This window comes from Pseudomonas sp. B329 (assembly GCF_023127835.1).
GTDB lineage: Bacteria > Pseudomonadota > Gammaproteobacteria > Pseudomonadales > Pseudomonadaceae > Aquipseudomonas > Aquipseudomonas synxantha_A.
Genome location: NZ_SPKP01000020.1, coordinates 1 through 57,671 on the forward strand (window position 1 = coordinate 1; position 57,671 = coordinate 57,671).

Sequence of the window (57,671 nt, forward strand, 5' to 3'; positions counted from 1 at the left end):
TTCGCGCTTTTCGAAAGTGACCCGCTGTAAAAGCGGAACCAATAGCAGCCGTGACTCAAATAACGGATATGTACTCGGTCAAAGTCCAGCATCCTGGTCGGCTCTTAGGCCGCCATCGGGGCAAGCCCCCCTCCCACAGGTCCGGCGTCACACCAAAGGTGTGTAGACACCCATGCCCCGATAGCGACAAACCAGTCCACGCTTTGTTGACTGACACGCCCCGGACGGGGCGTGTCTTTTTTGTAGGAGCGAGCTTGCTCGCGAAAGACGCCCAAGCGCCGCGTCCGTCCAGATTATCCGCATCATCGTTGACGTTTTTCGCGAGCAAGCTCGCTCCTACGTTCTCATAGCCCGCCGTATACGCATCCACTCTCGATAAGCCGCAGTCCGCTGCGCATCCGCAAGCTTCTTCGCCTCGGTGAAGCGCGCCCAGGTCGTTGCATCGCCACTGTAGTGTTCGATGATGTTATACGCCTGCGCATCCAGTCGATCCGCTTCGAAAAACATCTGGGTGTTCTGCGCAATCTCCTCATCCCACCTTTGACTGATTGTGTAATCCAGCACCTGACTGTTCATTGTGTGACACCCTCCGCCCACTGAATTTCTTCCGCCCCGCACCAGCGCACATCGGTAATGCCGTATTTTTCCGCCATCGGCTTGGACACGCGCTTGAGGTTGTTTTGACCGAACCTGGGGATGACCGCCACGCCGGCATCGCAACTGGCCCAGTGCCATGCTTCAGCATTGTTCATGCGTGCCGTACGCACGATAAAGGACCTCGGCTCGCCGTGAAGTTGATACTTGATGGTAAATAGCTCGTTGGTTTTCATGAGGCCTCCCTATGCTCATGAACTACAGATAATTGACGTCAAAAAAAATTCAAAGAACTTGTCGGGCAATTCGATGGCGGGCTGTCAGCGCTGTGGCAGTCAGTCATCCACGGTAAACGCTACCCACCCGGCTCCGTCAGCGGGCCGCTCTATCTGGGCGATTACACCGCCGACGGAGGTACCGTCTGGCAAGTTCACCATGACGAAATTGGGATGGCCGGGCCACTGCAGTGGAGTGTCAAAGTCCAGGCGAACCAGGGTTGGTTTACCACTACCTGTCAGATTTACGTCAACGTGTTCGTTGAGGCGTTCATCTGCTTGGGTTCCGAGGTGACGCGAAGCCGTGATGATGCTGGCGGGGCCTTGATAATCGTAAGACATGTTGCAATACCTCATGCAAAGGGCGGCGAATGCAGCCGTGTTCTTGTGTGGCAAGCGCGGGTCAATGATTGTTCAATCCAGATGACCCGGCGGCGCCGTCAGTGCCGGTGAGGCGTTGCGGTAGGGTCGTCGATCTGGATGATCGTGCCGTGGCGCCAGGCATCCGCCCCGGGTGCAATGGCCGGTGGGGCTATATCGGCGCGAGAGTGCTTCTTCTCGGTGCTGTCGATACCCAGGCGTTGATCGCGCTCGGCGACCATCCTTGGATCAGCCTGGCCGTCAGCGGTAAACCCCATCATCAGTTGAGGCACACCCAATGGCAGGCGCTTGTGCAGGTCGGTATGCCAGGTGTGCCAGGTCTTGCCGTAGGTGTGCACCAGCTTTTCCATCAGCGCGTGCTCGGCCACCGCGGGAATGCCGGGCGCGACCAGCTGGCCGGACTTCACCTCATGCACATGGCTGTGCCACAAGGCTTTCTCCGGTGCCGGCAGGCTGTTGAACAACTGCTCGCTGATGATGTATTCCACGCCCATCAACTTGGCGTCCTTGCGGTTGCCGTCGTAAATCACGCACTGGATCACCTCCTCATTGAGGATGGCGCAGTAGTGGTGCGCTTCCATCTGCACGTCGGGGTGGCCGTTGTAGAAGTGAAAGCCGTCCAGGTAGGCATTGAGCGCGTCGATGGGCGGACGTGACTGCAGCAGGGCGGCACCGGTATCGAGTGCTCGCGTGCCTGGCGATTTGGCATCACCCGGCGCCACCACGTTTGAGGCTGAGTCGTTGCCCGCGCACGCTGTCAACGAGGCGACGCAAATTGCCAGGCACAGCGATGGCAGTGCAGGTTGCAGGCGGTGAATGTTCATCGGGGATTCCCTCCATGGGCAGTTGTCGAGAACATCTAGAAAGCCTGCCGAGGAGGGTGTTCAACCGGATAGGGGGGGCGCATGGTTTGCGACGATTTGTGGAACAAGCGTTCAGCGTACCGGGTCATTTTTCATAAGCGTGCAGTTCGGTGCAAATAGCAGTCGCCACCACCGGTTTGCTGGGGCCTGACGGCAAGGACGGCATTCCGGCCGGGACCATCTGTAGCGAGTCCCTAGCCCTGGAGTTTGATGGTCACCAGCAGTTCATTGGCGTTGTTCTTGCCGGCATCAACGACAACGCCGTGATAGGTGCGGCCTTCGGTTTTGATCTGAACCGTATGGGCCTTCAATAGTTGTTCCGGCCACGGCGGCAGGATTTGCAGCGACACGCCCGCACCCGCTTCCATGACCTTCGCCATGCACTCGCAAGACAGGGGGTTCACTCCGAGCAGCGTGTCTTGAAGGTAGTCGATTTTGACGCGTTGCAAGGGGGTAGCAGCACCAGCGTGCATGGCAAGCCTCGTTGTTTTTTGCGTTTACTCCACGGAGGAGAGGCGGGACGATTGTCGCGAAACTACCATGTCTTCCAGGATTTCCCGAACGAGCCGATTGATCCCTGGCTCGCCGTGATACTGGGCACGGTTGATGTTGGCGATGGTGAACTGGTTGGCATCGGGCGCGAGCACCGTCACCGACAGGCTGTTATCCGGATTGATCGTGCAGGAGACACGGCAGTTGCACAGCCGCCTCGCAAGCGCGCGCTGGATTTGCGCTTTGGTCAACGTGTCCACGGGGTCACCGGATAGCAGGCCTTAACGGATCAAGGGTAGCTCAAATTGGTCGTGCGTAAAGGCTAGCGAGTTGATGGCAAGCCACTCGTCAGGGCCTCCCTCTATTTTTTGAACCCATACCTCCTGCGTCAGCCATATTTGATATGGCTGACGCTTAGCCTTATCCATCCGTTAAAGGTAAAACCTCATGAAGAAGCTCTATATGTGCCTGGGCCTTTGCAGTGCATTCATGCTCCACGGCTGTTTCGACAGTTCCGATAACACCACCAAAGACAATACCAGCGGCAGCAAGTCTTCCGTACAGATGCAGGAAGGCAAGGCGGACCAAAGCAAGTAAAAGAGCACCTGAGATTGTTTAATCTCCCAGCAGCGTCGAAACGAAAGTGTTGTGAAAGACTCCCTGCGGGTCGCATACCTTGCGAAAAGCGTTGAAGGCGTCGGTTCTCTCACTTCGGCGCTGTGCGAGGTTCTTCAAGAAGGCCGGATTGAACGGGGCAGAGGACGTCTGTGAGGGTTGGTCGGGATCATAGAAGCCGAACATTTTGCCGGTGTGGGGCATCCCTCCCAGGTCAACCCAGGCTCTTTCGATCTCTGCAAAAAAGTCCAGCAGGCGACCCGGGTAGTCAGATGCTGCGACGGCAGGCACGTACCCGATAAGGTCAAGGTTTACAAAAGTGGCATTGGGGGTTTGCGTGTACGTCCCGGCCAAGGCCGTGTCGCCGCCACGGACAAAGCGGAACTCCAGCGGGGCAACGACCAGGAAGTCGGAGGAGCCCTTGATACGTGTTTTAACCGCATCGAGCCCTTGCCAGGCTTTACTCAGGCCACTGTCATCCAGCGCCGGTAGCTCGATAAAGTAAGACATGAAAATGACGCGCGATGCCTTGGTCAGCCACAAGTCAGAGTAGACCGACGCGGCTTCATCGAAGAGCGTTTCGATCGTGAGGAACCCTGCATCAATGATCGCACTTGCGATTGTTGTGTTACCGCCATACTGAGCGGCGATAAGGGGAGGCTCGACGATAGGTTCAAACGGTATCAGATAGGGCGAGCCGAACACGTTTTCTCCCGCGAGGGCGCACGCATTGGGCACGTTTTTTTTCAGGTTCGGGATCTGTGTCGCAGGAGCTGCAACCACGTCCCACCACAAGGCCAGGAAGTTGTCGGTGTAGGGGTTGAGAAAGGACTCGACGCGGTCATGATCTGTGAGCAGCGCTTTGAACCTGGCGATGAATGCTTGCTCGTTGTCACAGACAATGTTCTTTTCTTTGCCTGAGTTCAGTGTCGTGGCCCACGGACGTGGCAACACTTCAAGGGTGACGGCTGTGACGATTCCCAGTGCACCCAGAGAGACGCGTGTGAACTGCAGAGGCGACCATCCATCGACTGCAGGCGTCTGAGCATCAATGGTACGCACTTGACCGTCCGGCCCCATGAGGGTGAACGCCGAGGCGGTTTCCGCAAAAATCGGTGCACTGATGGTGGCGCCATGGACATCGACGGCGGTCATCCCGCCAAGGCTGAAGAAGCCGCCGGCGGTCGCGGTCTGTAGCATCATGTTATGGGCGGTGAGGAAGGCATCCAGCTCATCCTCGCGAACGCCAGTGTTCACGGTGATCGTATTTTCCCTGGCGTTGAGCACAATCGACTGATCCCCGTGGGCACCCAAGTCTGCATAACAGGACAGGTCGATGAGCCAGCGGAGGGGGGTTGGGGCGATGCGATTGTCTTCGGCAACCAAGGCCGGCTGTGCATGTCGTTGGCCCGATACGCGTACTGTCGCGCCTGCCACGCCGGCCTGGCGAACGATGTCTTGAAGCTCTGCGAGGTGGGTTGGGGAGAAGTAGTATTGACCATCGATTTCCAGGGTGTCGACGATGTTCTGAGCCCAGTTTTTCCACGGTAGCGGCTGAACCCTGAAACTCAGGGTCGTGCCCGTTACTTCATAGGCGGCCAGCCTGCCGTTGTTGGCCGGCTGGACTAAAGGTTCTCCTTGATTCTGGATGCCAGCGACGGCGGACACATAAGGTGCGACGCCAATTGCATCCGCGGGAATACCGAGCAATGCAAGTGAAGGGCTGACCTTGTACAAACCATTTTCGAAGTTGCCACTGTTCCATTCGGAGGTATGCCATTGGCCTGTCGAATCCAGCCACTGGATTGAGAAGTTCATGACAAAAAGGCCGTTATTAAGGCAACCAATGCGCTCGACTTGTTTCATTTTGGTTTCCTGTTACGTGATTTTTAACGTCAGACGGGTTGAATGTGCAATCGGGGAAGCCGGCGCCAACTTCTAACGGCAAGTCACGAAAAGTTGGTTCCGGGTATTCCGTCGTAAAGAGCTTGTTTTATTCGATCAAGTTAATTGCAAAACCAATGAGGGTTGTTCCTACTGCATCATAAGTTGCTATCTGGCCGTTGGCGGCAAACCCCACAAACGGCGTGCCTTGACCTGATGACCCAGCCAGTGCATGCCCATATACCGTGACAGCCAGCGCGTCGGAGGGTACGCCGATCGTTTCCAGATTCGGTGTAGTCCGAGATTGCGCCACCGGGTAGTCACCGCTGCCCCATTGCGACGTATACCACTTGCCGTCGCTCTGGAGCCATTGGACTTTAAAGTTAAATACGTAGCCGCCTTTGTTATTGACGGTGATTTTTTGAACTTGTCTCATAGTTATCTCCGGCTATAGCAATGATGTGAGATGAGCACGTTTGACCTCTGTCTCTTGGCGACAGAGTGTTTTTTACTGCATAACTTGATTGCACTGCTCGGAGGCGATGGTGAACGCAGAAATCAAACAGGTCGCCTCGCGCCCCGTTTACTGATTACTGTCAAGTGAGTGAGCGGCTTAACGCCCACAGACCTACATCATTTATAAGACTAAAAGTGTTGTTTATGAGTGCCAACACGAGGTTGGTGGGCATCATGATGATATTGGGCGGGGATAGCCTCCTTGGCTGCAGGGTTGAGTCCTTTCTGATACTGAGGTGAGGTTAGTCGCGGTGCGGATGACCTGCCAGGCTGAGTAGAAAACTATTTAGCTATAAGCCCAATATCGGAAATAGCCGTCGCGGTAACTGTTCTCTTCGGTAATGCAGCGCCTCGGTCCGTCAATGGCCCGAGGCGTTGCACGCTTTCCCTCAGCGCATATGCAGGATGATCGGGCTGCTGCTCGCAGGGTCAGTATGCCCGCGCAACTTGCTCACCGCCTTCGCCTCGACCGCGCCACCGTTGTTGCCCCAGGTGCCACGCACGTAGCTCAGCACGTCGGCGATTTCCTGGTCGGACAGCTGCTCACGAAACGCCGGCATCCGGTAGGCGTCCGGCATCCCCGCCGCCACCACGCGCTGCGAGCCGTTGAGGGTGATGTTGATCGCCGAGGCGTTTTCCTTGGCCAGTGCCGACGTGGCGCCGGCCAGGGGCGGCATCCATTCGGGCTGGCCTTTGCCGTCGAGGCCGTGGCAGGAGGCGCAGCGGGTCGCATAAGTGTGGGCGCCGGGCGCATCCTGGTTTGCTGTCACCGCCTGATACTGCCAGGGGCTGCCATCACGCTGCGGGTCACCGGGCAGTGATTTGAGATAGCGGGCGATAGCGGCCAGGTCCTCGTCCTGCATGAACTGCGTGGAGTTGTTGAAGGCTTCGGTCATTGAGCCGTAGACCACGGCATGGGCATTGCGCCCCGTCTTGAGGAACTGCACGATCTGCGCTTCGCTCCAGCGGCCCAGCCCGGTGTTGGGGTCCTGGCGCAGGCTGGGTGCGTACCAGCCGTCAAGCAGCGCTCCAGCGAGGAACGGCGCGCCGGATTCGTCCAGGGCTTTCTCGTTGAAGGCCAGGCCACGCGGTGTGTGGCAACTGCCGCAGTGGCCTGGGCCCTGGACAATGTAGGCGCCACGGTTCCACAGCGCGTCCTGGTCGGGCTTGGCGGCGTAAGTGGCGGTGGGCGCAAACACGCCATTCCACAGGGCGATGGGCCAGCGCAGGTTGAGCGGCCAGGGTATATCGCTGGGGATGTTCGGCTGGTTGGCCGGTTGCACGCCCTTCATAAAAAACGCATACAGCGCTTTCACATCGTCGTCGCTGAGCTTGACGTAAGACGGGTAGGGCATGGCCGGGTACAGCCGGCGGCCGCCCGGTGCGACACCCTGGCGTACGGCGCGATCGAAGTCGGCCAGGCTGTAGGTGCCGATGCCATGCTCGCGGTCGGGGGTGATGTTGGTGGCGTGGATCGCCCCCAGGGGCGTGGCCATTTCCAGGCCACCGGCGAAGGGCTGCTTGCCGGCCAGGCTGTGGCAAGCCACACAGTCACTCACCCGCGCGACGTATTCGCCGCGACTGACCAATGCAGGGTCGAAACTGGTGGCCTGTTGTTGTTCAAACGGCGAGGCGGGCTCGCGGGTGACGTACCAGGCCAGCAGGCCTGCGGCGACCAGGCAGGGCAGCGCCAGCCAGCCTGCGGTTCTTGCGAATCGGCGGTTGTTCATGGGCGTTCCCTGTGGGTTAACTGAAGGTGTGGCGGCTCAACGGCAAGCTGCGGATGCGCTGGCCGGTCAACTGTGCCACCGCATTGATTACCGCTGGTGCCACGGCGGGCAATGGCGGTTCACCGATGCCTCCCATCTTTTCGCCGCTCTCGACGATCTTCACGTGGACCTGCGCCATACGCGAGGGCGGCAGGATCGGATACAGGTCGTAGTTACGCGCCCGTGGCATACCGTCCACGTACACCGCTTCCTCCAGCAACGTTTGCGAGAGCCCCAGGGCTACCGCGCCGCTGACCTGGGCTTGAATGATCGCCGGGTTGACGATGCTGCCCGGGTCGATGGCCTCCCAGATATGGTGAACCTTGACCTGGCCGTTCTCGATCGACACTTCGGCGACTACCGCCGCGTGAGAGCCAAAGGGCGAAGCCATGGCCACCCCGCGTGCACGGCGCGTGCCGTCTTCGGCGGTGTAGGGGCCACGCTTCCAGCCACCGGACAGCTCGCCCACCGCTTGCAGCAAGGTGGTCAGCCGCGGGTTGTCGCGCAGCAGGTGCAGGCGCAACTCATACGGGTCGTGGCCGCCCTTGTCCGCCAGCTCATCCAGGAATGATTCGTAGAAAAAATCGTTAAGGGAATTACCCACTGAACGCCAGTAGCCGAGCATGGGCGCGCCCTTGACGTAGATCTGCGCAATACGCTTGTTGGGGATCGCATAACTCTTGCCCGACAGGCCTTCCAGGGCGGTGGGGTCGATCTGCTCGCCCTGTTTGCCACTGAGGGCTTCAGTAGGGCCTTCGGTGGCACTCACCGCTTCGATGGCTACCGGCAGGCCCTTGTCGTCCAGTGCGGCACGAAACTTCACCACGGCGAGCGGGCGCAACACATCGCGCAGGAACTCTTCTTCACGGCTCCAGATCAGCTTGATCGGGCGGCCGACGGCCTTGGCCAGCGCGATAGCCTGTGGGTACGGATTAGCCGAGTCATACAGGAAATGCCGACCAAAAAAGCCCCCCAGCAGCGGGGAGTGCAGGGTGATTTGCTCGGTGGCGAGGCCGGTGCGCTTGGCAATGTCGGCGCGGAACATATCCGGCGCCTGGTTGGGCAGCCACACCTCAAGCGTGCCGTCGGGGTTGAAGCGGGCCAAGGCTGAAGGCGGCTCCAGCTGGGCATGGTTGAGGTATTGGTTATGGTAGGTGGCTTCGACCCGAGTCTTGGCGCCAGCCAGGGCGCCGGCGACATCGCCCTGGTTTTCGTCATCGCGGGCCGGGCCCTGCTGGGCGGCGAGGAAGTCGAGGTATTTGTCGCTGGAAAAATCCGCCGGCATCGCCCGTACGGTCGAGTCGGCAGAAGCTTCCTGCCATTCAACCTGGATGGCCTCCACCGCACGCTTGGCGTGCCACCAGCGTTCGGCCACCACCGCCACGGCGCCTGGCAAGGTATGAACCGAATGCACCCCCGGCATGACCTCGACCTGGGCCTGGTTGCGCAGGCTGCCCACGCTCATGCCCAGGCGCGGCGCGTGCTGGACGGCGGCGTGGAGCATGTTGTCGAGTTTAAGGTCGATGGTGTAAAGCGCCTTGCCGGTGGATTTGTCATAGGCATCCAGGCGTTTGACCGGCTTGCCGATCCAACGGAACTGGCTAGGGTCGCGCAGGGTGATGGTAGCGGGGTCGGGCACCGGCATATCGAGGGCACGACCGGCCAGTTCACCGTAGCCCACGGAGCGGCCGGAAGCGGCGTGTACCACGCGGCCAGGCTGGGTGGTCAGCTCGCTGAGCGGCACGCGCAGTTGCTCGGCGCCGGCCTGCATCAGCATGGCGCGGGCGAGGGCGCCGAGGCGGCGCATGGTCGGGTAGCTCATGCGCACCGACATGCTGCCGCCGGTGATGCGCAGGCCGTTTTCCATTACCACGTAGGCTTCACCCGGGGGGGCGGCTTCGACGATGAAGGTGGCGGGGTCGGCATCCAACTCTTCGCCGATGATCTGTGCCATGGCGGTGTGGGTGCCCTGGCCGCCTTCCATGAAGGGGCTGAGCAGGCGCACGCTACCGTCCGGGCGAATTTCCAGGAACGCCGGCACTTGGGTGCCGCGTTCAGCAGCGCCGGTGGCGGCCTGCACCCGCGACGAGCCCAGGGGCAAGCCAAAGCCGATGACCAGCGCACCTACGGCGGTACTGGCGAGAAAGCGCCGACGCGACAGGTTGATCGGCTCGTCCAATTTAACGCCGGGCAGGATCTCGGACATATTCATCAGGCGGTCTCCTTCCCGGCGGCCAGGCCATCCATGGCAGCATGGATGGCGTTGTAAGTGCCGCAGCGGCACAGGTTGACCATTGCCGCATCGATCTGCGCTTGCGACGGAGCGGGGGTGTGCTTGAGCAGCGCGGTGGCCGCCATCACTTGCCCGGACTGGCAGTAGCCGCACTGCGCCACCTGGTGCTCGACCCAGGCAGAGACCACGCGTTTGCCCACCTCGTCGGCCTCGATGGCTTCGATGGTGGTGATCTCGCGACCGACCACCCCGGCTACCGGCGTCACGCACGAGCGCACCACATTGCCGTCCACCAGCACCGAACAGGCGCCGCACTGGGCCAGGCCGCAGCCGTACTTGGTGCCGGTCAGGCCCAGGTTGTCGCGGATCACCCACAACAACGGCGTGTCTGCCTCGGCCTCGACTTGATAGGCCTTTTGGTTAATACGTAATTCCATGGCTGGCTCACCTGCTGATCATCGGTTGGTGCTGCAAAATTCTTATAGGAACGGTGCGACTGTACGTCGCCCATCGTCAAACTCTAGACCACCGCGCAACAGCTATCTATGCAATCGACTTCAAGTTCAGAGGATCAGGCAAGAATTCAACAGGATTGGGTCACTGTCCTCTGTAGGAGCGAGCCTTCATCAGCTGCCAGTGAATTGAAACCCGCCTGACAGTTTTTCCTTCAAATACCCCACCAGCACCGTCACGGACCTGGGCACATGGGGCGAGTAGGGCCGAATCAGATAAATTTCATCGGCAAACGCGCCCTTGAGCGTCCAGCCCTTCAACACCTGCACCAGCTTGCCGCTGGCCAGGGCGGCATGGGCGCTGAAGTCCGGCAGCAAGGCAACGCCCAAGTGATTGAGCGCCGCGTCGCGCAAGGCCTCGCTGTTGTTGGTTGAAAAGCTGCCGGCGATGGGCACGGTGATGCGCTCGATATTTTTGCTGCCGCGTTCGAAGGTCCAGGCCGGCTGGTCGCTGCCCCGTGGGTAGTAAAGGCAGTTGTGGGCGCCCAGGTCTGCCGGGGTTCGCGGTTCACCGTGGCGTTGCAGGTAGTCCCGGGTCGCCACCAGCACCGAGGTGGTATCGCACAGCTTCCACGCCACATGCGTCTCCGGCACCTGGAAACCGTGGCGCACCGCCAGGTCGTAGCCTTCGGCCGCCAGTGAGCTCAAGGCGTCGGACACGTCTAGCTGGATGCGCACTTGCGGGTACTGCTGCAAAAAGCCGGAAAGGTGCGGCACCAGTTGTTGCCGGGCAAACGCCACGGGGGCGGTCAGGCGCACCAGGCCGCGAATTTCGCCGACGGAGTCGCGCACCGACGAGAAGCTGCGGGCAATCTGCGCATAGGCACTGCGCACTTCGCGGGTCAAAGACAGCCCGGCTTCGGTCAATCGCACGCTGCGGGTGGTGCGGGTCACCAGGCGCGTACCGGTGGCTTTCTCCAGATCGGAGATGCGCTGGCTGACCGCCGATTTGCTCACCCCCAACCGTGCCGCGGCGGCGGTGTAGGTGCCTTGTTCTTCCAGCACCGACAGCCAGTGGATATGGGTCCACAGCCCTTCGATCTCAGCCTTTTCCATGAGTGTATTGTTCGCATAAAAGGACAATAAGTTCTGGATTCTGCTCTGGTTTGGAACAAATCAAAAGCCTATCGTGTGTCCCAACGCTACCCACCTGGGATCCATTGCCATGACCACGACCATTGAGCACTACATCAACGACCAGCGCGTGAGCCGCGATGATCGCTATCAGGACGTCTACAACCCGGCCACCGGTGACGTCACCGCGCGCGTGGCCCTGGCCAGCCGCCAGACCGTAGGCGAAGCCGTCGCTGCCGCCCAGACTGCATTCGCCGGCTGGGCCGACACCCCGCCGATCCGCCGCGCCCGCGTGTTGTTTGAATACCTGCACCTGCTGCGTGAGCGCAAGGATGACTTGGCGCGCATCATTGTCGCCGAGCACGGCAAGGTCTTCACCGACGCCCAGGGCGAAGTCGACCGTGGCATCGACATTCTCGAATTTGCCTGCGGCATTCCCAACCTGCTCAAGGGCGAGCATTCCGACCAGGTCTCCCGTGGCATGGACAACTGGACCATGCGCCAGCCGCTGGGCGTGGTGGCCGGCGTGACGCCATTCAACTTCCCGGTGATGGTGCCGATGTGGATGTACCCGATCGCCATCGCGGCGGGCAACACCTTCATCCTCAAGCCAAGCCCCACCGACCCGAGCGCTTCGTTGTTCATGGCCGAGCTGCTGCGTGAAGCGGGCTTGCCCAAAGGCGTGTTCAACGTGGTGCAGGGCGACAAGGAATCGGTGGATGCGCTGATCGAACACCCGGACGTCAAGGCCGTGAGCTTTGTCGGTTCTACGCCGATTGCCCAGTACATCTATGAGAGCGGCGCCCGCAACGGCAAGCGCGTACAAGGCCTGGGCGGGGCGAAAAACCACATGGTGGTGATGCCCGACGCCGATATCGAGCGCACCGTCGATGCACTGATGGGCGCTGCCTACGGTAGCGCCGGCGAGCGCTGCATGGCCATTTCGGTGGCGGTGCTGGTGGGGGATGTGGGGGATAAGGTCATCGCCGCCTTGAGCGAGCGCGCCAAGACGCTGCGCATCACTGATGGCCGCGACTTAAAAGCCGAGATGGGCCCGATCGTGTCGCGGGCCGCCCTGGAGCGCATCAGCGGCTATATCGAGCAAGGTGTACAGGCCGGCGCGCAATTGCTACTCGACGGTCGTGACTACGTGCCCACCGAACCCGGCCTGGAAAACGGCTTCTGGCTTGGCGCCACGCTGTTCGACCACGTGACCCAAGACATGAGCATCTACCGCGAAGAAATCTTCGGCCCGGTGCTGGCCTGCGTGCGCGTCAACGATTTCGCCGAAGCGGTGAAGCTGGTCAACGACCACGAGTTTGGCAACGGCGTCAGCTGCTTCACCCGCGACGGCAACATCGCCCGCGAATTCGCCCGGCGCATTGAAGTGGGCATGGTTGGCATCAACGTGCCGATCCCTGTACCGATGGCCTGGCATGGTTTTGGCGGCTGGAAGAAGAGCCTGTTTGGCGACATGCATGCCTACGGCACTGAGGGGGTGCGTTTCTACACCAAGCAGAAGTCGATCATGCAGCGTTGGTCAGAGAGTATTGAACAGGGCGCGGAGTTTGCGATGCCGGTGTCGAAGTAAGGTCTCACGAGCACTGTAAGTCCAAGTGTGGGAGGGGGCTTGCTCCCGATAGCAGAGTGTCAGTCAGTCTCTATGTGACTGAAACACCGCTATCGGGAGCAAGCCCCCTCCCACATTTCGTACGCGTTTGTTCTGAATTGACGCGATGAGCATAAAAGTCCAGTATGGAATTATAAGTACAAAACAGCTGCTGTCCGTTTTTCTTCACTCTTGCCAAACCAACAACAACCCGCGAGAACCCGATCATGAAGAAACGCCACCTTATTCCCGCCCTGGCCCTGAGTCTGTTCGCTGCCAGCCACCTGCTGGCCGCCGAGAAAACCCTGCGCATCGGCATCGAGGCCGCTTACCCACCGTTTGCGTCCAAGACCGGCGACGGCAAGATCGTCGGCTTCGACTACGACATCGGCAACGCCCTGTGCGCGCAAATGAAGGTCAAGTGCGTGTGGGTTGAAGGTGAGTTCGATGGTTTGATCCCGTCCCTCAAGGTCAAGAAAATCGACCTGGCGCTGTCGTCCATGACCATCAACGAGGACCGCAAGAAGTCGGTGGATTTCACCCACAAATACTACTTCACCTCCTCACGCCTGGTGATGAAGGACGGCGCAGTGGTGGATGACCAGTACGCCAGCCTCAAGGGCAAGAACGTCGGCGTACAGCGCGCCACCACCACCGACCGTTATGCCACCGAGGTGTTCGAACCCAAGGGCATCAACGTCAAGCGCTACAGCAATAACGAAGAAATCTACATGGACCTGGCCGCGGGGCGCCTGGACGCGATTTTTGCTGACACCATCCCCTTGAGTGACTTCCTCTCGATGCCACGCGGCCAGGGTTACGCGTTTGTGGGGCCGGAACTCAAGGATCCGAAATACGTGGGCGAGGGTGCGGGGATTGCGGTGCGCAAGGGCAATGGCGAGTTGGTCAGCGAATTGAACGCGGCCATCGACGGCATTCGTGCCAGTGGTGAATACCAGAAGATTTCACAGCAGTACTTCAAGGCCGATATCTACGGCGACTGATCCCGGGAAATACGCGGTCAATGTGGGAGCTGTCGAGCTCCCACAGGGGGGCGGCGCTGTCTTCGGAAAGGGCTCAACCCTTGAGTTCCTTCAAATGCTTGTAGACCGTCGCCCGCCCCATGCCCAGTACGTTGGCGACATAGTTGGACGCGCTCTTGCCCTTGAACGCGCCTTCGGCGTGTAACGCCAACACCAGTTCACGTTTGTGGTCGCGGGTCAGCAGGTTCAGGCTCAACTGACGCTCACGCAGCCAGCCATGCAGAAAGGTGTTGATGCGCTCCTGCCAATCATCGCGAAACAGCGCGTCCGGCTGGGCGATCAGCTTGCTCGGCGACAGGAATAGGTCCAGCGCGGCCTTGGCGTTTTCCAGCAGTGAGATATTCAGGTTGATGCACAGCACGGCCAGCCGGCGTCCGTTGTGGTCGTGCAGCACGGTGCTCAGGCTGCGGATTTTCTGACCGTCCCAGTTAAGCTTCTCATAAGGGCCGATATTCACTTCGCTGACGTCGCCGTCGAGCATGTCCTCCAGCGACGAGTCGTCACCCAGGCTGCGTTTGGACAGATTGTTGGCGATGTAGTCGACGGTTTGCGTGCGCAGGTCATGCAGGACCACCTCCGCATGGGGAAAGAACAGCGTGGCGATCGCATCGGCAATCGCACGAAAGTTCTGCATGACGTTGTCGTGTTCAGCGGTGTTCATCAAAGGGGCTCCAGGCGGACGGGGGAGAGCATACCAGCGTCCAGCCCGAACTGTACGAGGTGCTCGGGCAGCGGCTCGCCGCGCACCAGTGCAGCGCTGGCCTGGCCCATGGCCGGTGAGGTCTGGATGCCATAACCGCCCTGTGCCGCCACCCAGAACAGCCCCGGTACCTGTGGGTCAAAACCGCTGAGCAAATCCCCATCGGCCACAAAACTGCGCAGGCCGGCCCAGGTGCGCGTCGGGCGGCGGATGGTCAGGGTGGTGGCTTCCTCGATCTGGTAGATGCCCATGGCGATATCCAGCTCTTCGGGTTGCACGTCCTGGGCCTGGACCGGGTCGGCGTTGGCCGGCGAGCCGAGGAACATGCCCGCGTCGGGCTTCATGTAGAAGGCTTCGTCAAGGGCCACCAGCATCGGCCAGTCATGGGCATCGACGCCGTCCGGGCCGGCGAAGATAAATGCGGAGCGACGTTTGGGTTGCAAACCGATGGAGGCCGCGCCTGCCAGGCCGCCGATATGGTCGGCCCAGGCGCCGGCAGCATTGATGATGACCGGCGCGGTGAAGGTCCCATCCTGGGTACGCACGTGCCACAGGCCGTCGATGTCGCTGCTCAAGCCCAGCACATGGCTGTCGGTGCGCACCTGGCCATTGTTGCGACGGATGCCGCGCAGGTAACCCTGGTGCAGGGCGTCGGTATCGATGTCGCACGCCGTTGGGTCATAGATTGCGCCGTGGACTTTTTCCCGGCGCAGGATCGGCAAGCGTTTGCAGGCCTCGTCGGCGCTCAAGCGTTGCACCTGTGCCACGGTGGCTTTGGCGCTCAGGTATTGACTATCGAGTTCGGCCGGGTCGCCGGTGAAATCGACGGTCATTTCGCCCCGCGGGGTGAGCAGTGGGTGTTCGCAGAAACCTGCTGGCGGCTGGTCGAAAAACGCCCGGCTGGCCAGGGTCAGCGCGCGCACTTGCGGGGTGCCGTATGCAGCGGTGTAGAGCGCCGCCGAGCGCCCCGTGGAGTGATAGGCCGGATGGTTTTCGCGCTCCAGCACCAGCACCTTGGCGTGCTGCGACAACCAGAAGCCGGTGGACGCGCCGGCAATGCCGCCGCCGATGATGATGAAGTCTGCGTGGTGCATGTGAATCTCCTGATTAGCGCTGGCGTTGGTACAGGGCATTGGCCAATGCAATATCTTCCAGGCCCAGGCCGATAGAGCGGAAAAACACATGGCGCTGAGGGTCCGGGCGCTGCGCCATATCGCTGAGCAGTTCGGGCAGGTCGCCGAGCACCGCACGTTTATCCCAGCCGTGCTGTTCGCTGGCAATCAGCATGTCGCCCGCCGCATCCGGGGTGGTCTGGCGATAATCGCAGTACACCTGCATCTGTTCCAGGCACGCCGGAGGCACTTCGTGGGCACGCGGCGCGTTGGTACTGATGGAGGTGATCAGCGCGGGCTTGCTCAGGCGCATCGGGTCGATCACAGGGCCTGCCGATGAGGTGCAGAGCAGAATCACATCGGCATCTTGCAGCGCGGCATCGCAGCTGGCGGCGAGGCTCAGGCGCGGGTCCAGCGCGTTGAGTTGCGCGCGCGTTTCGGCGCTGGCACTGCCAAGGCTTGGGGAATACAGGCGGATGTGCTGCCAGTCACGCAGGTTTTGCACATAGCGCAGGTGTGCCTGGGCGACCTTGCCGCTGCCGATAATCGCCAGGCGCTGCGCCGACAGCGGCGCCAGCGCGTCGACTGCCAATGCGGTGGTGGCGGCCGTGCGTGCGGTGGTCAATTCAGCGGCATCGCACAACAGCAGCGGCTGGCCGCTGTGCATCGACATCAGCAGGGTCCACGCCGTCACCAGCGGGCCCTGTTCACGCACGATGTAGGGCGAGGTCTTGACGCCATACACGCCATCTTCTGCCAGCACTCCCAGGTAATTGATGAAATCTCCCGCGCCTTGGGGAAACTCCACCCACTGCTGCGCCGGCTGCACCGCCTGCCCGGCGGCGAGCTCGCGAAACAGCTTGCGCAGGATAGCGGGCACGTCGATTTGAGCCAGCAAGGTACGGGCCTGGGCCTGGTCGATGATGAGGGGGGGATTGGACATGGACGCCTCTGAATAAACCTATTTGTCCATTATGGACTTTTAGTTTGCGTTCGCAATAACCCATGGAAAAAATCAGATCAATGTGGGAGGGGCGGTGCGACGATTCGACTTGCCCCCGATGGCGGCGGGTCAGTCACAGATGTGCTTCTGACACTCCCTCATCGGGAGCAAGCCCCCTCCCACAGTTTTAACCATGGCGCGCCCAAAGGCGCCACTAACCAATGTGCAATATCGACAGTGAGCAATAGCGAAAACGGCATGTAACACGTGCCACGCTTATTGGAGGAACCTATTCGCTTGGAGGTGCGACTCATCTGACGGCTGATGTAGTTACGAGGGGGCGCGATCTGTGTACGCAAACTCCACCAGCGCAGCCTGCCCCCTATGATGCAGTCAGGTGGGGTAATCGCAATTGTCTGAAAAAGGTACCTCATCAATGTTCTTGGATGATTTTTCTTCACTGAGCCCCGATTGCTATTTGCCCGGTGATCCCTCGTATTCAGAGATCACGGGCGCACTGGATTTCCCCAGCAACAATACAGCTGACCCTCTCAGCGAAACATCGAGCATTCTGGCCCGACCTCTGTCCCAAGAGGCGCTTTACACTACGATCATCCATGGACCTTTCACGGGCTCTTTGCGCAATACCCTGGAAGAACAGCTGCAGTGTATCGATGCGTATGCCCTCCGGGTTACCGCGCTGATCGATAGCATAGAACGGGGGAACGAAGGTGAGCGCAATATCCGGTTCCAACAGACTCGTCAGTTCCTGGAACCTGCAGGTTACTTTAGCGCCGGATTGTTGGCCGCTGGGTACGACCCCCATGAAAGAATCAGCGTGACATTCAACACTTACGTAGGGAAATGGACGCCGGAGGTAAAAACCAACACGGACACACGCACCTACTTTGCATGGGAAATAGCAGCCGGCGCGCTAAAGCACGACCGGACATCGGAAGGTGGCCTGGTCAATTTCCGAACAACCCACATCGAGCCACAAGACCGCAGCAGGATCAGTGATCTGGAGGCGTTGGGAGCGCGACTCCAGGGCCATTGGGAAGCTGAGGTAGCCAAGCCAATGAGCGATGAGTCAGGGCCACTGGCCGAGCGCTCGGGCAAAGCGGATGTCTATGTGCTGCGCGGCACCTTGCAAAGCCTGTTAAACGATAAGACTGGCTTCGAACAGTTAAGCGTTGAAACACAAGAGGCGATCCATCGAACATTATATTGGAACGGCCAAGTCATTATTCCCAATCTCTATGGTTACCCATTGGCAGGCTATGCCTTTATTCCTGACTTGCCCTTTGATGGGAATGTCGAGCATCGACCCAATAAGGGGTTGATGATTGATTTGAAGAGCGGCAAGGCCAGTGAAATATCGGGCGATAGAGGGTTTTCCGAGTGGGCCAAAGAAAATCGCGATAGCATCGTCAGTCGATTCAATGCCAGCGACAGACAAGGCGGTAAAGACGCGCATTGGCCCAAAGCTGGCGAGGTACTTGATCATTACATTGCGGGCAATCTTGCTACCTATCCGGGGCGTCAAAACATAGTCAAAGACAAGGCTGTGCCGGTGTGGGAAACATTCAATTATACGAAGTCGCGAGGCAGTGATTATTTTTTGAAGCACGGTAGCCTCAGCTCCGGTATTGCCGCAGCGTACCAAGGGTTAAATGCCAATAATGCGGTGTGGAATGACCAGACACAGGTATTTGGCGCCTCGCAGCAACGATGGAAGGCAATAAAAGAAGTATGGGGCAGTACCTTTGGTTATGCGCCCGTCGTTGGCAATCTGGGCCAGATCGTTTTCGGAGTGCACGACTCCATTTATGGCATGACGGCTAATGATCGCGTGGCAGGCAATGCCGCAGCGGCCATTTCAGCTTTGCAGCTGGCGCACGAGCTGTCGCCAGTCGGGCCAGAGGCGCAGGAGCCGCCGCTCATACCGTTTAACGCCAGCGCCAATGATCGTTACCAATGGCACCCTGCAGCGCAGCCTAACGAAGTTGAACTGACGCGAATATCCAATGCGCCGGCCACTACGCCGTCCACCCCAGCGCCAACCTTTGCGGGAATGCGCGAGGTGGAGTTCAGGGGCAAGAAGTATTTTGTTGCTGACAAACCCGATGTGGCAGATGGTGAACATTACAAGTTGCGAGTACCCGACGCGCAAGCCCCCTCAAAATTGGCATATAGCGGCATTGCCGCCAAGCCGGATGAGGCGGGAGTGTGGACAAGAATGGGCGTCCCGGGTGGCGGGCTGAAAGAATATTTTTCCCGTAAATACAGACAGGCACGGGAAACGTTGGACGCCGTTGCTCAACAACATGCCGACATGGCGCTCCCCGTCAAGGAACACGAGGTAGAGCAGTTTACAAAGACGCTGGTTACACTTATGGGCGAGAGTAATGCGGGTGAGTTCGAATGGATTGAAACCTACACTCACGCGGATTCCGACTTTGTCAACGGACCACTGAGAGCGGGTAAGACCACGCCTGAGCTTGAAGCGTTTCTCGGCGAGTTCAATCAATTGAACCCTTATGAAGGCAAAGCTTATCGCTCGGCTTTTGTTACGGATGAAGGCGCGAAAAGGCTTAAAGATGGTGTTGGGAAAGTGTTCCAGGACCCGGGGGTACAATCTGCTTCGGCGACGGTGCGTAATTCTGCCGAATGGGAAGGATGGGCCAAAGGCGCGGCGAAGCAGCGAACCCATGCCACCCAGCAGGTGGTGTATGTATTTGATGAGTCAGTGCCGAAAATGAATATGTCGACGGACTTTTTGAAGGACCATGTTGCCATAGGTGCTGGAAAGGTTTTGCAGGTGCTGGCTTTCAAAGAGCAGGGCCAAAAGTTGTTTGTGTACCTCGCTTCGCCCTCCAAAATACCGAAGCATGTTTACAATCTATTTGATGGGAAGATCATTTACTGATTGCCTGAGCCCCTCAGTCGGCTGGATGGCGGCATGACTATGTGCGCCACGCCGCCGTTTTGAGGGACTGGCGAATCAGCGCCGTCCTGCCCGCGTACTCACATCCACCCACACCGCCACTACCAAAATGCTGCCCTTGACGATCATCTGCCAGTAACTGTCCACGTCGAGCATCGACATGCCGTTATCCAGGCTGGTAATCACCAATGCTCCGAGCAACGCGCCATACACCGTGCCCGAGCCACCGCGCATCGAGGTGCCGCCAATAAAACATGCGGCGATGGCGTCGAGTTCGCCCATGTTGCCCGCCGACGGTGACCCGGCGGCGAGGCGGGCGGTGTTGACCAGACCGGCGAGGGCGCACATCACGCCCATGATGCCGAAGATCCACAGTTTCACCGCTTGCACATTGATGCCCGACAGGCGCGTGGCTTCCATATTGCTGCCCACCGCATAGACGCGGCGGCCGAACACGGTCTGGCGAGTGACGTAGCTGAAAACGCCGAGCAGCACCAGTAACAACAGCACCGGTACTGGAATGCCGTCGTAGCGGTTCAGCGTGGTGACAAACCCGGCGAGCACCGCACCGATCAGCACCACGCGCAATCCATCACGCATCAGAGAGTGCGCGGCCAAACCATGCAGCGCGCGGTTGCGCCGTTGTTTCCAGGTGAGGAATACCGTCAGGGCAAACAGCAACACCCCGAGCCCGATACCGACGGTGTGGGGCAAATACCCCTGGCCCACATACACCAGCGACGGCGACACCGGTGCAATGGTGGTGCCGCCGGTAATCCCCAGCAAAATCCCGCGAAACGCCAGCATCCCGCCCAGGCCGACGATAAACGAGGGAATGCGCAGATAGGCGGTCATGTAACCGTTGGCCAGGCCGATCATCAACCCGCACAGCGCCACCAGGCTGAGGTTGGCCAGCAGCGGTACGTGATAGACCACGTCCAGAATCGCCGCCAGCCCGCCCAACAGTCCGAGCAACGAACCCACCGACAAATCGATCTCGCCGCTGATAATCACGAGCACCATACCGCACGCCAATATGCCGGTGATCGACATCTGCCGCAGCAGGTTGGACAAGTTGCGCGGCGTGACGAAGCCGCCCTCGGTCTGCCAACTGAAAAACAGCCAGATGAACGCCACCGCGATCACCAGGGCGAGCATTTTGTAGCGGGTGAAAAGCTGTTTGACCTGATTCATCTACGCGGTCTTCCGATTATTAGGGTGTTGGCTGAGCGCAGCGGCGAGCACCTGTTCCTGGGTAAGCCCCTCGTTGATGAAGTCACCGCGCAGTTGGCCGTCGCCGATTACCAGCACGCGGTTGGATACGCCGAGCACTTCGGCCAGCTCCGAGGAAACCATGATGATCGACACACCTTCGGCCGCCAGCGCGCCCATCAGTTTGTAGATCTCATACTTGGCGCCCACATCCACCCCACGTGTGGGTTCGTCGAGGATCAGCACCTTGGGCTTGGCCATCAGCATTTTCGCGAGCACGGCCTTTTGCTGATTGCCGCCGGACAGGCTGGTGATCGGCAGCAACGGGCTGGCGGTCTTGAGGTGCATACGTGCGATTTGCTGGTCGATGCTGCCCAGTTCGGCCTCAGCGTCGATGCGGCTCAGGTGCGCATAGGTGTCGAGCACAGCCAGGGTGATGTTATGGCCGACGCCCAGGTCGGGAATGATGCCTTGGCGCTTGCGGTCTTCGGGCACCATGCACAACCCGGCGCGGATCGATTTGAGCGGCGTGCGCGTATCGACGATTTGGCCGTCCAGCCACACCTGCGCGCTGTAGCGTCCGGGGTAGGCGCCGAACAGTGCCGACACCAGTTCGGTGCGCCCGGCGCCCACGAGCCCTGCAATGCCGAGGATTTCGCCGCGCTTGAGCACAAACGAAATATCGTCGACGCGCTTGCGCTTGGGGTTGTCGACGTCGTAGCAGGTGACGTTGCGCGCTTCAAAAATCACCTCGCCCACTGCATGTGGCTCGGTGGGGTAGAGGTTGCTCATTTCGCGGCCGACCATCTGGGTGATGATCTGTGCGATGTCCATGTCCGCCATGGCGGTGGTCGCGATGTGCTTGCCGTCGCGGATCACTGCGATGGTGTCGCACACCGCCGCCACTTCATCGAGCTTGTGCGAGATATACACGCAGGCCACGCCCTTGGCCTTGAGGCCCTGGATGATGTCCAGCAGCACTTCGATTTCCGAGCGGGTCAGGGCTGAGGACGGCTCGTCAAGGATCAACAGGCGCGCTTGCTTGTTGAGGGCCTTGGCGATTTCCACCAGTTGCTGGTAGCCGCCGCCGTACTGCGACACTGGCAGCGCCACGTTCATGTCCGGCACCTTGAGTTCGCGCATCAAGGCTTCGGCCCGTTGCAGCATCGCCGGGTAGTTCATGCGCCCGCCGGGCAGGGTCAGCTCGTGGCCCATGAAGATGTTTTCGGCCACCGACAGGTCGGGCACCAGGGTCAGTTCCTGGTGAATGATGACGATGCCGGCGGCCTCGGTTTCGCGAATGGACTGGGCCTTGAGCGGTTGCCCGTCCCAGAGGATTTCGCCCTCCCAGGTGCCGTAGGGATAGACCGCCGACAGCACCTTCATCAAGGTGGATTTACCGGCACCGTTCTCACCGCACAGCCCGACGCATTCTCCCGGGCGTACCTTGATATCGATGCCATTGAGGGCGTTGACACCGCCAAAGCTTTTGACGATGCCGTTCATTTGCAGCAGGTAGTCGGCGGCCATGGCGGTCATTGCCCGCCGATCTGCTCTTTGGTGTAGAACCCATCCTTCTCCAGCACGTCGATATTGGCTTTGGTCAGCGGTGTTGGGGTGAGCAGGATGGTGTCGACTTTCTTGCTGCCGTTGTCGTACTGCGAGCTATAGGTCGGCTTTTCGCTGCGCGCCAGTTGCACCGAGAGTTTGGCGGCTTCGGTGGCGATCAGCTTGAGCGGCTTGTAGACGGTCATGGTCTGGGTGCCGTCGATCACGCGCTTGATTGCCGCAAGGTCAGCGTCCTGGCCGGAGATCGGCACCTTGCCCGCCAGCTTCTGTGCGGCCAGGGCCTGGATCGCGCCGCCGGCGGTGGCGTCGTTGGAGGCAACGATGGCATCGATCTTGTTGTCATTACGGGTCAGGGCGTTTTCGACAATGCTCAAGGCTTCGGTAGGGTTCCACTCCTTGACCCACTGCTGGCCGACAATCCTGATGTCGCCCTTGTCGATAGCCGGTTGCAGCACCTTCATCTGGCCTTCGCGCAGCACCTTGGCGTTGTTGTCCGTCGGTGCGCCGCCGAGCAGGAAGTAATTGCCCTTGGGCGCCGCTTGCAGCACGCCGTTGGCCTGCATCTCACCGACTTTTTCGTTATCAAACGAGATGTACGCGTCGATGTCTGCGTTGAGGATCAGGCGGTCGTAAGACACCACTTTGATCCCGGCCTTCTTGGCTTCGGCTACGGCGTTGGTCAGCACCGTGGCGTTGAACGGCACGATCACGATCACATCGACGCCACGGGAGATCAGGTTTTCGATTTGCGAGATTTGCTTTTGCTCGTTGGCATCAGCGGACTGCACGAAGACCTTGGCATCAAGTTTTTCTGCGGCGGCGACGAAGTAATCGCGGTCGCGGGACCAGCGCTCCAGGCGCAAGTCATCGATGGAAAAACCGATTTTCGGATGGGCCGGATCGGCCATCACCGGCAAGGCGAGCAGGGCCAGGGCAGTGGCGAGCAGGGTGCGTTTGAATGACTTCATGGTGGTGCGTCCTTTTATTGTTGTTGGAAAGACACTAGGTGAAGACTCTCATTGTGGCGCGAGAGCTTGCTCCCTAGCCACAGGACACTCAGGTGTAGATAAACCGATTCACAAGGCCCTCAAGCATCTCCTGTCGGCCACTCACGGCCTGCGGATTCAGTTCGTGGGCAAACGCATGTTCAGCCAGTGATTCCAGGCTGAACTCACCCGCCAGCACCGCCTGGCCCAATGGCTGGTTCCACCCGGCGTAACGCTGGTCCTTGAATTGCTGCAACGTGTCGTTCTGCACCATCGCCGCCGCACGTTCCAGGGCCAGCGCCAGCACATCCATGGCTGCCACATGCCCGTGGAACAGGTCCACCTCGTCCAGGCTCTGGCGGCGCACCTTGGAATCGAAATTGTAGCCACCGTTCTTGAAGCCTCCGGCCTTGAGGATTTCATAGGTGGCCAGGGTCATTTCTTCGACGCTGTTGGGGAATTGGTCGGTGTCCCAGCCGTTCTGCGGGTCGCCGCGGTTGGCGTCGATGCTGCCGAAGATCCCGAGGGACACGGCCGTGGCAATTTCATGATGAAAACTGTGCCCGGCCAGCGTCGCGTGGTTGGCCTCGATGTTCACCTTGATTTCGTTCTCCAGGCCGTACTCATGCAGGAAGCCGAACACCGTAGCGCTGTCGTAATCGTACTGGTGCTTGGTAGGCTCCTGGGGTTTTGGCTCGATCAACAGGTCACCCGTAAAGCCGATCTTGTGCTTGTGCTCCACCACCATGCGCATAAACCGGCCGAGCTGCTCTCGCTCACGCTTGAGGTCGGTGTTGAGCAGGGTTTCATAACCTTCACGGCCGCCCCATAGCACGTAGTTGGCACCCTTGAGACGCAGCGTGGCATTCATCGCACTGAACACTTGCGCGGCGGCGTAGGCAAACACCTCCGGGTCGGGATTGCTCGCGGCCCCGGCGGCAAAGCGCGGGTTGCTGAAGCAATTGGCGGTGCCCCACAGCAGCTTGATGCCGGTCTGTTCCTGATGGCGCTCCAGGTGATCGACCATCTGTGCGAAATGGTTGCGGTACTCCTTGAGCGAGCTGCCTTCCGGCGCTACGTCGGTGTCGTGAAAGCTGTAGTAGTCGATGCCCAATTTGGAGAAAAACTCAAAGGCCGCCTCCGCTTTGCTGATTGCCACCTCCATCGGATCGCCATTGCGCTGCCATGGGCGTTTGAACGTACCCATGCCAAACATATCCGCCCCCGGCCACACAAAGGTATGCCAGTAACAGGCGGCCATGCGCAGGTGTTCGCGCATGGGTTTGCCGAGGATCAGTTTGTTGGCGTCGTAATGGCGAAAGGCGAGGGGGGATGCGCTGGCAGGGCCTTCGAAGCGAACCTTGTCGACACCGGGGAAATACGGCATGGCGGTTTCCTTATTGTTCTGGGCGGTGTCTGGATACTAGCAACGGCGCCTTGGCCGCTGATTATGAAAATCACCAAAGGGGAGTGCGATTTTGAGTGAATGGCTCAGAACGGCTCAGGGAGTACAGGATTAAAGGAAACGTCTGACTTTACGGTGGGGAAATGCCTCTTCAAAGTTTAGGGGTATCAGCTAAGACCACCAATAAGGAAGACATCATGAACGCATCGCACTTTTCGCTATATACCAATGAAGTGACGCCTGACTTGCTCAATCAGTTAAATAAGTCACCCTTTACGCAGCAGCAGTTATCCAACTTCAATGAGCGCGCTTTGCAGCTCGTTAAGGATCAGCAGGCTTATTGCAACGCTCACCCGCCTATTGCTATTTACCGAATTGCCGCCGAGGGCAGTCAGACCCGTAATGGTGGTGTCATCAAGAAAACCGCTTCGGGGCTTGAGTTTAAATTGGCCGACGGCTCGCAAGTGCGTGCGGCACACAAGGGTGATTACGTGGAATATGCCGACGGCACTCAAGCGTCTATCGTGACAGGATCGGGCGAAGATAATGGCCATCTCGCGCTGGTAGGCAGTTTTCTCAGCAATGGCGACCAGATTATTAATACGCCTCAAGACTCGTCAATCTTGATTGAACGTCAGGGCGTTCCATTGGCAAAAGATTTTCTACCGTCTATGAAATAGCAGGGGCGCAATGCCCTGTTGGAAATATGCCGGGACGTCCGGAACAGATTAAGGAAAAAACAATGAGCGTAGGTTATTTCATTGGCCTGGGTGATAAAACCACCTGCGGCGGGGAAGTGCTGGACGGCGATAAAAGAATCAACATACATGGCCTTCTTCATGCGTGCGAAGGTGACCGAGTTACCTGTGGCAAGGATGGCCAAACTTATAGGATCGTCGGTGGCATTTCCTTCATGAATAGCCATGGCCGGCTTATGGCCGGTACCTTGGATAGCTACAGTGACTGTCCCTGTAAAGCCGAGCTGGTGCCTTCGGTGTTTTCAGCCAAGTATCACAGCAGAGGTGGCTCGGTGGTGAGTGCCAACAGGCAAGCCGCCGAGCCGGTCCGGCCAACGACTCACTGGGCAGCGCCGTCTCAAAACGCTTACACCCCGACAAGCCATTCGGCGCCGCCCGCATTTAACAGCCTCTCGAACCAAGAACCAGGTTTTTATATCGTGCCCAAAAGCATGACTCGCGAAGCGTTGGAGGCCACGCTGTTTCCAATTCGTGATCCGGCGGTGATGCGCAAGTTTCAATCACTGAATCCCAGTACAAGCCACGTCAAAGCCGGCTCGATGATCGTGCTCAGCGATCCAAACAACACCTCCTGCACTTATCAGGAAGCGCAACTGATGCAGGCCGCTCGACAGGTTGACGCATCCCTGGATGCCTTGACGCCAGACGAGGCCGACTTCCTGTTCCGCCACGGCGCTGAAATTGCCGGGTTTATCGGCCATACCTCAACCTGGCTCGGCGTGAGTGCGGTGGTGATGGAGAAGCACCTGAGTAATCTGCGCGACACACTCCAGGCGATGGAGCGCCTGCATCAGGAAAGCTATCGGCAGCACGGCCACCTTAGATCGCCGCAGTTCTTTGCTGATCGTCAGCGGCTTATGAGTCAACTGGATGCCCATTTGCTCAACTCCACCCGCTTGCGTGGCCAAACCACGCTGGGCGATCACCCGAAGTTGAAAACAGCCCTGGGTATTTCCAGCCGTAGCCTGGTGCATCACTGGGACAAGGCGGGCGGGCCGGGGCAGATTCCGGGGTATGCCGCTCATGTGGAGGCGGTTAGTCGTGCCACGAAGTATATGAAGGCAGGTGGTTATATCGGTATAGGCCTTGGTGGGGTGTCTTCGTTGTTGGCAATTCAGCAGGTGTGTAATGGCGATTCTGGTGCGGCTTGCGAGAAGGTCAAGTTTACGGAAGTAGGAAAATTTGTGGGATCTGCTTCTCTTGGAGCTTTGAGCGGGGTGATGGCGGGTGCTGCCAGCGGTTCTATTTGCATGGCGATCGGCGTAGCGACTGGAGGCATCGGCGGGGTTGTTTGTGTCGCGGCTATAGTGGGAGCAGGCGCATGGGTGGGTACGACAGGAGGAGCGATGGCTGGTGAGGCTATGGGAGAAAAACTCTACGAAGTTAATCAACCATGAGCAATATCGACACGTGGTCTCCGTGGGTTGCAATCGCTTTTCTGGGCGGCCCCATGCTGCTTGCAGCTTGGACCCTTGCATACAGCCTTTACCTGACCCATCGCCATTTGGACGCGATAAAAGATGCCTTAAAGAATAGCCGTTATATTTATATCTGGGGCCCAAGCCTCGGAAAACGAGGTTTGATTTGGTCTCTCTTGGAAATGTCGAAAATCACTGGAATGATAATGTGGCCGAAAGCTTCTCTCATTCTTGGAGAATTGGACCCAGTCGATCTGAAAAATTTTCCACCTTACTTAAAGCGTCGCCTCACCGTTAATTTGAAGATAATGATCATTGCCTTCATTTGGATGTTGATCGGCGTTGCACTGCTGAAGTTTAGGTAGTTTGAACGGCGACAAACATGACTGTAAAGCCTCGGCATTTCCAACCTCAGCCTGCCGCATCTGTGGTTTCGGTTGGTACGCCGAGGCAAACCTCAAATCGAGGCACTGTTTATGCTTGCCAATTCTCCCACCTACCTATTGAGAACCCCGACCTGCCCGCCTAATCTGCACCCACCGGCCCCAGGACAAAAACAATGAAAACCCTACCGCCCGTGCACCGCATCGCCTTGCTCTTCAACGGCAGCAAAATCTACGACCGTGGGATCATCACCGGTATCGGCAATTACCTGAGCAGCACCCGCGCTTCCTGGGACCTGTTCCTGGAAGAGGATTTTCTCTGCCGTCTGCGCGGTATCGAGCGCTGGCAGGGCGATGGCATCATTGCCGACTTCGATGACCCGCTGATCGGCGAGGCGCTGGCCGGGAGTCGGATACCGGTGGTGGCGGTGGGGGGATCTTACGAGGACGTCAGCGCGTACCCCAAGGGCATTCCCTATGTTGCGACCGATAACCATGCCTTGATGAAGCTGGCCTACGAGCATTTGATCGAGGCCGGGCTGACGCGGTTTGCCTGTTTCAGCCTGCCCGAGGCCCAGGCCAATCGCTGGGCGCAGGAGCGTGAGAAAGCCTTTCGCGGCTTGGTGCAACGCGATGGTTTGCCGGTGGAGATCTATCGCGGCCTGGGCACCAGTGCGCCGTTGTGGGACAGCGCGGTGGAGCAGCAGATTGCCTGGCTGCACAGCCTGCCCAAGCCCATCGGTATTATCGCGGTCACCGATGCTCGCGCCCGGCAGTTGTTGCAAGCTTGCCTGACGGCGGGCATTGCGGTGCCGGAGGAGGTGGCGTTGATCGGGATCGACAACGACCCGCTGACTCGCACCCTGACGCGGGTGCCGCTGAGTTCGGTGATCCAGGGCACCGAGACCATGGGCCGTACTGCCGCGGCCTTGCTGCATCAGATGCTGCACGGCAAGCCCTGCACCGGCACGCAGGTGCTGGTGCCGCCGGACGCGATCAACGTGCAGGCCTCCAGCCTGCATCAGCCCTTGGGTAACCCTTATGTGATGCAGGCATTGCTGTTTATCCGCCAGTACGCGTGCCAGGGGATCAAGACCGACCAGGTCGCCGCCTATGTCGGGGTCTCACGCTCGTCATTGGAGGCGCACTTTCGCAAGGTGCGCGGGTGCAGCGTGCATGACGAAATCCTGCGCTTCAAACTCGCCGCCGCCGCCAAGGGCCTGGAGAACCAGGACCTGGCCATCGCCGACATCGCCGCCCGCTGCGGCTTCACCTCTGCGCAGTACTTGCATACGGTGTTTCGCCGCGAGTTTGGCTGTACGCCACGTCAGTATCAGCAGGGCAGGCCAGTTGCAGCGCCTGTTGCATGCTTGCCAGCTTGATCTGGGTTTCTTCGTACTCATTGGCCGATAGCGAGCCCTCGACAATCCCGCAGCCAGCAAACGCATGGCAGTGCCTGGGGGTGATCAGCGCCGAGCGCAGGGCCACGAGAAAATCGCCATTGCCCTCGGCGTCCAGCCAGCCCACTGGCGCGGCATACCAGCCGCGATCAAAGCCTTCGTGTTCACGGATAAAATCCAGCGCAGGCGCGCGCGGTAAACCGCCGACCGCGGGGGTAGGGTGCAAGGCTTGGATACCGTCCAGCAGGCGCTTGCCGGTGTTGAGCCTCGCGGTGATGGGCGTGCTCAAATGCTGCACGGTGGCAAGTTTCAGCAAGTTGGGGTGCGGCGCGGCGTGCAGGTCGCTGACCTTGTCACCCAAGGCTTGGGTAATGGTCTGCACCACCAGTTGATGCTCGTGCTGCTCTTTCGGGTCGGCCAATAAACGTTCCCCCAGCACTTGGTCTTCATTGGGCTTGAACCCACGACGGGTGCTGCCTGCCAGGGCGTGGGTGGTGAGACGGCCCGCCTCGCAACTGAGCAACCGCTCGGGCGTGGCACCCATGAAGCAGTGTTCGCCCCGGTGAATCGCGAACAAGTGCGAGGCGTTACGCCGAGCGTGCAGGCGGCCCATCACCGCGCCAGTGTCGAGCGCGGCGTCCAGGTGGTGGTCGATATGCCGCGCCAGCACCACCTTGCTCAAGTCACCCTGGGCGATGGCGTGCAAGGCGGTCTCGACCTTGACCTGCCATTGATCCCGCGGCAGTGCGACGCGTTCCAATACATGGGGGGTAGGAGCAACGTGGGTGGCTGGGTTGAGCAGTTGTTCAAGGGCGGCCAGGCTTGCTTGCACCAAGGCCGCAGGATCGCTGCCGGGCTCGACCACGCGCTGGCAGCGTAGCCAGCGCCCGTGGGTGTCCTCGCTGAGCAACCAGTGGGCAAGGTGGAAACTGGCATCGGCAAACGGCGCCCAATGGGATGCGCAGGGCTGCTGCTCATCAAAGCGCATACCGCCCAGCAGCAAGGGCGGATGCGGGCCCTCCACCAGCGCATCGGCGCACAGTGCGAACCATTGGCGATCCACTTCGGCCATGCGCTGGGACCCCGAGGCTTCGATCTGCCAGGTGCAGCCGAGGCCGAACAAACTTAAGTCCGGCGAGTGCGCACACCAGAAGAAACCCTGGCGATGGGCCTTGTACACTACCAAGGGCGCCAGCGTCGGCGCGGGGTAGGCGCTGACGGCAATAACGGGGCGCTGGTACGCCACCGCCCGTTGGTGCGCGGCCTGGAAGGTCTTGAGCAAATCGGCCGCGTTCATACGCACTGGCTCTTTTTCTGTAGCCAGAAGGCCGTCTGCTCGGCGATGTACCAGTGGATGATCTGGTTGAACAGGCCCTCGACAAACTCGCCATCCAGCCCGACCTCCTGCGCCCACTGCCGGCGCTGGGGCAACATCGCCGCAACGCGATCGGGTGCGGCAATGCTGGCCTGGTCGGGTTTGAATGCGGAGGCGGCCTTGACGTATTGCATGCGCAGGCCGAGGGCGTCGATGATCTGCTTGTCGAGGCTGTCGATGGCATGGCGAATGTCGTGAAGGCCAGTGCAGTGTTCCGGGGTTTTCATCGTGCGTCTCCCTGAAGGTAGGCGGTGCGCTGCAACAGGTGGTCGATCACCGGTCGCGGCTGATGCTTGAGGTAAAAGTGGTCGCCGTCGAACAGGCGGATGTCCGGGGTATGGCGGCTCAGGTCGGCCCAGGCGCGAGCCTGCTCCAGGCTGACTTCGGCGTCATCGCGGGCCAGCAGCACGTCCAGCGGTGCCGTTAACGGCTGTAGGTTCGCGGGGCGCCAGGTTTCTATGGCCTGGTAGTCGCTGCGCAACGCCGGCAGAAACAGCGTGCGTAACTGCGGGTTGGCCCACAGGTCGGCGGCCTGGGCGTCCTGGCGCAGGATGTCGGCAATCAACGCGCTGTCGTCCTGGCGATGCAGGTCGCTGGACGGTTGCCGGTGCGGCGGCGCGTGGGCCGAGACAAACACGTGATCAGGGCCTACCCCGGCGGCGTCCAGCAGTGCGCCCACGGCATAGGCAAGCGCCGCACCCATGCTGTGGCCGAACAGCCACAGGGGCCGCGCAGGCAAGGTCAGCAACGCCTGGCTGATGTGCTCGGCGAGGGTCGCCAGGCATGGGATATGCGCTTCGTTGAAGCGCTCTTCGCGCCCGGGGTACTGCACTGCCAACAGGTCAATGTCACCCGGCAAATGCGCCAGCCACGGCCGAAAAAAGCTCGCGCTGCCACCGGCGTGGGGCAGGCACACCAGGCGTGCGCGGGGCTGTTGCCCCTCACGCAATACACGTAGCCACGGGCTCATAAGGCCAGCACCTGTTCCGCCAGGGCCTTGCGGTTGACCTTGCCCAGGCGCGTCAGCGGAAACTCGCGCAGCACTTGCAAGCGGTCTGGCAACTTGTAGGCCGCCAGCCCACGCTCGCGCAGCCAGGCGTTGATCGACGCCAGGTCCAATGGCGCGCCGTGGGCCAGTACGCAGGCGCAACTGCGCTCACCCAGCAACTCGTCGGCCAGCGCCACCAACGCCACATCGCGGATCAGCGGATGGCCGAGCAGCAGGTTCTCGATCTCTTCCACCGGAATCTTTTCGCCGCCCCGGTTGATCACATCCTTGCTGCGCCCCTCGACGATCAAATGCCCTTCGGGCAGGCGCCGTACCAGGTCGCCGCTGCGATAAAAGCCATCGGCGGTAAAGGCGCGCTGGTTGTGCTCGCGAGCGTTGTAGTAACCGCGAATGGTGTAGGGCCCGCGCACCAGCAATTCACCGACGGCGCCGGGAGCCACCGGCACATCGTCGGCATCGACGATACGGATCTCATCCGCAGCGGTCAGCGGCAGGCCCTGAGTGTCGAAGACCAGCGCCTGCGGGTCATCCAGCCTGGTAAAGCACAGCAATCCTTCGGCCATGCCGTACACCTGTTGCAGGCCACAGCCCAGGGTGGGGCGGATGCGTGCGGCGATCTCGGCCTTGAGGCGTGCGCCACCGACTTGCAGCCATTGCAGGCTGCTGAGGTCGTTGTCGGACCATTGCGCCACTTCCAGCCACAGCAACACCAGTGGCGGGATCAAGGCCGTGTGGGTAATGCGTTCGCGCTCGATCAGTTCGAAGGCGGTGTCGGGGCTTGGTTCCGGCGCCAGTACCAGGGTGGCGCCGACGCTGAACACCCCGAGTGCCCCCGGCGAGGCCAACGGGAAGTTATGTGCCACCGGCAGCGCCGCCAGGTAACGGGTGTGGCGGTCGAAACCGCAGGCTTGCGCCGCCAGCCGGGCATTGCACGCATAGTCGTCATGGGTGCGCGGGATCAGCTTGGGCAGGCCAGTGGTGCCGCCGGACAGCAATAGCACCGCCACATCGCGAGCGTCCGGCGCCGGGAACGGGTGGGGGGTGGCGACGCAGTCGGCCAGGGCCACGAATTCCTCGGCCGCGCCTACCACCCACACCTGTTGCAGGCTCGACACCTGGCTACGCAACGTGCGCGCCAGGGGCCGATAATCGAAGCCCAAGTGCTGGTCGATAATCACATAGGCCACCGCTTGGCTAAGGTGTGCCAAGTGGGCCAATTCATGTTCGCGGTGGGCCGGCAACGCAAACACCGGGATCGCTCCCAGGCGCAACAGAGCGAAGGTCAGGCTGAAAAACTCGGCGATATTGGGCAGTTGCACCAGCACTCGCTGGCCGGCGACCAGCCCGCGCGCGGCGAGGCCGGCGGCCAGGCGGTCGGCGTGTTGGTCCAGCTCGGCGTAGCTCCAGCGTCGGTTGCCGTCCACCAGCGCCTCTTGCTGCGGCGTACGCTGGGCTTGCTCACGCAGCAGTTGGCCCAGTGGCGCGCCTTGCCAGTAGCCTTGCTCGCGGTAGCGGCGGATAAAATCTTCGGGCCAGTCTGTGAATCCATCAAGCATGGCTATCTCCATGTGCAGTCGGGCAGCTCAGCAATTGCGCACCGTGTAACGTCAATGGTTGCGCCAGGCCGGCGACTTGCACCGCCTGTACGCCGGTAAATTCGGCGGGTTGCAGGTGCAACATCGGGTCATCGCCCGCGAGCAGGTTGAGGGCGCTGTGATCGGCGGGGCTTACGCCCAGGTGAATGGCCGCCAGCCCCGTGGCGCCGTTGGGATGGATCAGTCGCTGCGGGTGCTGGGAGGGTGAATAGGGCGTGACCAGAAACGGCAGGCGCTCATGCCGTGGGTAAACAAACCGAAAGCGCGTCTGGCTGCCGTCCGCACAGGTGCGTTGCCACTTCACCACACGGCCCATGGCCACGCCGCCGGCCGCCAGGTTTATCAGACGGGGTGCCAGGGCCAGGTCATCGCAGAGCAGCGCCAGGTCGCAAAACCCCTCACCCTGGGCAGCCCAGCGCAACATGCGCCGCCCGGCGCCACGCCCGGCCAGGCAGTCGATGGGCCACTTGAACAACCAGGCATGACGCGGGGTGGTGAGCAGCTCGATGATCGGCCCGCGGCTGAACCAGATATGCGCATGTTGCGCGCGGGCCTCGGCGGTGGCGTAGATGACCTCGAAACCGGCGGCGCGAAAGTTCGCCACCGCCTGGTGCAGGTCGCGAACCCACAGCAGCACATGGCTGCAGGACGAACGGGATTGGGCAGTGTTCAAAAGGGCAGGGCTCCCACGAGTTGCGCGCTGGGGTCAGCGCCAGGCGGCTGTACGGCGTCGGCGCAGCGATGCAGTTCGGTCATCGGCAGCGCACGGGGAATCGGCGGTTCAATCAGTTCCGGCATGCCGATCAGGCTGTTCATTTCACGCCAGGCCATCGACACCTCGGTGGCCCACATGCCGCTGCGCAGGCGCTGCGCCGGTTCGGCGATGTCGGCGCACAGCGCATCCAGGGCGAGGCTGACCGCATCGGGCCAGAGCTGGTTGAACACCTGGTGATAGCTGGCGGGTATGTGCGGGTCGAGCACCACCATGCTCGGCCCGGCCAATCGTTCACTGCCTTTGCCTGCCATGATCAGGCGGTCGGTGTCGTCCCGTGGTGCGTGCAGGCGTGGGTTCCACAGCACCGGGCCGTGGGTGTCGCACAGGCTCAGCACGCCGCCTTCACAGCCGACTTCAAGGCGATGCAGCAGGAACGAGTGGTTATCCGGGTCTTGGGGGTGCACCTGGTTTTGTACGCGCAGGCTGATCGGCACGCCATTGAAGCTGGCGTTCAACCGCGTGAAGGGTTGCGCACCGACACTGGCGGCCGGCGCCGCAAATACCCAGGGCCGCAAACCACCGGCCAGGCGCCCGAGAATATCCAGCAACGGGTAGGCCACCTGGCTGTTACAGGCCGCGTCGATATAGGCCAGCCCTTGTTGCTCACGCAGGTACGCGGCTACCGCCAGAAAACGCCGGATCGCAAGGATATTCGGGTACAGCGTATTGACCGCATAGGCCGCCTGGCCCTGACGCGCCGCCTGCATGCACGCGGCGATTTCGCGGTGATGCACCGGGTGTTCCTGCAATACGTGAATGCCACGGCGCAAGAACTGCTGGGCCAGTTCGCTGCCCACGCCACCGGTGGCGCCGGAACGCACCACCACGCAGGCAATGTCGACGCTATCGGGCACCTGCTCGACGGCCTCGTACAGCGCCACCCCGTAGTGATCGGCGCAGGCCTTTGAATAGGCATTGCCACGCGACAGGATGCCGACCAATTCATAGCGCTCATGGGCACGAGCCAAGGCTTGCAGGTAGATGCGGCCGAACGCGGTGCCGGCGACGATCACGCGTGGACGAGCGCGGCTCATGACCAGGTCACCGGCAGGCAGTGGGTACCGCGAAAGAACGTCGCCGTTTTCCACTGCACCTGCCCGCAGCGTTGCAGGTTGGGCAGGCGTTCTACCAAGGCTTGCAACGCCTCTTGCAACTCCACCCGCGCCAGCGCCGAGCCGATGCAGTGATGCAGGCCGTGGCCGAAGCCGAAATGGCCGCCGGCATTGCGTTGCAGGTTGAGGGTTTGCGGGTCGGCAAAGCGCGCCGGGTCATGGTTGGCCGCACCGATGGACGCGAAAACGGCTTCGCCCTGGCGAACCAGGGTTTCACCCACCTGGATATCTTCGAGGGCGTAATGCACAAACATCGCCGCCGACGCCAGCGGGATATAGCGCAGCAGTTCTTCCACCGCCTGCGGAATCTGCTCGGGATGGGCCTTGAGTTGTTGCCACTGTTCGGGGTTGTCCAGCAACACCAGAATGAAATTGGGGATCTGCGAAGCACTGCCTTCGTAGCCGGCGACGAGGATGGCGATGCACAACAGCAGCAGTTGGTCTTCGCTCAGGCGCTCGCCTTGGTCATCGGCCTGGGCCAGGGCGGTCATGAAATCGTCCTGAGGCTGACGGCGCCGCTCGGCGACCAGGCCCTTGATGTACTCAGCCAGTTCACCCAAGTGCTGTTGGGTCAACGCGGCGTCTTCGGCGCGGGTCGACAGCAATGAGTCGTTCCATACCTTAAAGCGTTCACGGTCTTGCAGCGGTACGCCCAGCAGCTCGCAAACCAACGCCAGGGGCAACGGTAAGGCATAGTCGCTAACCAAGTCGGCGGGCGGGCCGGCGGCGAGCATACGGTCGATCAACTCATGGGCGTAGGCCCGGGCATGGGGGCGCAGTGCTTCGACGCGCCGCCGGGTAAACGCCTGGGCGGCGCGGGAGCGGATCCGCGTGAGTTGCGGCGGGTCCATCATCACGATGCCGCCGGCAATTCGCGGGAATGCTCGCGGGGCATCGTCGCGGCGAAATGCTTCGCTGCGGCTGAAGCGCCGGTCGCCCAGCACCAGGCGCACATCGTCATAGCGGGTGGCGAGCCAGGCGGGCGCGCCGATGGGCATCTGGATACGCAGCAGGCCCGGTGCTTGCTGGGCATGGCGGTAAGGCTCGGCGAGCTCCAGGTCGGTGAAGGCATTGAAAGGGTAGGCCAGCGGGGTCATGGCAAGTCCTTGGCGGTAGGCAGGTCGGGCAAACGGTCGAGCAGTTCCAGGTGCAGGTCTGGGTGTTCCAGGTGCGCGGCCAGCGCGGCGCGGCTCAAGCGTTGGCAGGGCACTTGGGCGACGAACACACGATGGCCGAGCGACGCCAGCGGGTGGTCGGCGGCGGGCAGGCTGCGATTGCCCTGGAACCCGGCGCGGGCCAGGGCGGTTTGCCATTGGTTGAGGTCCAGGAAGGTACTGCTGCTCAGCGCGCGTTCATCGCTGGCCTGGTTGAGCATGAAAGCCTGGGAGGCCATCACCCAGAACTCCTCCTGGGTCGGCTCGCTGAACACCAGCCAGCCGCCGGGTTTTAGCAAGGCGAGCAGGGTGGCCAGGGAGCGCTCGGTGTCGCGGGCGGCATTCAGCACGCCCCCGGCGACGATCAGGTCCCAACTCTGGGTGCGATAGCCTTGGGCAGGGGCGGGGCGGTCGATATCAAACACCCCGTGGCGCACCCACGGCCAGGCGTGCAGACGCTCGGCGGCCTGCTCGCTGAAGTAGCGCGACACGTCGGTGCACAGATAGTCCACCGTGACCTTGGCCAGGGCCGGCACTACGGCCTGGGTGGTGGAACCGGTGCCGGCACCGACTTCCAGCACCCGCAAGGGCTCGGTGCCGCTCTGGCGCGCAGCCCAGGCGCCAATCCAGTGAGCCACGGCGCGATGCTGGTACTGCGCCGCCAGGCTTTCGCGGTACAACGCTGCCGCACGTTCGGTGCGGCCTTCGGGAAACAGCAGGTGCACCGCCGCGCACTCACCGCGCATCAACGCCGGCAACTGGCGAGCGTTGTCGCGAGCGTAATCAAGGGTGGCGCTGCCGCCGGTGTTGCGCGCCCAGTCCAGGCTCAACTGTGCCCAGATGCCCTCCAGGCTGGCGTCGCTCCAGGTGCTGGCGTCGAGGCTGGGATGCAGGTGGTCGCCTTGGCAGCGCAGCAAATCCTCGGCTTGGAGCACGTCGAGCCAGCGTGCGATGAGCGGGCGGTGGCCGGGGGCGATGCCGGCATTGGCGAGGCTGTGCGCCACATCGTTGAGTGGTGCGGGCAGCAGGTCGCACTGCTCCAGGCCATTGAGCATCGACAGCAAAGCGGCGTGGCTCAAGCGCTGGTTCAACTGTACGGCGTCGGTCAGTTGCGTGACGCTGAACTGCTGATCGACGGCGGCTGCGGTCGCGTCCAACTGATCGTCCACTGTCGCCGGTTCGCACGGCTGGGGCACCGCGAACAGCGTCGTGCCGTGCAGCGCCACCGCATTCACCTGGGGATGTTCCAGTGCCCGCTGGCACCAGCGCTGGTGCTCACGCTTGACGCTGACCAGGTCGCGCCCGTCATCGGTAAAACCCTCTACGTGGCAATCGAGCTGCGCCGCTGCCCGTTCCGCCAACTGCCAGTCGCCCGGTCGGAGGCTGATGAACAACAGTTGTTGCAGATGGCTCAGATCACTCAGGGCCAGGGCGGGAAAGTCCAGCAGACGCTCCAGTTGTTCGGCGCTCATCATTACCACCGCCGGACGCTGGCGTTCGAGCACTGCCAGCAAACGGGCCGGGGCCTGTTGATGCAGGCCCAGGTCGGTAAAGACCGGCAAGCGCCAGGGGTGCTTGCCGGCGGGCAGTTCGATCAGCAAGGTGTCGATATTCATGCTCAAACTCCTCTGGCCTGGAACAAGCGCTGCCCCGCAGCAGCGAGCGGTTCGCCCGCGTCAGGCCACACCTCCAGCAACTCAAAACCTGCAACCTGCAAGGCCTGGCGCCACGCGTCGACGGCCATGAAGGCTTCATCGCCAGCACGCAGCGGCGCATCGGCCGGCGGCGACAGCAACAGGTGCATGAAGGTCAGCATCGCCGGGTTGTCGGCGATGGATTCACTGAACAGCAAGACGCCGCCGTCGCGCAGACTGGTGCGGATCTGGCCGAGGCAGTCGGGCAGGTCGCGGGCGTTGTGCAGCGCGTTGCCGGCAATCACCAGGTCTTGGCTGCGGGGCGCTATGCCCTGGTCGCTGAAGCGGCGATTGAGATCGAGCAGGCCGAACTGCATCCCCGGCTCAAGACGAAACTGACGCTGGGCCGCACTGGTGAACAGCGAGCTGATGTCGGTAAAGCGATAATCCTTCTCGCGTTCTTGCAGCGCCGTCAGCACCGCAGCGGTGGTGCAACCGGCGCCGCCGCCCAGCTCCAGCACCTGCAGCGGCCCGGCAGCGGCGCTGACTTGCCGCGCCCGGGCCCCCAAGGCTTGATTGATCGCCGCAGTGAAGTGGTTGTGCTGGTAGGCGCCCATCACCTTCACGGGGTCCCCGCCAAGCATCAGCAAGTGGGTGAGGGTGAATTGATCGCGCAGCAGGTCGGGCAGGCATTCGATCACTTGGGTATGCAGGCGCGCCATGCTGTCTGGAAAGCCCAATGCGGCATACAGGCGCGGCAGTTCGCCCACTTGCGGGTCATCGGGGGGCACTTGCCAACCCAGGCGTTTACCTTCCTCGTGCAGCAGGCCGGCACGGGTCAACGCGGCCAGCCAGCGGCGTACCACCCAGGCATGACGGGCCGCCGTGCCCAGGGCCTGGTTGATGTGCTCGGCAGTGCGCCACGCCTGCAACGGCAACGCCTGGCTGTGCAGTAACACCTGGGCCATCACGCCCAGGCTCAAGTGTTCCAGCTCGTTCAGGGCGGTGTTCATAGGCAACCTTCTTGGGCGACATGCAGTTGATCGAGCGGGCCGTGCAACAGGTTCAGGCTACGAATTGCCGAGGTGCACAGCAGGCGCTCCAGGCTGGCGGTGGGCGGCAGGGCCTGGGCCGCCTCATGGCAGCCGGCGCTGATCTCACCCTCCACCACGCTGATCACCGTGATCGCGGCCATGGCTGCGGTGAGCGCCGCATTGCCTGCGCCACTGAGCACCAGGCTGCGGGTCCGGACCTCGCTATCGTGCAGGCCCTCCAGTTGCAGCAGCAGGGTGACGAAGGGCGCCTGGCCGCTGAGATCCAGGCGGCTGGCTTCGCACAAGCGCTGCACCGCTTCTGCCCTTGGCAAGCCGTGAGCCTGGTCAAACGCCTTGAGCACGTAGCCGTCGGTGATCACGTTGAACCACTGGCCGACGTCCAGGTTCAGGTCCATGGCCAGACGTTCACCCTCAAGGTTCAGGTAGGGCAGCAGGTGAACCGAGCCGGGAAAGCACGGCACCGACACCTCGCGCCGGCGCCGCAGTGCGCGGCTGCGACGCCCGTGTTGCCAGGCCGCCAACGGCTCGCTGCTGCCGTCCACCGCACCGTGCAAAAAGTCGTCGGCAGCCACGGCGGTAAAGTGATCGCGCAAGCCGAAATAGCTGGTCAGGCTGCGCACCTGGGTGAATTCCTGCTCGGCCAGCCAGCGCGGCAGCAGGCCGGTGAACCCCGGTTGCAGGCCTGCGCCCAATATCGCGCAGCGGCCACGCCATTGGGCGGGGTCGAGGTGCATATGACCGGCGGCGTCGACGTAATGCGCGTCGGCCTGCAACGCTGCCTGCGCGGCACGGTCCTGCACGCGCCACGAGGGGCCCGCGCAGTTGAGCAGCACAGCGCAACCACGGGCGAAGGTGGCCAAAGCCTCGGCATCGTTGAAGTCCACTTCGGCCCATTGCAAACGGGCTTGGGGCCACTGCTGCTGGAGAACCTGCACGCAGTGCGCGCCCTTGGCGGCATCGCGCCCGCCCAGGCGCAGATCGTTCACTCCCAGCGTCAACAACGCCTGGGCGCTGGACAGCCCCACGTCGCCACTGGCGCCCAACACCCCGATCAGCATGGCTGCGCCTCGGCTTTCAAGCGCCAGCCGCCGGCGCGCTGGCGGTCATGCCAGAACCCTGCGTAACGACCGTTTTGGGCAAGTAATTGTGCGTGCGTCCCCGATTCCACCAATCGGCCTTCATCCAGCACCAGTATCTGGTCGGCGGCCATGATGGTGGGCAGGCGGTGGGCGATCACCAGTACTGTGGCGTTTTGCATCAGGGCGTGAATCGCCGTCTGCACGAAGGCTTCGTTGTGCGGGTCCAGGGCCGCCGTGGCTTCATCCAGCAGTACGATGGGCGCACGTTTGAGCAGGGCCCGGGCCAGGGATACCCGTTGGCGTTCGCCGCCGGACAGCGCTGCGCCGCCTTCGCCTACCGGGGTGTTCCAGCCCTGGGGCAGGCGCGCGACGATTTCATCCACACCGGCCAATCGCGCCGCTTCGGCCACTTGCTCGGCGCTGGCGTCCGGGTTGCCGACGCGAATGTTGGCCTCCAGGCTGTCGTCGAACAGGTAGACGTCCTGCATCACCAGAGACAACTGCGCCATCAGCGCTGCGTTGGACAGCTCGCGTACGTCTACACCGCCAACCCTGACGCTGCCCTCGCTGGCATCGAAAAAGCGCATCAACAAGCGGGTGACAGTGGTTTTGCCCGAGCCCGAGGCGCCGACAATCGCGGTCATCGAATGCGCCGGTGCGCTGAAGGTCAGGTTATGCAGCACCTTTGGTCCGCTGGGGTACCCGAAGCTGACCTTGTCGAAGGCCAGGGTGCCGGGTGCCGTCAGCGGTTGGCTCACCGCGGGTTCCGGCAGCGGCGGCTCGCGCAGGATGCCCACCAGTTGCTCCAGGTCGTTAGCGGCCATGCGTAACAGACCACTGCGCGCCGCCGCTTCGGCCAGCGGCCCGACAAAACGTGCCGCCAGAGCGAGTAAGGCGACCAACTGGATGGCGTCGATTTCGCCATGGGCGGCCAGGGCGACGCCTACGCCCACCAGCAACGCAAACGCCAGTTGTACGGTCAGGCCACCGGCCAGCAACTTGGGAAAGGTCTGCGACAGCATCGAGCCGCCCGCGTGTTTCTGCGCCAGGTTGGCGGCCTGCAACGGCGCGTAGCCGTCCTGGGTGCGACCAAAGGCGCGCAGCACTGGCTGGTAGCGGGCGAATTCGACCACGCGGTTACCGGCCAGAGTCGCGGCGGCTTCCACGCGCGCATCATTGCTGCCGATGGCGGCGGCCGACCAGTGATGGGTGAAGTAGATCAGCGGCGCGCACAATGCGGCGGTCAGGCCCAGGCGCCAGTCGAACACGAACAGGGTCAGCGCCACGGTAGCCGGCACTACCACGCCAGACACCACCGGCCCCAGGTAATGGGCAAACAAGCCGGTGACCATCAGTGTGCCGCTGGTGGCACTGCGCGACAGACGCCCGACCTTCTCGGAGTTGAACCAGCCCAGCGGCAGGCTGACCAGGTGCTGGCCAAGGCGGTCATGCAAGGTGGTCAACACCAGCAGCGCCAGGGCAAAGCCCTTCATGGCCTGCTGGTAATGGGCGATGCAGGTCAGCACCACCATCGCCGCCAGGCCAGCCAGCCAGAGGGACGCGCTGTGCAGGTCACCGGCAAACAGCGCGTGCAGGATCGGCACCAGCAACGCCACGGCCAGCCCTTGCAACACGGCACTGGTCACCAGCCAGGCGAGGTAGCGGTACAGGCGTGCGGCGTGGGCCGGGCCCAATAAAGTCACGAGGCTGCGGATCACAAGGACATCTCCAGGTCGGGGGCGGTGGTTTCGGTGCCGGCGCGCCACAGGCGGGCATAGGTGCCGTTCGCCGCCAGCAATTGCTCGTGAGTACCGTTTTCCAGCACGCGGCCCTGGTCGAGCACCACGATCTGGTCGACGCCGCAGATACTCGCCAGACGGTGGGCAATCACCAGCACCGTGCGGCCGCGGGCCAGGGCAGAGAGGGCATCCTGGATCAGCGCTTCGGATTCGGGGTCGGCGTGGGAGGTGGCTTCATCGAGGATCAGCACCGGCGTATCGGCCAGCAGCGTGCGAGCGATGGACAAGCGCTGGGCTTCACCGCCGGAAAAAATCGCGTCTTCGCCGATCACCGACTGATAGCCGCGGGGCAGGGCGCGGATGCGTTGATGAATCTGCGCGGAGCGTGCCGCTGCCTCGACGTCGGCATCGCTGGCCTCGGGGCGGCCCAGGCGCAGATTGTCGGCGACGGTGCCGTGCACCAGTTGCGCGTCCTGCAACACAAACCCCACGTGTTGATACAGCTGGCGCGGGTCAATCTCGCGCACATCCACACCACCCACGCAGACCCGCCCGGCGTTGACGTCGTGAAAGCGCGGTACCAACTTGGCCAGGGTCGATTTGCCCGCGCCGGAGGCACCCACCAGCGCGGTGACGCTGCCAGCCGGGCAGTGCAGGTCGACGCCATTGAGGATCAGGTGTTCGGGGTCATAGCCGAACTGCACCTGTTCAAAGCGAATATCACTGCCCTGGGGCATCCTGCACACCTTGGGCGTGGGCAGTTCCTCAACCTCAAGCAGCGCCTCGATGCGGTCGGCGGCCGCGAGGGCAGTGCGCTGGGCAGTGAGGCTCTGGTTGATCACCAGCAACGACTGCGGAATCACCACGGCTACCAGGGTTTCGGCGAACAACTCCAGCGCTGTAATCCAACCCTGGGCCAGCAACAGGCTGCCCACCCCCAGGCTCACCAACAGAATTACCGGCACGCTCAGGGCCATCGATGAAAACGCTTCCAGGCGCAGCAGCGGCCGCACCCAGCCAGCGTATTGCGTGCTGAACTGGTCGACCGCCTGCTGATAGCTGCGATGGGCCTGGCCCACCTGGCCGAACGCCTTGACCACGGCAATGCCGTGGACAAACTCGACAATCGCCGCGCTGACCCGGGTCATGCTCTTGTCGAGCAACTGCATCTTGGCGCCGAAGCCGCGCATCATCAGGCTGTAGGCCACCGCGTAGATCGGCAGGGTCAGCACCGCCAGCAGCGCCAGGCGCCAGTTCAATGTGGCCAACCAGATCAGCCCTGCCAGCGGGGTGACTATCGCCGCCGTCACTTCCACTGCGTGATGGGCAACCAGGTGGTGCAGGTCTTCCAGGTCGTCCTGCACCACTTTGCGCACCGCGCCGGAGGTGGTGTCGGTGTACCAGCCCAGCGGCACGCGCCCCAGCTTGCGCACCATGGCTTCGCGCAAGCTCGATTGCAGGCGGTGGTCGGCCAGGTGGGTCAGCCACAGCGCGACGCCGCTGGCCATCCAGCCAAGGCTCAGGGCGACCACTACCAGCGCCGCCCACAGCCACAACGTGTGGCTGTGGGCATTGCCGGCCAGCAGCAAGCGGCCCAGTTCGGTCAGGCCGATAAAGGGCACCAGGTTGACCAGTGCGCCGACGGCGGCGAATACCACGCCGAGGCGGATCAGGCGGTTGACCGGGCGTTTGAGGGTATCGAGTGCGGTGCTCATGAGTTTTTCCGAAGGGCCTCAAGCAGGTGCGCGGTGACGGTGTGCACGTGGGGTGGCTCGATCACGCTGAAGTGGTTGCCCGGCACGTCGATCAGGTTAAATTGCCCCAGGCACGCGTCCTCCCAGAACGGCGCCGCCAGGTGGCCGACGCCGCCGGTGATCCCGAACGATTGCTGCTCCAGGCAGCGCAGGTAGGTCATGTTGCCGAGGAACGGCGGCGGGTCGAACCGCGCCGCCCGCATGCTGTGGCGGCATACTCGGAATAGCGTGGGCACCAGCTCCGGGCCGATGGGCACCCCGGCCTGGCCGGAGGCCAGGCGCGCATACTCGGCCAGGCGCTCTTCCTGGCTGCGCGCCGACTGTTGCTGCACCGCCAATGCCAGCGCGTCCAGGCCCGGGTCGCCGCCCAAGGCAGCCATAGCCCCGGCGGGTACGCGGCGGTTGTCGCGGGCCATCAGCAGGTCGATGGCGCGGTACACGTCGTAGTCTTCGATATGCGCGCCGAACACGGTCTTTACCGGGTCCAGGTTGAGGTTGGGCACGAAGATCGCCTCATAGGCCAGCTCTTCGTCGGTGTCGATAAACATCGGGATACTGTCGATCAGGCTCAGGTCCACCACCTCCATGCCACGTTCCAGCAGGCGCCGGGCGACTTCGGTGGCGAGCAGGCCGCCCAGGCAGTAGCCGATCAACTGGAAGCGCTGATGGCCGTCGGCGATCAAGCGTTCGGCGTAGTCCTGGGCCACGCTTTCAATCAGGCGCTTGGGTTCCAGGGCCAGGTACTGCGCGGTGTCGGCCACCGCAAAACCGATCACCGGGCCGGCCTGCTGAGCGGCGAGTGAACGGCCCAGGTGCTGGAAATAATCCAGGGTGCCGAGGGCCGCGTGGAACATCACCCGCACCGGGCCGACGTCGCCGCCGCCAAAGGGCACCACCAGGGCGTTGCTGTTGGATGAACGCTGGGAATCGCCGGGCTTGACCGCAGACGGTGCGCTTTCTCCATGGCTGAGCAGGCGCGCCAGTGCGCTGACAGTCGGCTCGTTGAGCATCTGCCGCAACAAGGCGTCGTAGCTCAGGCGTTGCGCCTGGGGCAGTTGTTCGCGCAACTGGCCGGCGACCCGGGCGAGGATCAGCGAGTCGGCGCCTTTTTCGTAGAAACTGTCGTCGGCACCGATCTGCGCCAGGCCCAGGGCCTCGGCCCACACTTGGCACAGCTGCGCGGTGAGTGGGTCACTGGGTACCTGCTCGCTGCTGGCGGCTTGGGTATCCACGGCGGGGCGCCAGTTGGCCAGGGTCTTGCGGTCGACCTTGCCGTTGGCGGTCAAGGGCAGGCGGTCGAGTACTTGCACATGCGCTGGCAGCATGTAGTCCGGCAGGCGTTGCGCGAGAGCGCTGCGCAGGCTGTCGACGCTCAGGCGCTGGAACCCGGCCTTGAAGCGTGCGGCGAACACTTGCATACCCAGGGCCGCCAGCGGGTGGTCGGCGTGGGGCAGGGCCGGCAGGCTTTCGCCGCCGAATGCCTGGATACGCTCACGCCAGGTGTCGGCGCTGCACAAGCCACTGCGGCCTTGGTCGTGATCGCTGTCTGACGGCGTCATCATGAAGCCCTGGGTCAGTAGAATCGGCGGCCATTCGCCGGTCGGCTCGCTGAACACCAGCCAGCCACCCGGGCTGAGCAGTTCGGTGATCTGGCCGAGGGCGTTGTCGATGTCCTTGACGCTGTTGAGCATGCCCGCGCACAGCACGATATCCACGCTGTTGCTGGCCAGGCCCTGGGGGCGGATGGGCTGATCGATGTCCAGCACGCCATAACGCACCCAGGCGTGGTCGGCAAAGCGTTGCCTGGCCGCCGGCAGGAAAAACGCGGTCATGTCGGTGAACAGGTAATCCACTTCGAGCCCATCGAGCAGGCTGATCACCGGCGCACTGGTAGCGCCGGTGCCCGCGCCGATTTCGAGGATGCGCAACGGGCCGTCGCCGTCGTGGTGGGTAGCAAGGCGGTTGATCAGCGCAGCGATGCTGTGGTTGTTGTAGCGCGACACGGCATCCCCGCCATACAGCTGCAATGCCAGGTCTTGCTCGCCTTGAGGGAACAACAGGTCGAACGGATTGACCTCCCCGCGCAGCAGTTTCTGCAGTTGCCCGACGTGATTGAGCTGGTAGTCGAGCAGCGTCTGGCTGCACAGCCCGGACGCGACCGCCTGTTCCACCCGGCCCCATGCCAGCGCCGGGTTTGGCGCGCTGTCGAGCAGGCGATAGCGGGACTGTTCACGGTGCAACAGGCCCGCGTCACACAAGGCCGCGAGCCAGCGCCGCACCAGCCAGTGATGGCGGGGCTGCGCTTGCAGGGCCTGCAGGATGGTGGGTGCATCCGGCTCGGCCCACGCGCCGCTGAATAGATTGGCCTTGAGCATCACGTCCAGCATCGAACTCAACGCTGCACCACTGAGGTCCGCCTGATAGTCGCGTACCTGTTGGGGGTCAAAGCTGCCGACCTGGCTGTCGGCGTAGCGCTGCACCGCCGTCAGCAACGGCGCACCGGGTAGCGGTTCGGGTTCGGCCCGTGCAGGCGTGACGAAGGCCAGTAGTTCGTCGCTGAACAGGCTGACCGCGCTGTCCACGCCCGGGGTGGAGAGCAGTGCGGCGTCGATTTCGCCCAGTTCCACCCGATGTCCACGGATCTTGACCTGGCCGTCGTTACGGCCGAGGAACTCCAGTTCACCCCCCGGCAGATAGCGGCCACGGTCACCGGTGCGGTACAGGCGCTGACCGTCGAGCGGGTGTGCAAAGAAGCGTGCCTCAGTCAACGCCGGGTCGCCCAGGTAACCCTGGGCCAGGCCGACGCCGGTGATGTACAGGTCACCCGGCACCCAGGTCGGCGCGTCGCGCCATTGGTTGTCCAGCACGCGAAAGCCCTGGTTGGCCAGCGGCAAACCGTAGGGAATGCTGCGCCATGCGGGGTCAATTGCGCCGATGGGGTGCAGGTTGGACCAGATCGAAGCCTCGGTGGCGCCGCCCAGGGCCACCAGGGCCAGGCCCGGCAACAGCGCGTGCAGTTGCGGCGCCAGGTTCAGCGCGATCCAGTCACCCGACAACAACGCCAGGCGCAGACTGTCCAGGGGGCGCGGCTCGGCTTGCAGGTAGTGGGCCAGCATCTGCAATTGCGCCGGTACCGAGTTCCACAGCGTCACCTGATGGCGCTGCACCAGCTCGGCCCAGTGCGACGGGTCGGCGCCGCGTGCCGGGTCGGGCAGCACCAGGGTGCCGCCCACCGCGAGGGGGCCGAACAGGTCATACACCGACAAATCGAAACTCAGTTGCGCCAGGCCCAGCACGCGGTCGGCGGCGTTGACCGCAAAGCGCCGGTTGATGTCCTGCACGGTATTGAGCGCAGCGCGATGGCTGATCATCACGCCCTTGGGTTCACCGGTGGAGCCTGAGGTGTAGATCACATAAGCGAGATCGTCGGGGCTGCCGTGCGGTGCCGGGAAGTCCGAAGTGGTCGGCGCCAGTTGATCCACGGCATGCCAGTGCAAGCCCTCCGGCAATGGCGTGTGGGGCAGGGCCTGGGACTGGCCGAGCACGTGGCGCACCTTGGCGCTGTGCAGCACGCGGTCGCGGCGGGCGGCCGGGGCATGGCTGTCCAGAGGCAGGTAGGCGGCGCCGGCCAGCAGTACGCCGTAGGCCGCCACCACTTGGTCACGGCCCTTGGGCATCAGGATCGCCACCGGTTCCTGGGCGCGGCAACCGGCGGCGCTGAGGGCAGCAGCGACTGCCAAGGCACGCTCCATCAGGGCGGCGTAGGTCAGGCTGCCGTGGGCATCGATCACTGCCAGGGCCTGCGGCTGTTCCCAGGCCATGCTCAGCAGGCTGTCATGCAGGCGGCCGGTGGGCAGCGGCGCGGCGGTGGCATTGGCGGCCAGGCGCTCACGTTGTTGCCAGGCCGGCAACGGCACTTGCATGGGGTGGTCCCAGGCGGCCGGGTCGAGGGCCAGTAACTGCAACTCGGCGACGAATGCCTGCTGCATGTCTTCGATCAGGCCGTCGGGGAACACGCCTTGGCGCACATCCCAGTGGATGTGCAAACCCTGCGCGTCGTCCATCACCTGGCAGTCGAGGGTCACCTGCGGAGTTTGGGTGATGCCGTGGCCGACCTGTCGCTGGCTGGCGGGAGGTGGTTCGATCGCCAGGCCGATAGCACTGGTGAACACCACCGGCATGGACGCCGCTTCACGCCCGCGCCGGCGACCGATTTCGCGCATCACCTGGATGCCGGAAAACAGCCGGTGCTCCAGGTCGGCAAACAGTTGATTGCCCAGTTGGCGTGCTTGGCTGGTGAAATCCTGGCCCTGGGGATCATTGACCTGCAACAGGCTGACCGAGGTGAAATCCCCAACCAGTTGACCCACTTGCGGATGCAGCGGCAAGCGGTTGAGCAGTGTCAGGTTGAGGCTGAAGGTGGGTTGCTGGCTCCAGCGTTGCAAGGTGCCGACGTAGGCGCTGAGCACCACGATGGACGGGGTGAGGCCGAGGGCGCCGGCGGCGCTTTTCAAGGCTGCCCATGGTTGCGCGTCGAGTTGCGCGCAGTGGCGCTGGAAGCGTGGCACGCTGGTGTTTTCGCCGCTCAGGGGCGCCGGCAGTTGCGGGGTGGGGGGCAGTTCATCGATACGCGCCATCCAGTAGTCACGGTCGCGTTGGTGGCGGCTGCCTTCGAGCAGGCCCCGTTCGGCCAGCAGGTAGTCGCGAAAGGTGATGTCCAGGCTGGGCAAGCTGGCCTGGGGGTCGTGCAGTAGCTGTTCCAGTTCATTGAACAGCAGTTGCGCGCTGGCCCAGTCGGCAATCAATGAGTCCATGGAGAAGTGCAGGGTGTCGCCGCTGTCGCTGCGGCTCAGGCGCAATTCGAATAGCGGCCAGATATCGGTAGGGTAGAGCTTCTGCTCCATGGCCTCACGTATCTGCTGCACGGCGTGCTGGTGCTGTTCACGAGTGGCGCCGCGCAGGTCGGCGACTTCCACCGGGTAATGGGCGACTTCGGCCAGCACGCGCTGGGAGCCTTCGCTGGCGATCACCGCGCGCAGCATGTCGTGCCGGGCAATCAGGCGGTTCCAGGCGTGTTCGACCTGCTGCAGGTCGAGGCTCGGCCAGCTCAGTTCGAGGTAACCGTGGCAGGCCACGTTGCCGTAGCCGAATGATGACTGGCGGCCGAGCAGGTAGGCGTTCTGCACATCGGTGAGCGGGAACGGCGCGTGGCGCTGTGCCGGGTCGGCCATCACCTGAGGCCGCTCCTGGGTTTGCAGCAGGTGCAGGATCTGCTGCTTGTGCTCGCGCAGTTGCGCCAGGCGCTCGGCGTCAAGCAGGCCCTGGGGCGCGCGGAATTTGAGTTGACCATCCTGGGGCCAGAGTTCGACGCCCAGGGACTTGAGTTCGCTTAACAGTTTGGCGGCGGGCATGGGGGCAGCTCCTGGGATAAGGGCAGGTTGCGCGGGCATCAGATGACGCCCTCTTCAACGGTGTGCGGGGTGGGTTGGCGCTCTACCGCGTGGGCCACTTCCATCAGGCTGGCGGCGCCGAACAACTGGCCCATGGGCAACTCCAGGCCAACACGGCTGCGCAGCATTTCGAGAAACCGCGTGGCCAGCAGGCTGTCGCCGCCCAGGCGGAAAAAATTGTCGTGGCGCGACACGCTGGGCACGTTGAGCAATTGCTGCCACAGCTCGGCGACCAGTTGCTCTGCGGCGCTCAGCGGGGCTTCATCCACGGCGCAGTGGGACCGGGCAGCCGCCGCCAATGGCGCAAGCAAGGCACGGCGATCTACCTTGCCATTGCTGCTCAGGGGAAGGCGTTCCAGCACCAGGATCTGTTCCGGGCGCATATAGGCGGGCAGGCATTGCACCAGGTGCTTGGCCAGCACCTCGGCGCAGGTGCTGGCGGTGACAGCAGCCAGCAGGCGCTGATCCTCGACCAGCACCACGGCACGGTTCACGCTGGGATGACGGGCCAGCGCGGCTTCGATTTCCCCCAGCTCGATACGATGGCCGTGAATCTTCACCTGGGTGTCGGCACGCCCGAGAAACTCCAGCAACCCACCCGGGTGGTAGCGGCCCAGGTCGCCGGTGCGGTACCAACCCTCGACAAAGCGCTCGGCATTCAATTGCGGCGCATGGCGATAGCCGCGTGCGACGCCGGCGCCGCCAATCCACAACTCGCCCGTGACCCAGTCCGGGCAGTCGCGGCCAAGGGCGTCGACCACGCGGTAAGCCTGGTTCGCCAGCGGCACGCCGTAGGGGATCGAGCGCCAGCCCGGCAACAGTTGCCGTACCTCGTAATGGTTGGACCAGATCGCCGCTTCGGTGGCGCCGCCCAGGGCGATAAAGCGGCAATCCTGGGCTTGTTGGCGCAGGCGTTGCGGCAGGTCGAGGCCGATCCAGTCGCCCGACAGCAGGGCCACCTTCAGCGCCAGGGGTTGGCGCTCAAGGGCGTTGGCTTCCAGCAGCATGTCGAGCAGCGCCGGTACGCTGTTCCACAGGCTCACGCGGTGGTGTCGCAGGGCCTTGAGCCAGGCGCGGGCGTCGCGGCGCTGGTCTTCGTCGATCAACACCAGGGCGGCGCCCACCGAGAGCAGGCCGAACACGTCATACACCGACAGGTCGAAGTCCAGCGCCGATAGCGCCAGGCCGCGGTCCGACGCGTCGATGCCGTAGCAGCGGTTGATCTCGGCCACGGTGTTCATGGCGGCGCGGTGGGTGATTTCCACGCCCTTGGGCTGGCCGGTGGAGCCGGAGGTGTAAATCACGTAGGCCAGTTGGTTGGCGCACACTGCCAGCGGTGCCGATAGCGGTTCGGCGCTTTGCGCCTGGGTCGGCTTGAGATGTTTGACGCCCGGCAGTTGCGGGTCGTGCTCGGCAAGGATCAGGCTGACGCCGGCCTGTTGCAGGATGCGCTGGCAACGCTGCAACGGCTGGTCGACACCCACTGGCAGGTAGGCGGCGCCGGCGGCCAGCACGCCCAATACACTCGCGATCTGTTGCGGGCCCTTGGCCAGGGACACCGCCACCAGGTCACCGGCTGTCACCCCTGCGTCTATCAGGCTACGGGCGATGCGCAACGCCCGTTCGGCCAGTTCGCCGTAGCTCAGGCTGTCATGCTCACCCCACAACAGCGCAGGGCGATGCGGGGCGTGGTGCGCATGCTGGAAAAAGCCCTGATGCAAGGTCGGATCACCCGGCACGCCGGGGCCGGGTGCATTCAGCTGGGCGCGCAGTTGCGCCTGGGCCAGGGGCAGCAAGTCTGGCGGCGCGTCGTCCCAGGCGTGTTCGGCCAGCCAGTGGAGGCTGCGCAGGTAGGCGTCGAACATGGCTTCGACCAGCCCTTCGGGGAACAGGCCGACCACGCGGTCCCAGTTCAGGGCGATGCCGCCGTCGGCTTCCACCACCTGATGATCGAGCCATACCTGTGGGGTTTGGGTCAGGCCGAATACCTGCGGGCGAACGGCCCGTCTACCGGTGCGGCGGTGCCATCCGGCACCCCCAGGGCACTGGTGAAGACCACCGGCATGTTGACCTGCTGTTCGCCGCGTTGCCGCGCCAGTTGACGCAGCAAGTTCACCGAACCGATGCAGCGGTGTTCCAGCGCATCGCCGAGTTGCTGCTGGGTGCGCCGTGCGCGGTCGATCCAGCGTTCGCCGACCTTGGGCGCATAGCCGAGCAGGGTCAGGGAGGTGAAATCGCCCATGACCTGATCGATCTGCGGATGCACCGGCCGGCGGTCAAACAGGGTCAGGTTGAGACTCAGGTCGGGGCGCGCACTCCAGCGCCCGAGGGTTTCGGCAAACGCGCAGAGCAGTACCGCCGAAGCGGTCAGCCCGTGTTGCTGGGCCTTGGCCAGGATCGCTTGCCAGGCATCGGCCTTGACCTGCCCTTGCAGGCGCTCGAAGCGCGGTTGGCCCAGGTTGGCGGGGTCGGTTGCCAGGGGCAGTTGCGGGTGCGTCGGCAACGTGGGCAGGCGTTCCTGCCAGAACTGTTGCGCGGCGTGCAATTCGTCAGGTTCCACATGGGATTGCACTTGATAGTCGCGAAATGAAAGCTGCAGCGGTGCCAGGGCCAGCGTCGGCTCGCGGTACAGCGCGTCGAGTTCGGCATAGAAACGCAGGATGCTCAGGGCATCAAGAATCAGGTTGTCCAGGCTGATCGCCAGCCGCGTGTGCCGGCCCTGGGTCACGGCCTGCACATCGAACAGCGGCCATTGGGCGGGATCGAACACGCGGTGGGCACAGTGTTCGCGCAGGTCTTCAAGGCAGGCGTAGCGCTGGCCGATCACGAAGGTGGGCACCTGGGGGAGGATGCGTGCCTGGCCTGTGTGGTCGAACACTGTGCGCAGCGTTTCGTGGCGTTCGATCAGGCGTGCCAATGCGTGTTGCAGGCGTGGCAGGTCGAGGTCTTCGACGTCGTATTCGCGGTAGAAGTGGCAGCTCACGCCGCCCAATACCAGGCTGGGGTCGCGGCCCAGCCAGTAGGCTTGCTGCACCTCGGTCATGGGGAAGGGCGCGTGACGTTGGTCGAGGTCCGGTACCACGGTGCGTTGTGTTTCGGCCTGGGCCTGTTGATGCAGGCCTGTGCAGAACTGCGCCAGCACCGGCTTGGCAAACACCTGGGCGATCCGTGCGCCCCCCAGCCCTTGTTCGGCCAGCAGGCGCACCAGGCGCGTGGCGCTCAGGGAGTCACCACCGAGGGCAAAGAAGTTGTGCTCACGGCAGACCTCGCCACAGCCGAGCAATTGCTGCCAGGCGCGGGCCACCTGTTGTTCGATGGCTCCGCAGGGCGGCGACAGCTGGGCAGGGACGGCGCTGCCGTGGTCGGCCAGCCAGCCGTTGAGTGCGTTGCGATCCACCTTGCCATTGCTTGTCAGGGGCCACTGCGCGCAGCCGAGGATCAGGCTGGGAATCATATAGGCCGGCAGGCGCTCGGCCAGGTCCGGCAGCTCCAGCACTGTGGGCTGCTCCGGGCCATTTGCAAGGCGCACCACCGCTGCCAGGTGCTGGCCGACCAGCAGCGCCACCGCCTGTTCGACGCCGGGGCACGCCAGCAGCGCCTGTTCTACTTCACCGGCTTCGATGCGGTAGCCATGCAATTTGAGTTGGAAGTCAGTGCGCCCCAGAAACTCGACCGTGCCGTCGGGGTGGTAGCGCGCACTGTCGCCGGTGCGGTACCAACGCAGGCCCTGGTGCTGCACAAATCGTTCGGCGCTGCGTACCGGGTCGCCACGGTAACCCTCGGCCACCCCGGCGCCACCGATCCACAGTTCACCGGCCACCCAATCCGGGCAGTCATGGCCATGCCGGTCGACGATGCGCAGGCTGACGTTATCCAGCGGCTTGCCGTAGGGCAGGCAATGCCAGTGCAGTGCCTGGCCGGGGGCGACTTCGAACAGCGTCGAGTGAATCGCCGCTTCCGTTGCGCCGCCCAGGGCCATGAAGCGGCAACCGGGCGCCTGGGCCCACAGACGTGGCGCCAACTGCGGCGCGACCTTGTCACCACCGAGCAATACAGCGCGCAGGGGCAGTGGGGCGTCGGCGCAACTCAGCAACATGTCGAGTAGCGCCGGCACGCAATTGAGCACAGTGGCGCGGTGCTGCACGGCCAGTTCACGCCAGCGTGGGGCGTCGCGTTGCAATTGGGGCTCGATGAGGATCACCGCCGCGCCGTTGGCCAGCGCGGCAAACAGGTCAAACACCGACAGGTCGAATTCCAGCGCGGAGAGCGCCAGGATTCGGTCTTCGCCATTGAGCTGCAAACGCCGTTGCAGGTCTTCCAGGGTGTTGGCGGCGGCCAGGTGGCTGACCTCTACGCCCTTGGGCTCACCAGTGGAACCGGAGGTATATAGAACATAGGCCAGGTCGCTGATCGCACCGGGGCGCGGCGCTTGCAACGTGGTGTCGGCGTGCGGCAAGCGGGTGAGCAGCAAGCGTGCGCCGGACGACTGGCAGATTTTGCGGCAACGCGCCTCGGGCTGGTCGGCGCCGATGGGCAGGTAGGTGGCGCTGCACGCCAGGATGCCCAGCACGGCGATCACCTGCTCGGGGCCTTTGGGCAGTTGCAACGCCACGATGTCACCGCGCTGCACGCCCTGGCCTTCGAGGTAGGCGGCGACTGCGAGGGCTCGCTCGGCCAGCTCGCCGTAGCTGATGATGTGGTTGCCGTGCAGCAGTGCGGGCAGGGCGGGCGTCAACTGCGCCAGGGTGAAAAAACCTTCGTGCAGGCGTGTCACCGGTAATGCTGTGCGCTGGCCTTGGGTGGCGCGGCGTACGTCAAGCTGGCTGGCGGGAACCAGCGCCGGCACCGTCTGATCCCAGGCCGCAGCATCATGGCACAGGCGCTGCAACAGGCCGGTATAGGCATCGAACAGGCCATCGAGCACCCCCTCGGCGAACAACCCTTCGCGGGCGTCGAGGTTGACCAGAATGCCGCCGTCCAGCTCGGTGACCTGGGCGTCCAGCCACACCTGCGGGCCCTGGGAAATGATCCAGGCCGGCTGGCCGAAACTCTCCTGCACGCCCTCGGCGAACAGTTCCCCCAGGCCCAGCGCGCTGGTGTACACCACCGGCGCCAGCACTTGCTCGCCGCGATGGCGGGACAGTTCACGCAACACCTCCAGGCCGGAAAACGCACTGTGTGCGGCATCGCCATGAAAGCGTCGTTGCAGCGCTGTGGCTCGGGCGGCGAAGGTGCCGGTCATGCGGCCGTCCCAGGCCAGCAGGATCGAGGAGGTGAAGTCGCCGACCAGGTGCTCGACATCGGTATGCAAAGGCACACGGTTGAACAGCGGCAGGTTGAGCAGCAGCTCAGGCGTCTCGCACCAGGCGCCAAGGGCTTCGCAAAACACCGCGGCCAGGGCCATGGCCGGGGTCAGGGCGTGCTCGCGGGCGTGGCGTTCGAACGCCTGGCGTTGGGACGCCGACAACCAGTGGTGACGGCGGCGCACCTGGCGCTCATCGCCCTGGCTCTTGATGGGCAAGCGTGGGGCGCCGGGCAAGGCGTCCAGGCGCTGCAACCAGTAGTCGTGGGCGTGTCGATGGCGCTCGCGGTGCTCGGGGCTGGCGTGCTCCAGGCGCAGGTCGGCCAGGTAACGGGGGAAGCTGTAATCCAGCGCGGGCAGCGGCTGTAGGCGGTACAGCTGCACCAGGTCGCCGAGCAGGGTACGCAGGCTCAAGGCGTCGGCGGCGAGCATGTCGAGGTTCAGGTGCAGGCGCGTGCCCTGGGGCAACAGTGATAACTGGATGTCCAGCACCTGGCCGTGTTCCACGGCCAACTGGCGATGGGAAAGTTCGGCGCGCAAGGCGTGCAGATGGTGTTGCCGCTGTTCGGCATCGGCCTGGCGCAGGTCATGCACTTTGAGTCCCGGCCATGGACTGCGGGGCAGGATCTGCTGGCGGCCATCGTCGAGGAATTGCGCCCGCAACATGGGGTGGCGGGCCAACAAGGCGTGCACGGCGGCTTCCAGGCGGGCCGGGTCAACGTCGTGACCGTCGAATTCGTTATAGAAGTGTGCAGCCACACCACCCAGTGCCTGGCCAGGGGCACGGCCGATCCAGTACGCATGTTGCATGGGGGCCAGTTCGAAGGGCTGGCCATCGTCGGCGCTGTGATTGACGGGCGCGGCAGGAGCCGGCGCGGTGTCGAGCAGGGCCAGCCAGGCGCACAGGCGCGGGTCGGCCACCAGCTCGGCGAAACGTGCGGCCAGACCCTGACGCCGCCATTGGCCTGCCAGGCGGATCAGGGTGACCGAATCCAGGCCCCATTCGATCAGGTTGGCCTCCAGAGGGATCTGCTCGGCAGGCTGTCCCAGGGCTTCGGACAGGGAACGGCGCAGCAGGGTTAGGGTTGAGGTGCTGGGAGTGGCCATGGCTCAACGTCTTCTCATCGCTAGGGCCCGGACCGGCGTTGGCCCAGGCGCTGAGGGGCAGGTAATTGCGTGGAAGGAGATGCTAGTCATTCTCATTGTCTCGACTACCCGGATCGAATCGTTTTTGCCCCGTATCCGTTTCCCTCGCGCGGTTTCGGGCGTGTGAGGGGTGGGGCATAACGCCGATCAGCGTGCGGGATACGGTTGGAAAATGACTTGAATCGGGTAGAGCCGCGCCGCCGCCCTTGACTACCGTCGCTCGCCGCCCTTTTGCAGGGCTTGTCCTTGAGGGAGTTGTGGATGTCAGTCGATTCGGGTTTGCAGGTGCGCGGTTTGTGCAAGCGCTACAACAATGGCGTTGAGGCGCTGCGCGGTGTTGACCTGAATGTGGGGCCGGGCATGTACGGTTTGCTCGGCCCCAATGGCGCGGGCAAAAGCAGCCTGATGCGCACCCTGGCGACCTTGCAGCAGCCGGACGCCGGCAGCATCCACCTGGATGGTGTGGATGTGTTGGCCGATGCCGAGCATTTGCGTCGTCGCCTGGGTTACTTGCCACAGCAGCTGGGGGCGTATCCGGGGGTGAGTGCGCGGGATTTGCTTGATCGGTTTGCCTGGCTCAAGGGGCGTACCGACACTCGCCAGCGCCGCGAGGAAGTCGAGGGCTTGCTGGCCAAGGTCAACCTGCAGGAAGCCGCGCACCGGGCGCTGGCCACGTATTCGGGCGGCATGTTGCGTCGCTTCGGCATCGCCATGGCCCTGATCGGCTCGCCGCGCTTGCTGATCGTCGATGAGCCGACCGCCGGGCTCGACCCGGCCGAGCGCAACCGTTTTCACCGAGTGTTGGCGGATGTGGCGGCCGAGTCCATCGTGTTGCTCTCGACCCATATCGTTGAAGACGTCGAGAACCTGTGCAGCCGCCTGGCGGTGCTGGCCGCTGGGCAGATTATTGTCGAAGGGCGCCCGGCGGATTTGCTCGAGGCTGAGCAGGGCCGTTTATGGGAGGCGTCGTTCGGTCGTGGTGAGCCGCTGCCCGACGCCTTGCATGTGGCGGCGAGCCCCGACGGCAGCCGCGTGATCGTGCACGGCGAACGTCCGGCTGATCCGCGCTTCAGGCCCCACGCGCCGCGCCTGGAAGACATCTATTACCTGGCGCTGGCCCAGGCTGGCGAGGCAGTCGCGGCATGAATACCTTTGCTCTCTTGATGCGCGAGGCCTGGGTGCAAGTGCGCGCCGGGCTGCGCAGCGGCATTCCACTTCTGGTCTTCCTGGGCCTCACCGGCTATTTGCTGATGTCCCTGACCAATGCCGACTATGTGCAGAAAATGGGCGCCAGCGACATCGCACGCAATGCGCCGAGCCTGATCTACCTGATGTCGTGCGGTTGCATGTTTTTCCTGTTTTTCGCCTGGGCCTGGGTGTTCGCCCAACCGGCACTGCGCGACCGCGAGGCGCAATTGGAAGAGGTGCTGCTGGCCTTGCCGCTGTCGCTGCCGGCGCTGCTGTGGGGGCGCTTTATCGGTGCGGCGCTGGTGGGTGGCTTGCTCGCCAGTTCGCTGATCGTGGGCTTTCTGGTCAGCCCGGTACTGGGCTGGCTCGGCTGGGTGCCGGCCGCGAGTATCGGTGCACCGATGTGGTCGGCGCTGGGGTTTGCCTGGGTTGCGTTGCTGTTGCCGGTCAGCACCGGGGTTGGGGCCTTGTATTACCTGCTGGCCTTGCGCAGCCGTGGCCTGGCGGCACCGTTTGGGTTGGCGACGGTGTTGATGCTGCTGTGGATGTTTGCCGTGGTGGTGCTCAAGGGGGGGCATATAAACCCGCTGTTGGCTGCCAGCCTGGACCCGTCGCTGTTCACCTTTGCCCAGGCCCAGGTCGAGACCTGGAGCGCCGCGCAGAAATCCCAATCGCTGTTGGCCTTGACCCCGGGGTTCTGGCTTAACCGGCTGTTGTGGTGCGTTGTGCCGCTGCTGTTATTGGCCGCTGTATTGGCGCGCACCACGCGCCAGGGCTTGATGGGCAAACGCAGCGGGGCAGTGCTGGCGGAGCCGCCGATGTTACTGACAGGCGCAGTGACCTTGCCCGGCCCGCTGACCCATAGCCAATGGTCGCGCGCCCTGTGGTATGAGGCACGTTGGCAGGTACGCCAGCTGTTTGCCCGGCGCCTCTGGTGGGTGGCGCTCGGCTTGCTGTTGGTGATGGGTGTGCTCAGTGGCTTTGTCCACGGCGTGTGGCATGCGCGAGGACCGATGGTGCCCCGGGCGGACCTGACCCTGCCGTTGTTGTCGAGTGCGTTGTTCCTGGTGATCGCCTTTATCGTTGCGGCGCTGGTTGGGCTGGTGTGCCGGCGCGATGACGTCGAAGGGTTTGGCGCTATGTTGCAGGCAACTGCGGCCCCGGCGTGGTTGCGATTGCTGGGGCGGGTGGCTTGTGTGCTGCTGGCGACCCTGACGCTTGCGCTGGTGCCGGGCCTGGCCAGCTTGCTGATCAGTGCGATTGCCGCGCCCGACAGCCTGGCGCCGGGCTTTGTGCTGGTGTATCAGGCGTTGGTGTTCGCGCCTCCATTGGTGGAGCTGGCGATGCTCACAGTGCTGGTGCATGCGCTGATCCGCCGATCCGGGCTGGCGTATGCCGCCTCGATGCTGCTGACGTTTTTCCTGGTACTCAACCATGAGTTGGGCCTGGTCACCTATCCGGCCTATGCCATGGCGATTCCTGCGCATGTGAGCGTGTCGCTGCTGACCGGCTGGGCGCCGTGGCTGGCGTTTCTGACGACCTTGGCCGGTTGGAAACTGGCCGGTTGCCTGGTCATGCTCGCGATCGCGGCACTGGCCTTGCCCCGTGGGC

Annotated in this window: 44 protein-coding genes (1 of these 44 running past the window's edge); 10 read left to right on the top strand and 34 right to left on the bottom strand. The window is 62.9% G+C overall.

What is annotated here, in order from left to right; genetic code table 11:
* Window positions 1-336: 336 nt before the first annotated feature.
* The 6 genes from E4P00_RS12075 to E4P00_RS12100 all read right to left on the bottom strand — a co-directional run bounded on the left by E4P00_RS12075 (window position 337) and on the right by E4P00_RS12100 (window position 2,865).
* On the bottom strand, window positions 337-576 hold the full coding sequence (locus tag E4P00_RS12075) for a hypothetical protein (protein ID WP_005787380.1): 240 nt from the start codon (window positions 574-576) through the stop codon (window positions 337-339).
* Window positions 573-830, bottom strand: coding sequence for a DUF6555 family protein (locus E4P00_RS12080; RefSeq protein WP_005787382.1), 258 nt, complete (start codon window positions 828-830; stop codon window positions 573-575). Before E4P00_RS12080 ends, E4P00_RS12075 begins: the two co-directional genes overlap by 4 nt.
* A gap of 99 nt (window positions 831-929) precedes the next feature.
* Window positions 930-1,211, bottom strand: coding sequence for a hypothetical protein (locus tag E4P00_RS12085; RefSeq protein ID WP_248131569.1), 282 nt, complete (start codon window positions 1,209-1,211; stop codon window positions 930-932).
* Between the two features lie 98 nt (window positions 1,212-1,309).
* Complete coding sequence (locus E4P00_RS12090) at window positions 1,310-2,074, bottom strand: OBAP family protein (protein WP_216091160.1); 765 nt, start codon at window positions 2,072-2,074, stop codon at window positions 1,310-1,312.
* Window positions 2,075-2,307: 233 nt separating this feature from the next.
* The gene (locus E4P00_RS12095; protein ID WP_078821013.1) at window positions 2,308-2,586 is read right to left on the bottom strand and encodes a hypothetical protein; all 279 of its coding nucleotides are present in this window, start codon (window positions 2,584-2,586) and stop codon (window positions 2,308-2,310) included.
* Window positions 2,587-2,610: 24 nt separating this feature from the next.
* Entirely contained in the window at window positions 2,611-2,865 is a 255-nt protein-coding gene (locus E4P00_RS12100; RefSeq protein WP_005787385.1) for a hypothetical protein, read from the bottom strand.
* Between the two features lie 187 nt (window positions 2,866-3,052).
* Between E4P00_RS12100 and E4P00_RS12105 the strand changes: the two genes are divergently transcribed.
* The gene (locus E4P00_RS12105) at window positions 3,053-3,202 is read left to right on the top strand and encodes a hypothetical protein (protein WP_179119819.1); all 150 of its coding nucleotides are present in this window, start codon (window positions 3,053-3,055) and stop codon (window positions 3,200-3,202) included.
* Window positions 3,203-3,220: 18 nt separating this feature from the next.
* Here the strand turns inward: E4P00_RS12105 and E4P00_RS12110 are convergent, their stop codons facing one another.
* From E4P00_RS12110 to E4P00_RS12135, 6 genes are all read right to left on the bottom strand, one after another.
* On the bottom strand, window positions 3,221-5,086 hold the full coding sequence (locus tag E4P00_RS12110; RefSeq protein ID WP_248131571.1) for a D-arabinono-1,4-lactone oxidase: 1,866 nt from the start codon (window positions 5,084-5,086) through the stop codon (window positions 3,221-3,223).
* A 127-nt stretch (window positions 5,087-5,213) separates the two neighbouring features.
* Window positions 5,214-5,540, bottom strand: coding sequence for a hypothetical protein (locus E4P00_RS12115; protein ID WP_078821015.1), 327 nt, complete (start codon window positions 5,538-5,540; stop codon window positions 5,214-5,216).
* 469 nt (window positions 5,541-6,009) lie between these two features.
* On the bottom strand, window positions 6,010-7,350 hold the full coding sequence (locus tag E4P00_RS12120) for a cytochrome c (RefSeq protein WP_248131573.1): 1,341 nt from the start codon (window positions 7,348-7,350) through the stop codon (window positions 6,010-6,012).
* Between the two features lie 16 nt (window positions 7,351-7,366).
* Window positions 7,367-9,601, bottom strand: a complete 2,235-nt coding sequence (locus E4P00_RS12125) for a xanthine dehydrogenase family protein molybdopterin-binding subunit (RefSeq protein ID WP_248131575.1) — start codon at window positions 9,599-9,601, stop codon at window positions 7,367-7,369.
* Window positions 9,601-10,059: a (2Fe-2S)-binding protein gene (locus tag E4P00_RS12130; RefSeq protein ID WP_078821018.1), complete on the bottom strand. Its 459-nt coding sequence runs from the start codon at window positions 10,057-10,059 to the stop codon at window positions 9,601-9,603. The genes E4P00_RS12125 and E4P00_RS12130 overlap by 1 nt, the downstream gene beginning before the upstream one ends.
* Window positions 10,060-10,248: 189 nt before the next feature.
* A complete protein-coding gene (locus E4P00_RS12135) occupies window positions 10,249-11,190 on the bottom strand; it encodes a LysR family transcriptional regulator (RefSeq protein ID WP_228309711.1) in 942 nt (313 codons plus the stop codon).
* 109 nt (window positions 11,191-11,299) lie between these two features.
* Here E4P00_RS12135 and E4P00_RS12140 point away from each other — a divergent pair, with 109 nt between their 5' ends.
* Both E4P00_RS12140 and E4P00_RS12145 read left to right on the top strand, forming a co-directional pair.
* Complete coding sequence (locus tag E4P00_RS12140) at window positions 11,300-12,799, top strand: CoA-acylating methylmalonate-semialdehyde dehydrogenase (protein WP_248131577.1); 1,500 nt, start codon at window positions 11,300-11,302, stop codon at window positions 12,797-12,799.
* 245 nt (window positions 12,800-13,044) lie between these two features.
* Window positions 13,045-13,821, top strand: coding sequence for an ABC transporter substrate-binding protein (locus E4P00_RS12145; RefSeq protein ID WP_032876562.1), 777 nt, complete (start codon window positions 13,045-13,047; stop codon window positions 13,819-13,821).
* Between the two features lie 73 nt (window positions 13,822-13,894).
* Here the strand turns inward: E4P00_RS12145 and E4P00_RS12150 are convergent, their stop codons facing one another.
* The 3 genes from E4P00_RS12150 to E4P00_RS12160 are packed head-to-tail and all read right to left on the bottom strand — an operon-like array spanning window position 13,895 to window position 16,615.
* The gene (locus E4P00_RS12150; protein ID WP_005787407.1) at window positions 13,895-14,521 is read right to left on the bottom strand and encodes a PAS domain-containing protein; all 627 of its coding nucleotides are present in this window, start codon (window positions 14,519-14,521) and stop codon (window positions 13,895-13,897) included.
* Entirely contained in the window at window positions 14,521-15,654 is a 1,134-nt protein-coding gene (locus tag E4P00_RS12155; protein ID WP_248131579.1) for an FAD-binding oxidoreductase, read from the bottom strand. The genes E4P00_RS12150 and E4P00_RS12155 overlap by 1 nt, the downstream gene beginning before the upstream one ends.
* Window positions 15,655-15,667: 13 nt before the next feature.
* Entirely contained in the window at window positions 15,668-16,615 is a 948-nt protein-coding gene (locus E4P00_RS12160) for an ornithine cyclodeaminase family protein (protein WP_148854114.1), read from the bottom strand.
* 436 nt (window positions 16,616-17,051) lie between these two features.
* On the opposite strand from E4P00_RS12160, the gene E4P00_RS12165 reads away from it, so the two are divergent.
* On the top strand, window positions 17,052-19,544 hold the full coding sequence (locus E4P00_RS12165) for a hypothetical protein (RefSeq protein WP_248131581.1): 2,493 nt from the start codon (window positions 17,052-17,054) through the stop codon (window positions 19,542-19,544).
* A 75-nt stretch (window positions 19,545-19,619) separates the two neighbouring features.
* On the opposite strand, the gene E4P00_RS12170 is transcribed toward E4P00_RS12165, so the two are convergent.
* From E4P00_RS12170 to xylA, 4 genes are all read right to left on the bottom strand, one after another.
* Window positions 19,620-20,756, bottom strand: coding sequence for a sugar ABC transporter permease (locus E4P00_RS12170; protein WP_078821023.1), 1,137 nt, complete (start codon window positions 20,754-20,756; stop codon window positions 19,620-19,622).
* Window positions 20,757-22,313 (bottom strand): D-xylose ABC transporter ATP-binding protein, encoded by a 1,557-nt coding sequence (xylG, locus tag E4P00_RS12175; protein ID WP_248131584.1) that lies wholly within the window; start codon window positions 22,311-22,313, stop codon window positions 20,757-20,759.
* Entirely contained in the window at window positions 22,310-23,311 is a 1,002-nt protein-coding gene (xylF, locus tag E4P00_RS12180) for a D-xylose ABC transporter substrate-binding protein (RefSeq protein ID WP_216091167.1), read from the bottom strand. Before xylF ends, xylG begins: the two co-directional genes overlap by 4 nt.
* Window positions 23,312-23,399: 88 nt before the next feature.
* Window positions 23,400-24,716: a xylose isomerase gene (xylA, locus tag E4P00_RS12185; RefSeq protein ID WP_216091168.1), complete on the bottom strand. Its 1,317-nt coding sequence runs from the start codon at window positions 24,714-24,716 to the stop codon at window positions 23,400-23,402.
* Between the two features lie 215 nt (window positions 24,717-24,931).
* On the opposite strand from xylA, the gene E4P00_RS12190 reads away from it, so the two are divergent.
* From E4P00_RS12190 to E4P00_RS12205, 4 genes are all read left to right on the top strand, one after another.
* Window positions 24,932-25,414: a hypothetical protein gene (locus E4P00_RS12190; RefSeq protein ID WP_078821027.1), complete on the top strand. Its 483-nt coding sequence runs from the start codon at window positions 24,932-24,934 to the stop codon at window positions 25,412-25,414.
* Between the two features lie 62 nt (window positions 25,415-25,476).
* The gene (locus E4P00_RS12195) at window positions 25,477-26,889 is read left to right on the top strand and encodes a PAAR domain-containing protein (RefSeq protein WP_078821028.1); all 1,413 of its coding nucleotides are present in this window, start codon (window positions 25,477-25,479) and stop codon (window positions 26,887-26,889) included.
* On the top strand, window positions 26,886-27,275 hold the full coding sequence (locus E4P00_RS12200; RefSeq protein ID WP_248131586.1) for a hypothetical protein: 390 nt from the start codon (window positions 26,886-26,888) through the stop codon (window positions 27,273-27,275). Before E4P00_RS12195 ends, E4P00_RS12200 begins: the two co-directional genes overlap by 4 nt.
* Before the next feature lie 194 nt (window positions 27,276-27,469).
* Window positions 27,470-28,675 (top strand): XylR family transcriptional regulator, encoded by a 1,206-nt coding sequence (locus tag E4P00_RS12205; RefSeq protein ID WP_103735306.1) that lies wholly within the window; start codon window positions 27,470-27,472, stop codon window positions 28,673-28,675.
* Here E4P00_RS12205 and E4P00_RS12210 read toward each other — a convergent pair.
* The 15 genes from E4P00_RS12210 to E4P00_RS12280 are packed head-to-tail and all read right to left on the bottom strand — an operon-like array spanning window position 28,563 to window position 54,833.
* Window positions 28,563-29,990, bottom strand: a complete 1,428-nt coding sequence (locus E4P00_RS12210; protein WP_248131588.1) for an isochorismate synthase — start codon at window positions 29,988-29,990, stop codon at window positions 28,563-28,565. The two genes, E4P00_RS12205 and E4P00_RS12210, sit on opposite strands and share 113 nt — an antisense overlap.
* Window positions 29,987-30,295, bottom strand: a complete 309-nt coding sequence (locus E4P00_RS12215) for an isochorismate lyase (protein ID WP_005787433.1) — start codon at window positions 30,293-30,295, stop codon at window positions 29,987-29,989. The genes E4P00_RS12210 and E4P00_RS12215 overlap by 4 nt, the downstream gene beginning before the upstream one ends.
* Window positions 30,292-31,038, bottom strand: a complete 747-nt coding sequence (locus tag E4P00_RS12220; protein WP_248131590.1) for an alpha/beta fold hydrolase — start codon at window positions 31,036-31,038, stop codon at window positions 30,292-30,294. The genes E4P00_RS12215 and E4P00_RS12220 overlap by 4 nt, the downstream gene beginning before the upstream one ends.
* Window positions 31,035-32,633 (bottom strand): AMP-binding protein, encoded by a 1,599-nt coding sequence (locus tag E4P00_RS12225; RefSeq protein ID WP_248131592.1) that lies wholly within the window; start codon window positions 32,631-32,633, stop codon window positions 31,035-31,037. The genes E4P00_RS12220 and E4P00_RS12225 overlap by 4 nt, the downstream gene beginning before the upstream one ends.
* Window positions 32,626-33,345: a VOC family protein gene (locus E4P00_RS12230; RefSeq protein WP_248131594.1), complete on the bottom strand. Its 720-nt coding sequence runs from the start codon at window positions 33,343-33,345 to the stop codon at window positions 32,626-32,628. Before E4P00_RS12230 ends, E4P00_RS12225 begins: the two co-directional genes overlap by 8 nt.
* Window positions 33,342-34,481, bottom strand: a complete 1,140-nt coding sequence (locus E4P00_RS12235; RefSeq protein ID WP_078821034.1) for a Gfo/Idh/MocA family oxidoreductase — start codon at window positions 34,479-34,481, stop codon at window positions 33,342-33,344. The genes E4P00_RS12230 and E4P00_RS12235 overlap by 4 nt, the downstream gene beginning before the upstream one ends.
* Window positions 34,478-35,656, bottom strand: coding sequence for a cytochrome P450 (locus tag E4P00_RS12240; protein ID WP_248131595.1), 1,179 nt, complete (start codon window positions 35,654-35,656; stop codon window positions 34,478-34,480). Before E4P00_RS12240 ends, E4P00_RS12235 begins: the two co-directional genes overlap by 4 nt.
* Window positions 35,653-37,329: a class I SAM-dependent methyltransferase gene (locus E4P00_RS12245; protein ID WP_248131596.1), complete on the bottom strand. Its 1,677-nt coding sequence runs from the start codon at window positions 37,327-37,329 to the stop codon at window positions 35,653-35,655. The genes E4P00_RS12240 and E4P00_RS12245 overlap by 4 nt, the downstream gene beginning before the upstream one ends.
* Window positions 37,330-37,331: 2 nt before the next feature.
* Complete coding sequence (locus E4P00_RS12250; protein WP_248131597.1) at window positions 37,332-38,360, bottom strand: class I SAM-dependent methyltransferase; 1,029 nt, start codon at window positions 38,358-38,360, stop codon at window positions 37,332-37,334.
* Complete coding sequence (locus E4P00_RS12255) at window positions 38,357-39,460, bottom strand: saccharopine dehydrogenase NADP-binding domain-containing protein (RefSeq protein WP_248131599.1); 1,104 nt, start codon at window positions 39,458-39,460, stop codon at window positions 38,357-38,359. The genes E4P00_RS12250 and E4P00_RS12255 overlap by 4 nt, the downstream gene beginning before the upstream one ends.
* The gene (locus E4P00_RS12260) at window positions 39,454-41,199 is read right to left on the bottom strand and encodes an ABC transporter ATP-binding protein (RefSeq protein ID WP_248131601.1); all 1,746 of its coding nucleotides are present in this window, start codon (window positions 41,197-41,199) and stop codon (window positions 39,454-39,456) included. Before E4P00_RS12260 ends, E4P00_RS12255 begins: the two co-directional genes overlap by 7 nt.
* On the bottom strand, window positions 41,196-42,935 hold the full coding sequence (locus tag E4P00_RS12265) for an ABC transporter ATP-binding protein (protein WP_216091180.1): 1,740 nt from the start codon (window positions 42,933-42,935) through the stop codon (window positions 41,196-41,198). Before E4P00_RS12265 ends, E4P00_RS12260 begins: the two co-directional genes overlap by 4 nt.
* A complete protein-coding gene (locus tag E4P00_RS12270; RefSeq protein WP_248131603.1) occupies window positions 42,932-48,385 on the bottom strand; it encodes a non-ribosomal peptide synthetase in 5,454 nt (1,817 codons plus the stop codon). Before E4P00_RS12270 ends, E4P00_RS12265 begins: the two co-directional genes overlap by 4 nt.
* A gap of 38 nt (window positions 48,386-48,423) precedes the next feature.
* Entirely contained in the window at window positions 48,424-50,367 is a 1,944-nt protein-coding gene (locus E4P00_RS12275; protein ID WP_248131605.1) for an amino acid adenylation domain-containing protein, read from the bottom strand.
* A gap of 32 nt (window positions 50,368-50,399) precedes the next feature.
* Window positions 50,400-54,833, bottom strand: coding sequence for an amino acid adenylation domain-containing protein (locus tag E4P00_RS12280; protein ID WP_248131607.1), 4,434 nt, complete (start codon window positions 54,831-54,833; stop codon window positions 50,400-50,402).
* 300 nt (window positions 54,834-55,133) lie between these two features.
* Here E4P00_RS12280 and E4P00_RS12285 point away from each other — a divergent pair, with 300 nt between their 5' ends.
* Window positions 55,134-56,018 (top strand): ABC transporter ATP-binding protein, encoded by an 885-nt coding sequence (locus E4P00_RS12285; protein ID WP_032876507.1) that lies wholly within the window; start codon window positions 55,134-55,136, stop codon window positions 56,016-56,018.
* Window positions 56,015-57,671 carry the 5' portion of a hypothetical protein gene (locus E4P00_RS12290; protein ID WP_248131610.1) on the top strand. 1,406 nt of this gene lie beyond the right edge of the window, so the window shows 1,657 of its 3,063 coding nt (coding positions 1-1,657); its start codon is at window positions 56,015-56,017; the stop codon falls past the right edge of the window. The genes E4P00_RS12285 and E4P00_RS12290 overlap by 4 nt, the downstream gene beginning before the upstream one ends.

Coding starts and splice junctions, on each gene's coding strand:
- E4P00_RS12235 (WP_078821034.1), bottom strand. CDS start 34,481: ATGAGCCGCGCTCGTCCACGCGTGATCGTCGCCGGCACCGCGTTCGGC.
- E4P00_RS12170 (WP_078821023.1), bottom strand. CDS start 20,756: ATGAATCAGGTCAAACAGCTTTTCACCCGCTACAAAATGCTCGCCCTG.
- E4P00_RS12085 (WP_248131569.1), bottom strand. CDS start 1,211: ATGTCTTACGATTATCAAGGCCCCGCCAGCATCATCACGGCTTCGCGT.
- E4P00_RS12090 (WP_216091160.1), bottom strand. CDS start 2,074: ATGAACATTCACCGCCTGCAACCTGCACTGCCATCGCTGTGCCTGGCA.
- E4P00_RS12270 (WP_248131603.1), bottom strand. CDS start 48,385: ATGCCCGCCGCCAAACTGTTAAGCGAACTCAAGTCCCTGGGCGTCGAA.
- E4P00_RS12110 (WP_248131571.1), bottom strand. CDS start 5,086: ATGAAACAAGTCGAGCGCATTGGTTGCCTTAATAACGGCCTTTTTGTC.
- E4P00_RS12280 (WP_248131607.1), bottom strand. CDS start 54,833: ATGGCCACTCCCAGCACCTCAACCCTAACCCTGCTGCGCCGTTCCCTG.
- E4P00_RS12120 (WP_248131573.1), bottom strand. CDS start 7,350: ATGAACAACCGCCGATTCGCAAGAACCGCAGGCTGGCTGGCGCTGCCC.
- E4P00_RS12285 (WP_032876507.1), top strand. CDS start 55,134: ATGTCAGTCGATTCGGGTTTGCAGGTGCGCGGTTTGTGCAAGCGCTAC.
- E4P00_RS12150 (WP_005787407.1), bottom strand. CDS start 14,521: ATGAACACCGCTGAACACGACAACGTCATGCAGAACTTTCGTGCGATT.
- E4P00_RS12265 (WP_216091180.1), bottom strand. CDS start 42,935: ATGAGCACCGCACTCGATACCCTCAAACGCCCGGTCAACCGCCTGATC.
- E4P00_RS12225 (WP_248131592.1), bottom strand. CDS start 32,633: ATGCTTGATGGATTCACAGACTGGCCCGAAGATTTTATCCGCCGCTAC.
- E4P00_RS12160 (WP_148854114.1), bottom strand. CDS start 16,615: ATGTCCAATCCCCCCCTCATCATCGACCAGGCCCAGGCCCGTACCTTG.
- E4P00_RS12190 (WP_078821027.1), top strand. CDS start 24,932: ATGAACGCATCGCACTTTTCGCTATATACCAATGAAGTGACGCCTGAC.
- xylA (WP_216091168.1), bottom strand. CDS start 24,716: ATGCCGTATTTCCCCGGTGTCGACAAGGTTCGCTTCGAAGGCCCTGCC.
- E4P00_RS12250 (WP_248131597.1), bottom strand. CDS start 38,360: ATGAACACCGCCCTGAACGAGCTGGAACACTTGAGCCTGGGCGTGATG.
- xylF (WP_216091167.1), bottom strand. CDS start 23,311: ATGAAGTCATTCAAACGCACCCTGCTCGCCACTGCCCTGGCCCTGCTC.
- E4P00_RS12130 (WP_078821018.1), bottom strand. CDS start 10,059: ATGGAATTACGTATTAACCAAAAGGCCTATCAAGTCGAGGCCGAGGCA.
- E4P00_RS12220 (WP_248131590.1), bottom strand. CDS start 31,038: ATGAGCCCGTGGCTACGTGTATTGCGTGAGGGGCAACAGCCCCGCGCA.
- E4P00_RS12195 (WP_078821028.1), top strand. CDS start 25,477: ATGAGCGTAGGTTATTTCATTGGCCTGGGTGATAAAACCACCTGCGGC.
- E4P00_RS12240 (WP_248131595.1), bottom strand. CDS start 35,656: ATGACCCCGCTGGCCTACCCTTTCAATGCCTTCACCGACCTGGAGCTC.
- E4P00_RS12165 (WP_248131581.1), top strand. CDS start 17,052: ATGTTCTTGGATGATTTTTCTTCACTGAGCCCCGATTGCTATTTGCCC.
- E4P00_RS12210 (WP_248131588.1), bottom strand. CDS start 29,990: ATGAACGCGGCCGATTTGCTCAAGACCTTCCAGGCCGCGCACCAACGG.
- E4P00_RS12135 (WP_228309711.1), bottom strand. CDS start 11,190: ATGGAAAAGGCTGAGATCGAAGGGCTGTGGACCCATATCCACTGGCTG.
- E4P00_RS12140 (WP_248131577.1), top strand. CDS start 11,300: ATGACCACGACCATTGAGCACTACATCAACGACCAGCGCGTGAGCCGC.
- E4P00_RS12205 (WP_103735306.1), top strand. CDS start 27,470: ATGAAAACCCTACCGCCCGTGCACCGCATCGCCTTGCTCTTCAACGGC.
- E4P00_RS12245 (WP_248131596.1), bottom strand. CDS start 37,329: ATGAATATCGACACCTTGCTGATCGAACTGCCCGCCGGCAAGCACCCC.
- E4P00_RS12155 (WP_248131579.1), bottom strand. CDS start 15,654: ATGCACCACGCAGACTTCATCATCATCGGCGGCGGCATTGCCGGCGCG.
- E4P00_RS12105 (WP_179119819.1), top strand. CDS start 3,053: ATGAAGAAGCTCTATATGTGCCTGGGCCTTTGCAGTGCATTCATGCTC.
- E4P00_RS12145 (WP_032876562.1), top strand. CDS start 13,045: ATGAAGAAACGCCACCTTATTCCCGCCCTGGCCCTGAGTCTGTTCGCT.
- xylG (WP_248131584.1), bottom strand. CDS start 22,313: ATGACCGCCATGGCCGCCGACTACCTGCTGCAAATGAACGGCATCGTC.
- E4P00_RS12215 (WP_005787433.1), bottom strand. CDS start 30,295: ATGAAAACCCCGGAACACTGCACTGGCCTTCACGACATTCGCCATGCC.
- E4P00_RS12095 (WP_078821013.1), bottom strand. CDS start 2,586: ATGCACGCTGGTGCTGCTACCCCCTTGCAACGCGTCAAAATCGACTAC.
- E4P00_RS12080 (WP_005787382.1), bottom strand. CDS start 830: ATGAAAACCAACGAGCTATTTACCATCAAGTATCAACTTCACGGCGAG.
- E4P00_RS12125 (WP_248131575.1), bottom strand. CDS start 9,601: ATGAATATGTCCGAGATCCTGCCCGGCGTTAAATTGGACGAGCCGATC.
- E4P00_RS12255 (WP_248131599.1), bottom strand. CDS start 39,460: ATGCTGATCGGGGTGTTGGGCGCCAGTGGCGACGTGGGGCTGTCCAGC.
- E4P00_RS12075 (WP_005787380.1), bottom strand. CDS start 576: ATGAACAGTCAGGTGCTGGATTACACAATCAGTCAAAGGTGGGATGAG.
- E4P00_RS12115 (WP_078821015.1), bottom strand. CDS start 5,540: ATGAGACAAGTTCAAAAAATCACCGTCAATAACAAAGGCGGCTACGTA.
- E4P00_RS12200 (WP_248131586.1), top strand. CDS start 26,886: ATGAGCAATATCGACACGTGGTCTCCGTGGGTTGCAATCGCTTTTCTG.